This is a genomic window from Methylotenera sp. (genome assembly GCF_030653755.1).
Classification (GTDB): domain Bacteria; phylum Pseudomonadota; class Gammaproteobacteria; order Burkholderiales; family Methylophilaceae; genus Methylotenera.
This window is the reverse complement of sequence record NZ_JAURYU010000046.1, coordinates 1-57,671: the sequence shown is the minus strand read 5'-3', so window position 1 is coordinate 57,671 and position 57,671 is coordinate 1. Positions and strand designations below refer to the sequence as shown.

General features: G+C 41.4%; 60 protein-coding genes and 1 other RNA gene (1 of these 61 running past the window's edge). 20 read left to right on the top strand and 41 right to left on the bottom strand.

Annotated features, from left to right (window positions below):
* The 7 genes from Q7U33_RS09920 to smpB all read right to left on the bottom strand — a co-directional run.
* Positions 1-410, bottom strand: partial view of a plasmid recombination protein gene (locus tag Q7U33_RS09920; RefSeq protein WP_304860356.1) — the 5' portion only. 376 nt of this gene lie to the left of the window's left edge; only the first 410 of its 786 coding nucleotides appear in the window; the start codon lies at positions 408-410; its stop codon lies off the left edge, out of view.
* A gap of 149 nt (positions 411-559) precedes the next feature.
* Complete coding sequence (locus tag Q7U33_RS09915; RefSeq protein WP_304860354.1) at positions 560-892, bottom strand: helix-turn-helix domain-containing protein; 333 nt, start codon at positions 890-892, stop codon at positions 560-562.
* 2 nt (positions 893-894) lie between these two features.
* Positions 895-1,137: an AlpA family transcriptional regulator gene (locus Q7U33_RS09910; RefSeq protein WP_304860352.1), complete on the bottom strand. Its 243-nt coding sequence runs from the start codon at positions 1,135-1,137 to the stop codon at positions 895-897.
* A gap of 104 nt (positions 1,138-1,241) precedes the next feature.
* On the bottom strand, positions 1,242-1,832 hold the full coding sequence (locus Q7U33_RS09905) for a hypothetical protein (protein ID WP_304860350.1): 591 nt from the start codon (positions 1,830-1,832) through the stop codon (positions 1,242-1,244).
* A 95-nt stretch (positions 1,833-1,927) separates the two neighbouring features.
* Positions 1,928-3,154, bottom strand: a complete 1,227-nt coding sequence (locus Q7U33_RS09900) for an integrase arm-type DNA-binding domain-containing protein (protein WP_304860348.1) — start codon at positions 3,152-3,154, stop codon at positions 1,928-1,930.
* A 186-nt stretch (positions 3,155-3,340) separates the two neighbouring features.
* Positions 3,341-3,706, bottom strand: a transfer-messenger RNA (tmRNA) gene (gene ssrA, locus Q7U33_RS09895).
* A gap of 115 nt (positions 3,707-3,821) precedes the next feature.
* Positions 3,822-4,271: an SsrA-binding protein SmpB gene (smpB, locus tag Q7U33_RS09890; protein WP_304860345.1), complete on the bottom strand. Its 450-nt coding sequence runs from the start codon at positions 4,269-4,271 to the stop codon at positions 3,822-3,824.
* A 156-nt stretch (positions 4,272-4,427) separates the two neighbouring features.
* Between smpB and Q7U33_RS09885 the strand changes: the two genes are divergently transcribed.
* Both Q7U33_RS09885 and Q7U33_RS09880 read left to right on the top strand, forming a co-directional pair.
* Positions 4,428-4,862 (top strand): type II toxin-antitoxin system RatA family toxin, encoded by a 435-nt coding sequence (locus Q7U33_RS09885; protein ID WP_304860343.1) that lies wholly within the window; start codon positions 4,428-4,430, stop codon positions 4,860-4,862.
* A gap of 12 nt (positions 4,863-4,874) precedes the next feature.
* Positions 4,875-5,198, top strand: coding sequence for an RnfH family protein (locus Q7U33_RS09880; protein ID WP_304860341.1), 324 nt, complete (start codon positions 4,875-4,877; stop codon positions 5,196-5,198).
* A gap of 99 nt (positions 5,199-5,297) precedes the next feature.
* On the opposite strand, the gene Q7U33_RS09875 is transcribed toward Q7U33_RS09880, so the two are convergent.
* The gene (locus Q7U33_RS09875) at positions 5,298-5,807 is read right to left on the bottom strand and encodes a DUF4124 domain-containing protein (RefSeq protein ID WP_304860338.1); all 510 of its coding nucleotides are present in this window, start codon (positions 5,805-5,807) and stop codon (positions 5,298-5,300) included.
* Positions 5,808-5,978: 171 nt separating this feature from the next.
* On the opposite strand from Q7U33_RS09875, the gene guaB reads away from it, so the two are divergent.
* From guaB to recQ, 6 genes are all read left to right on the top strand, one after another.
* Positions 5,979-7,439 carry an IMP dehydrogenase gene (gene guaB / locus Q7U33_RS09870; RefSeq protein WP_304860336.1) on the top strand — a complete coding sequence of 487 codons (1,461 nt, stop codon included), beginning with the start codon at positions 5,979-5,981 and terminating at the stop codon, positions 7,437-7,439.
* Positions 7,440-7,530: 91 nt separating this feature from the next.
* Positions 7,531-9,138, top strand: a complete 1,608-nt coding sequence (gene guaA, locus Q7U33_RS09865; protein ID WP_304860334.1) for a glutamine-hydrolyzing GMP synthase — start codon at positions 7,531-7,533, stop codon at positions 9,136-9,138.
* Between the two features lie 16 nt (positions 9,139-9,154).
* Positions 9,155-9,661 carry a GreA/GreB family elongation factor gene (locus Q7U33_RS09860; RefSeq protein WP_304860332.1) on the top strand — a complete coding sequence of 169 codons (507 nt, stop codon included), beginning with the start codon at positions 9,155-9,157 and terminating at the stop codon, positions 9,659-9,661.
* A complete protein-coding gene (locus Q7U33_RS09855) occupies positions 9,658-10,260 on the top strand; it encodes a nitroreductase family protein (protein WP_304860330.1) in 603 nt (200 codons plus the stop codon). The genes Q7U33_RS09860 and Q7U33_RS09855 overlap by 4 nt, the downstream gene beginning before the upstream one ends.
* A gap of 102 nt (positions 10,261-10,362) precedes the next feature.
* On the top strand, positions 10,363-11,958 hold the full coding sequence (locus tag Q7U33_RS09850; RefSeq protein ID WP_304860327.1) for an ABC-F family ATPase: 1,596 nt from the start codon (positions 10,363-10,365) through the stop codon (positions 11,956-11,958).
* Positions 11,959-12,003: 45 nt separating this feature from the next.
* Positions 12,004-13,860 carry a DNA helicase RecQ gene (recQ, locus tag Q7U33_RS09845; protein WP_304860324.1) on the top strand — a complete coding sequence of 619 codons (1,857 nt, stop codon included), beginning with the start codon at positions 12,004-12,006 and terminating at the stop codon, positions 13,858-13,860.
* A gap of 125 nt (positions 13,861-13,985) precedes the next feature.
* On the opposite strand, the gene Q7U33_RS09840 is transcribed toward recQ, so the two are convergent.
* From Q7U33_RS09840 to flgA, 3 genes are all read right to left on the bottom strand, one after another.
* Positions 13,986-14,459 carry a flagella synthesis protein FlgN gene (locus tag Q7U33_RS09840; RefSeq protein ID WP_304860322.1) on the bottom strand — a complete coding sequence of 158 codons (474 nt, stop codon included), beginning with the start codon at positions 14,457-14,459 and terminating at the stop codon, positions 13,986-13,988.
* A 7-nt stretch (positions 14,460-14,466) separates the two neighbouring features.
* The gene (flgM, locus tag Q7U33_RS09835) at positions 14,467-14,805 is read right to left on the bottom strand and encodes a flagellar biosynthesis anti-sigma factor FlgM (RefSeq protein ID WP_304860319.1); all 339 of its coding nucleotides are present in this window, start codon (positions 14,803-14,805) and stop codon (positions 14,467-14,469) included.
* Positions 14,806-14,963: 158 nt separating this feature from the next.
* Positions 14,964-15,698 carry a flagellar basal body P-ring formation chaperone FlgA gene (flgA, locus tag Q7U33_RS09830; RefSeq protein ID WP_304860402.1) on the bottom strand — a complete coding sequence of 245 codons (735 nt, stop codon included), beginning with the start codon at positions 15,696-15,698 and terminating at the stop codon, positions 14,964-14,966.
* 309 nt (positions 15,699-16,007) lie between these two features.
* Between flgA and flgB the strand changes: the two genes are divergently transcribed.
* The 11 genes from flgB (at position 16,008) to flgL (ending at position 26,659) form a co-directional block, all read left to right on the top strand.
* Entirely contained in the window at positions 16,008-16,415 is a 408-nt protein-coding gene (flgB, locus tag Q7U33_RS09825) for a flagellar basal body rod protein FlgB (RefSeq protein WP_304860316.1), read from the top strand.
* Between the two features lie 86 nt (positions 16,416-16,501).
* Positions 16,502-16,909 (top strand): flagellar basal body rod protein FlgC, encoded by a 408-nt coding sequence (flgC, locus tag Q7U33_RS09820; RefSeq protein ID WP_304860314.1) that lies wholly within the window; start codon positions 16,502-16,504, stop codon positions 16,907-16,909.
* Positions 16,910-16,969: 60 nt separating this feature from the next.
* Complete coding sequence (locus tag Q7U33_RS09815) at positions 16,970-17,641, top strand: flagellar hook assembly protein FlgD (RefSeq protein ID WP_304860312.1); 672 nt, start codon at positions 16,970-16,972, stop codon at positions 17,639-17,641.
* 56 nt (positions 17,642-17,697) lie between these two features.
* Positions 17,698-18,948 (top strand): flagellar hook protein FlgE, encoded by a 1,251-nt coding sequence (gene flgE / locus Q7U33_RS09810; RefSeq protein WP_304860309.1) that lies wholly within the window; start codon positions 17,698-17,700, stop codon positions 18,946-18,948.
* Between the two features lie 27 nt (positions 18,949-18,975).
* The gene (gene flgF, locus Q7U33_RS09805) at positions 18,976-19,716 is read left to right on the top strand and encodes a flagellar basal-body rod protein FlgF (protein ID WP_304860307.1); all 741 of its coding nucleotides are present in this window, start codon (positions 18,976-18,978) and stop codon (positions 19,714-19,716) included.
* Positions 19,717-19,810: 94 nt separating this feature from the next.
* Positions 19,811-20,593, top strand: coding sequence for a flagellar basal-body rod protein FlgG (gene flgG, locus Q7U33_RS09800; protein WP_304860305.1), 783 nt, complete (start codon positions 19,811-19,813; stop codon positions 20,591-20,593).
* Between the two features lie 117 nt (positions 20,594-20,710).
* Positions 20,711-21,493: a flagellar basal body L-ring protein FlgH gene (locus tag Q7U33_RS09795; RefSeq protein WP_304860303.1), complete on the top strand. Its 783-nt coding sequence runs from the start codon at positions 20,711-20,713 to the stop codon at positions 21,491-21,493.
* A 25-nt stretch (positions 21,494-21,518) separates the two neighbouring features.
* Positions 21,519-22,673, top strand: coding sequence for a flagellar basal body P-ring protein FlgI (locus tag Q7U33_RS09790; protein ID WP_370652004.1), 1,155 nt, complete (start codon positions 21,519-21,521; stop codon positions 22,671-22,673).
* A gap of 12 nt (positions 22,674-22,685) precedes the next feature.
* The gene (gene flgJ, locus Q7U33_RS09785) at positions 22,686-23,669 is read left to right on the top strand and encodes a flagellar assembly peptidoglycan hydrolase FlgJ (protein ID WP_304860299.1); all 984 of its coding nucleotides are present in this window, start codon (positions 22,686-22,688) and stop codon (positions 23,667-23,669) included.
* 85 nt (positions 23,670-23,754) lie between these two features.
* Positions 23,755-25,725, top strand: a complete 1,971-nt coding sequence (flgK, locus tag Q7U33_RS09780; RefSeq protein WP_304860296.1) for a flagellar hook-associated protein FlgK — start codon at positions 23,755-23,757, stop codon at positions 25,723-25,725.
* A 22-nt stretch (positions 25,726-25,747) separates the two neighbouring features.
* Positions 25,748-26,659 (top strand): flagellar hook-associated protein FlgL, encoded by a 912-nt coding sequence (gene flgL / locus Q7U33_RS09775; RefSeq protein WP_304860294.1) that lies wholly within the window; start codon positions 25,748-25,750, stop codon positions 26,657-26,659.
* Between the two features lie 86 nt (positions 26,660-26,745).
* On the opposite strand, the gene fliR is transcribed toward flgL, so the two are convergent.
* The 13 genes from fliR to fliF all read right to left on the bottom strand — a co-directional run bounded on the left by fliR (position 26,746) and on the right by fliF (position 37,939).
* Positions 26,746-27,537, bottom strand: coding sequence for a flagellar biosynthetic protein FliR (gene fliR / locus Q7U33_RS09770; protein ID WP_304860291.1), 792 nt, complete (start codon positions 27,535-27,537; stop codon positions 26,746-26,748).
* Between the two features lie 28 nt (positions 27,538-27,565).
* Entirely contained in the window at positions 27,566-27,835 is a 270-nt protein-coding gene (gene fliQ, locus Q7U33_RS09765; RefSeq protein ID WP_304860289.1) for a flagellar biosynthesis protein FliQ, read from the bottom strand.
* Between the two features lie 40 nt (positions 27,836-27,875).
* Positions 27,876-28,631, bottom strand: a complete 756-nt coding sequence (gene fliP, locus Q7U33_RS09760; RefSeq protein WP_304860287.1) for a flagellar type III secretion system pore protein FliP — start codon at positions 28,629-28,631, stop codon at positions 27,876-27,878.
* Positions 28,624-29,088, bottom strand: coding sequence for a flagellar biosynthetic protein FliO (gene fliO / locus Q7U33_RS09755; protein WP_304860284.1), 465 nt, complete (start codon positions 29,086-29,088; stop codon positions 28,624-28,626). Before fliO ends, fliP begins: the two co-directional genes overlap by 8 nt.
* A gap of 42 nt (positions 29,089-29,130) precedes the next feature.
* Complete coding sequence (gene fliN / locus Q7U33_RS09750; RefSeq protein WP_019898897.1) at positions 29,131-29,604, bottom strand: flagellar motor switch protein FliN; 474 nt, start codon at positions 29,602-29,604, stop codon at positions 29,131-29,133.
* Entirely contained in the window at positions 29,594-30,598 is a 1,005-nt protein-coding gene (fliM, locus tag Q7U33_RS09745; RefSeq protein ID WP_304860281.1) for a flagellar motor switch protein FliM, read from the bottom strand. The genes fliN and fliM overlap by 11 nt, the downstream gene beginning before the upstream one ends.
* Before the next feature lie 19 nt (positions 30,599-30,617).
* Positions 30,618-31,109, bottom strand: a complete 492-nt coding sequence (fliL, locus tag Q7U33_RS09740) for a flagellar basal body-associated protein FliL (RefSeq protein WP_304860279.1) — start codon at positions 31,107-31,109, stop codon at positions 30,618-30,620.
* 168 nt (positions 31,110-31,277) lie between these two features.
* On the bottom strand, positions 31,278-32,579 hold the full coding sequence (locus tag Q7U33_RS09735) for a flagellar hook-length control protein FliK (RefSeq protein ID WP_304860275.1): 1,302 nt from the start codon (positions 32,577-32,579) through the stop codon (positions 31,278-31,280).
* A 96-nt stretch (positions 32,580-32,675) separates the two neighbouring features.
* Positions 32,676-33,122, bottom strand: a complete 447-nt coding sequence (gene fliJ, locus Q7U33_RS09730; RefSeq protein ID WP_304860273.1) for a flagellar export protein FliJ — start codon at positions 33,120-33,122, stop codon at positions 32,676-32,678.
* A 41-nt stretch (positions 33,123-33,163) separates the two neighbouring features.
* Positions 33,164-34,612 (bottom strand): flagellar protein export ATPase FliI, encoded by a 1,449-nt coding sequence (fliI, locus tag Q7U33_RS09725; RefSeq protein WP_304860271.1) that lies wholly within the window; start codon positions 34,610-34,612, stop codon positions 33,164-33,166.
* On the bottom strand, positions 34,609-35,283 hold the full coding sequence (locus tag Q7U33_RS09720) for a flagellar assembly protein FliH (protein ID WP_304860268.1): 675 nt from the start codon (positions 35,281-35,283) through the stop codon (positions 34,609-34,611). Before Q7U33_RS09720 ends, fliI begins: the two co-directional genes overlap by 4 nt.
* 11 nt (positions 35,284-35,294) lie before the next feature.
* Positions 35,295-36,293 (bottom strand): flagellar motor switch protein FliG, encoded by a 999-nt coding sequence (fliG, locus tag Q7U33_RS09715; RefSeq protein WP_304860265.1) that lies wholly within the window; start codon positions 36,291-36,293, stop codon positions 35,295-35,297.
* A gap of 5 nt (positions 36,294-36,298) precedes the next feature.
* A complete protein-coding gene (gene fliF / locus Q7U33_RS09710; protein ID WP_304860263.1) occupies positions 36,299-37,939 on the bottom strand; it encodes a flagellar basal-body MS-ring/collar protein FliF in 1,641 nt (546 codons plus the stop codon).
* A 202-nt stretch (positions 37,940-38,141) separates the two neighbouring features.
* On the opposite strand from fliF, the gene fliE reads away from it, so the two are divergent.
* Positions 38,142-38,498 (top strand): flagellar hook-basal body complex protein FliE, encoded by a 357-nt coding sequence (gene fliE, locus Q7U33_RS09705; protein ID WP_304860260.1) that lies wholly within the window; start codon positions 38,142-38,144, stop codon positions 38,496-38,498.
* Here the strand turns inward: fliE and Q7U33_RS09700 are convergent.
* The 17 genes from Q7U33_RS09700 to Q7U33_RS09620 form a co-directional block, all read right to left on the bottom strand.
* On the bottom strand, positions 38,495-38,854 hold the full coding sequence (locus tag Q7U33_RS09700; RefSeq protein ID WP_304860258.1) for an EscU/YscU/HrcU family type III secretion system export apparatus switch protein: 360 nt from the start codon (positions 38,852-38,854) through the stop codon (positions 38,495-38,497). The two genes, fliE and Q7U33_RS09700, sit on opposite strands and share 4 nt — an antisense overlap.
* Positions 38,847-39,812 (bottom strand): flagellar hook-length control protein FliK, encoded by a 966-nt coding sequence (locus Q7U33_RS09695; protein WP_304860256.1) that lies wholly within the window; start codon positions 39,810-39,812, stop codon positions 38,847-38,849. The genes Q7U33_RS09700 and Q7U33_RS09695 overlap by 8 nt, the downstream gene beginning before the upstream one ends.
* A 12-nt stretch (positions 39,813-39,824) precedes the next feature.
* Positions 39,825-40,148: a flagellar protein FliT gene (locus Q7U33_RS09690; RefSeq protein ID WP_304860254.1), complete on the bottom strand. Its 324-nt coding sequence runs from the start codon at positions 40,146-40,148 to the stop codon at positions 39,825-39,827.
* 15 nt (positions 40,149-40,163) lie between these two features.
* A complete protein-coding gene (gene fliS, locus Q7U33_RS09685) occupies positions 40,164-40,643 on the bottom strand; it encodes a flagellar export chaperone FliS (protein ID WP_304860252.1) in 480 nt (159 codons plus the stop codon).
* Positions 40,644-40,661: 18 nt separating this feature from the next.
* Positions 40,662-42,350 carry a flagellar filament capping protein FliD gene (fliD, locus tag Q7U33_RS09680; protein ID WP_304860250.1) on the bottom strand — a complete coding sequence of 563 codons (1,689 nt, stop codon included), beginning with the start codon at positions 42,348-42,350 and terminating at the stop codon, positions 40,662-40,664.
* Positions 42,351-42,498: 148 nt separating this feature from the next.
* Complete coding sequence (locus Q7U33_RS09675; protein WP_304860248.1) at positions 42,499-42,882, bottom strand: flagellar protein FlaG; 384 nt, start codon at positions 42,880-42,882, stop codon at positions 42,499-42,501.
* A gap of 71 nt (positions 42,883-42,953) precedes the next feature.
* A complete protein-coding gene (locus tag Q7U33_RS09670; protein ID WP_304860246.1) occupies positions 42,954-43,757 on the bottom strand; it encodes a flagellin in 804 nt (267 codons plus the stop codon).
* A gap of 539 nt (positions 43,758-44,296) precedes the next feature.
* Positions 44,297-45,301 (bottom strand): glycosyltransferase family 9 protein, encoded by a 1,005-nt coding sequence (locus Q7U33_RS09665; protein ID WP_304860244.1) that lies wholly within the window; start codon positions 45,299-45,301, stop codon positions 44,297-44,299.
* Positions 45,302-45,324: 23 nt separating this feature from the next.
* A complete protein-coding gene (locus Q7U33_RS09660; protein WP_304860242.1) occupies positions 45,325-47,004 on the bottom strand; it encodes a bifunctional 2-polyprenyl-6-hydroxyphenol methylase/3-demethylubiquinol 3-O-methyltransferase UbiG in 1,680 nt (559 codons plus the stop codon).
* A gap of 103 nt (positions 47,005-47,107) precedes the next feature.
* Positions 47,108-48,523: a tetratricopeptide repeat protein gene (locus Q7U33_RS09655; RefSeq protein WP_304860239.1), complete on the bottom strand. Its 1,416-nt coding sequence runs from the start codon at positions 48,521-48,523 to the stop codon at positions 47,108-47,110.
* A 27-nt stretch (positions 48,524-48,550) separates the two neighbouring features.
* The gene (locus tag Q7U33_RS09650; protein ID WP_304860236.1) at positions 48,551-49,249 is read right to left on the bottom strand and encodes a trans-aconitate 2-methyltransferase; all 699 of its coding nucleotides are present in this window, start codon (positions 49,247-49,249) and stop codon (positions 48,551-48,553) included.
* Positions 49,246-49,680, bottom strand: a complete 435-nt coding sequence (locus tag Q7U33_RS09645; RefSeq protein ID WP_304860233.1) for an adenylyltransferase/cytidyltransferase family protein — start codon at positions 49,678-49,680, stop codon at positions 49,246-49,248. Before Q7U33_RS09645 ends, Q7U33_RS09650 begins: the two co-directional genes overlap by 4 nt.
* 11 nt (positions 49,681-49,691) lie before the next feature.
* A complete protein-coding gene (locus Q7U33_RS09640) occupies positions 49,692-50,684 on the bottom strand; it encodes an aminotransferase class V-fold PLP-dependent enzyme (protein ID WP_304860231.1) in 993 nt (330 codons plus the stop codon).
* 1 nt (position 50,685) lies between these two features.
* Entirely contained in the window at positions 50,686-51,825 is a 1,140-nt protein-coding gene (gene aepY, locus Q7U33_RS09635) for a phosphonopyruvate decarboxylase (RefSeq protein ID WP_304860229.1), read from the bottom strand.
* Positions 51,826-53,124 (bottom strand): phosphoenolpyruvate mutase, encoded by a 1,299-nt coding sequence (gene aepX, locus Q7U33_RS09630; RefSeq protein WP_304860227.1) that lies wholly within the window; start codon positions 53,122-53,124, stop codon positions 51,826-51,828.
* 54 nt (positions 53,125-53,178) lie between these two features.
* Positions 53,179-56,850, bottom strand: a complete 3,672-nt coding sequence (locus tag Q7U33_RS09625) for a tetratricopeptide repeat protein (protein ID WP_304860225.1) — start codon at positions 56,848-56,850, stop codon at positions 53,179-53,181.
* 195 nt (positions 56,851-57,045) lie between these two features.
* Positions 57,046-57,671: response regulator transcription factor (locus Q7U33_RS09620; protein WP_304860223.1), on the bottom strand; the 626-nt coding region annotated here is incomplete at its 5' end.

Here is a 57,671-nt window from a genome sequence, read left to right as displayed (position 1 = left end):
AATATCACGGCATGGGCATGGGGTGCGCTTTCGTCCAAGTGTACGTCAAAAGATAACAACACACCCGCAAAGGTTTGTTTTGTCCAGTTTAGACAGTCCGTAAAAAACGGGCGCGTGTCTTGATTGTGTCGGTCAATGGGTAGGCTATAAATCACCTCTACCGCCATAACCGCGTTTTTGCGGGGCGTGTCTATGCCAGCCTCTACCATCAAAACTTTAGCGCGGGTGGCTATCGCTTCGGGTGTGTCAGCAACACTAGCAAGCGAGTAATTGCAATGTGTTTTAGCCGCATCAATGTTTGCACCCGCGCCACGTTCGGCTTGCAAAGTGCGTTTATTGTGTTGCATTGCGGCTAAAATTCCATTCTTACCCTTTACCTTACCCAATCGGATTAAGTGACTGCCAGCCATGTGCTAACTATCTGCTAACCGTGATAGATAGCAATATAAGCCCCACCGCTCGCTTAAGTTGAGTGCGACTATATCAGCATCTATGCCTAAGTGTGAAAATCGCACTATAAGCGATTGCAAGCGTTCTAACCAGTGATTGTGATTCATGGTTAAGCCTCGCTTTCAATAGGCTGTTTTTGAGTTAAAACATAACGCCCTATACGGTGCTTAATGCCGTACTCACTAACCCAGCTATCCCATATGGTTGTTATTAAATAACCTTCTTTTTTTAATTCAAATGCCCTAGCAGGTGGGTAGTAAATATCCAATAACTCACGGGCTTGGCTGGTCGTAATGCTGCCATGTTCGCGTAAGTAATCCAGCAGCTTTAAGCGTTGATTGCGTAAGCTGTTATCGGTAAACTTTGGCTTGATGTTTTTAGCTTTCGGGGTGGTCGCGTCAACGGCTACCCCTTTATTTTGGGTGTTCTCATTGTTCGCCATGATTACACCGCCTTTGCTGCAAGGTCAGCGCGCACTTGTCCAACATTCCACGCGGTGCAGCGTTCGCTTAATTTGCTTGGTTTAGGTATCGCGCCATTTTTAACATTGCGCCATATCGTGGCACTTGATACGCCATATAGGGCTTTAATAACTGGTAAGCGGATATATGCGCTATCTGGCATTGAATCAAAATTGATTAATGCGGGTGGGATGTTTTGCGTTAGTTCGTTTTTTAATTGTTGCATGATAGTTCCTCTCATTTAAACCCGCGTCATACTGGGTCGGTGAAAGGAATATATGCTTGATTTAATTGATAAAAAACGATTGAGCTTGTTAGATTGCAACTGAGCTAGCTCGATTGCCTCTTAGGTCTTGCAGTGTGTCCTAACTTTTTACGCAGTTTTTCAACTCTATTTTTGACTGAACTAAAATCAAGGTTATGCCCTGTTGCCATATCTTTATAAAACGCAGTTAATCGTCCTTCTTTAAACTCAAAACCGCTATTATGTTTATATAGGTAGGTTCGCTCTATTTCTTGCATAGAGTCTTGCTTAGCTTTGTCTTTATTTTTTCCGCCCCTCGAACGCCCTTCGTTAGTTTTTCCAATAATCGACTGAAGTTTTTGAATTTCTGCAACTAAAACTGGCTGCCCTTTTACCAAAACTTCAAGGTTATTAACAATAGGAATAATATTACTTAAAGCATCATGAGCTTTAGCAAAGTTGAAGTTTTGTAGGCCGCCAGCAAACAATAGCCATGACAAGTAATTGAGTATTTCGTCTTTATCGTTACTAGCAAGCGACTCTGTAAGAATATTTTTGTATATGGCTGTATGTTCCTCTTGAAGCTCAACAATTTTCACGCCATTGTTAACCTTAGCCTCGATACCGCTCAATAATTGATTAACGGTTTGCTTTACGCTTTCAGTATTTAAGCTCATAAACGCCCCTTTCGCGCCCTTAAATTAAGAAGCCACACCAACTAAGCTAGGGTTGCTTGGTGTTCGCCCCGTCGGGCTAGGTGTGGCTAAACTGGTTATGCTTGCTTAAACGGTATCACCTTTGCCCCCGCTTTAAGCTCGTCTAAATAATCTGCCCACGCTTGCATCATAGCGGTGCGCTGTTCGATAAACTTAGTGCGGTTATAAGCTCTACCTAGCGCATCAGGTACTTTGTGCGCTAGTTGGTGTTCGATAATGTAAGGGTCAATGTTCAAACGCTCATGCAGGATAGTACGCGCCATCGCCCTAAACCCATGAGCTGTTATATCTTGCTGTGTGTCATACCCCATACGCTTTAATGATGCATTGATAGCCGCTGCACTCATAGGCTTTTTAGGGTCATGTCCACCTTGAAAAACAAACTCACCATGTCCGCTTAGCGGGTGCATATCTGCAAACAATTTAGCCGCCTGTTTTGATAATGGTACTAAGTGCATAGTATTGGTTTTGCTTACGCGATAACGCCACTCGTTAGCTTCTAAATCAATATCTGCCCATTTAGCCGTTCTAAGCTCGCTAGGGCGTGTGAAAACTAACGGGGATAACCTAAGTGCTGTTTGCACTGTAAAAGAACCTGTAAAGCCATCTATTGCGCGTAATAGCTCGGCTATCTCTTTAGGTTCGGTAAACGCTGCCATGTGTTTAACCACGGTAGCAGGTAACGCGCCTCTTAAATCCACGCACGGGTCACGTAACGCCCTGCCTGTTTGCACCGCATATCTAAACACTTGGCTAGTGGCTTGCAAAGTGCGATGTGCGGTTTCAAGTTTATTTAGGTTTTCAATACGCTTCACCACCTCTAAAATTTGCGGTGCGGTAATTTCTGATATTGGCTTGCTACCTAGCCACGGGAATAAATAGCTTTCTAACCGCCTGAATGTGCGCTCTTTGTGTGATTCTGATTTATTGGTGAAGTAACTATTTGCCCATTCACGGGCCACCACTTCAAAGCTGTTAGCAAGCGCACCTGTTTTAGTAGCCTTAGTGGCTTTTTTATTTTCACTTGGGTTAATACCATTAGCTAACAATTCAAGCGCGTCTGTGGCTTTCTTTTCAGCATTGGCTAACGACACTTCGGGATAACGCCCGATTGATATAGTGTTTTCTTTACCGTCAAACCTAAATCTAAACTGCCAGTGTTTTGAACCGTCTGTTTTAACAAGTAAATGCAAACCACGCCCAGCAGCCAATTTATAAGGCTTCACTTTAGGCTTGGCATTTTTAACTTTAATATCGGTTAAGCGTTCGGCTAGTTTAGGCATATTTAACAATCAGTTAGTTATTTTTGCGGGTACGTTTTTTTAAAAATTCCGCGTACCCTCAAAATGTACCCTCAAAACTATGATATGTAAAGATACACTATGCAATTGCAATAGGCGTAAAAAAAGCCTAGAAGTTTGAATTTACTAGGCTTTTGATACTTTTTGATACTAGGTGAAACACTAAAATGGTGGAGCAGGCGGGAATCGAACCCGCGTCCGCAAGCCCTCCACAGACAGTTCTACATACTTAGCCTTGTTGTTTAATTTAACGTGCAACACACCAACAGACAAGCAGTTTGCACGCGAGCTACCTTAAGGTTAATGAAGTGCTAAGTAACCCAACACAACACGTATCCCGTGTATATGACACTACGTATGGGTTACCCCAATCCACCCCACGGGAGAGATGGTGCAGCGTCCAGCCGGGATTAAGCGGCTAGAGAGTAAGTTTCGTCGTTTGCGACTATACTTTTTCTAGTTTATTTACGAGGTGACTAGTCCTCGGTATGCCCTGCACTGCTTTGCAACCCACGTCGAAACCTGGTCAGCCCCATAAGTCTGTGACTAAATAAACAGTCACAATCTGACAGATGAAATTCTCAACAGTTCAATCGCTGTCATTTCAAAAGCAAACTAATTATACGCATTTAAAGCAAACTACACTGAATTATTTATTATGCGCTCGCATGATTCTGCCTTTTTCACGCTCCCAATCACGTTCTTTCTCTGTGTCACGTTTATCGTGCTGCTTCTTACCTTTGGCAAGTCCAATCTGCACTTTGACGCGCCCTTTTGAAAAATGCATATCCAGTGGCACCAGCGTATAACCTGCACGCTCAACCTTACCGATTAATTTTGATATTTCCTCATTATGCAACAGCAACTTACGTGTTCTAATCGCATCTGGACGAATATGGGTAGAGGCTGCGCCCAATGGTGTCACATGGCAACCTATTAGATAGATTTCACCGCGCTGAATAATGACATACGCTTCTTTAATATTAACCCGATTTTCTCGTATGGCTTTGACTTCCCAACCCTCAAGAACAATACCAGCCTCATATTTATCTTCGATAAAATAATCAAAAAAAGCTTTTTTATTTTGTGCAATGCTCATAAAACTAAAAATTTCTTGGCGAATAGCTTAAAATCATCATTTTACTCTACTTCTCTTATTTGTTTGGCTGAACGTGTTGAGTAACAAAAAGTAATCCATTAAAACTGGCTCTTAATTTGAGAAGATTTGTTTAATGTCACCATTTAAAAGGCAAGCATGGCTCATGTAAAAAAAACCGTTTTAGTCAATCACTCCGCTAGCTGCATGTTTCTTTTAGTCGATGATGTTGAACAATACCCTAAGTTTTTACCTTGGTGTGGGGGGGTAGATTTGATTCAGCAAGATGATGTGAGTACTATCGCTACGTTACATATTGACTACCATGGATTGCACCAAAACTTTACAACCAAAAACCAGAAAACATTTCCAGAATCAATGGAAATTCAATTAAAAAATGGCCCGTTTAAACACTTAAATGGTTCATGGCATTTTTTAGCGCTCAGCGACGATGCATGCAAAATTGAATTTTCACTTAATTACGAATTTGAAAATCATTTTTTAGAAAAAATTATAGCGCCTGTATTTAACCATATCGCCAATACTTTTGTTGATGGATTTGTTAAACGTGCAAATGCCATTTACGCGAAATAATGAAAGACTGAGATGAACACGCCTAATGAAATAACCGTAGAAGTAGCTTACGCACTACCAAATGAGCAATTAATCATTCCAATCAAAGTTCAAGATGGCATCACTGTAAAAGAGGCAATCAACGCATCAGGCATTAGGGCTAAATTTCCTGATATTGATTTAAATATCAATAAAGTAGGCATCTTCGGCAAACTAACTAAAATGGATACAAAGCTACGCCACTTAGATCGCGTAGAAATATACCGTACGCTGATAGCAGACCCTAAAGAGGTGAGAAAACAAAGAGCTGCTGATGGCAAAATCATGAAAAAAGGTGGTGGTGACTTGATTGCCTAAGTATTGATTAAACATATGCAAGCCCTATTACCGCATATGCAACTGCATAAAAAATGGACGCATACTGCGCCCAAAACACACACGACTTAAACTCAAATTTTAATCGCAATAAGCATCCACATCTCTTTGCGCATCTGCACTACCCGCTGCCAAATCCTCATCCCCAAGATATTCTCTCTCACCCTGATCATTAATTTTTGAAATTCTGCCACCGGTAGTATAAGTAACCAAATTTTTTCTGGCAGCCGCGCAATTCTCTTGCTTAATCTTCAACTCAGCCTGCTTCTGTTGATTTTCAGCCTTTTGCACCTCAGCTTCTTGAGCTCGTTTTTTTGCAGCCTCTTCTTGACTAGCACTACTTTCTTTGGCTTTTTCTGGTGTTTTGTTTCTATTGAGAGAGGTTGCAATATCACCCTCAACTGCCGTCAATGGTGCCTGCCCTGTTGGCTTGGCTACTTTTTTACCACGAATAGATTCTTGTTTAATGTTAGAAGGTGGCGGTATGTCACTGTAACGAGTAACGCCATCTTTATCTTTCCATTTGTAAATTTCAGCGTTTGCCATCAGAGGCAATATCGCTAAACACAGCAACAACAAGCGAGCTAACATAAAACATCCCTTTGTTTAATAGGTTTTAGTCATATTATTGCTAATCTAAGTTACTAGCAAGTATTGCACTCAACGTTTGGTGACGATTTAAGTTTACAAATAAATCATTGACACTCTCGCTAAGTCGATTATAAATCTGTATAATTTCGTTTTGGGTACAAGGATTTACGCATGCGTTTATTGCAACAAGCTCTCACTTTTGATGATGTTTTACTAGTGCCGGCCTACTCTAATGTGCTGCCACGCGAAGTTTCACTCACCACACAACTATCTCGAAACATTCGATTAAACATCCCTCTTCTTTCTGCTGCGATGGATACTGTCACCGAAGCGCCGCTTGCAATTGCATTGGCTCAAGAAGGTGGTCTAGGCTTCATCCATAAGAATATGACTGCCATGAAACAGGCGGCTCACGTAGCACGTGTTAAACGCTTTGAATCAGGTGTTGTCAATGACCCGATTACCATTCAAAGCCACATGACAGTTCGTGACGTTTTAGAACTTACTCACACCCACAAAATTTCAGGTATTCCTGTCGTTGATAACGGCAAGATAGTTGGGATTGTTACTAATCGCGACCTTCGCTTTGAAACTAATCTAGATCAGCCAATTAAAAACATCATGACCCCTAGAGATAGATTGGTCACGGTTAAAGAAGGCGCTGCTAAAGAGGATGTGATTCGTTTACTGCACCAATATCGCCTTGAGCGTGTTTTAGTAGTGGATGATTCAGACACATTAAAAGGTCTTATCACGGTTAAAGATATACAAAAATCAACAGATCACCCATTAGCTTGCAAAGATGCTCACGGCAGATTGCGTGTTGGCGCAGCTGTCGGTGTAGGCGACGGTACTGAAGAACGTGTAGCAGCACTTGCTGAGGCTGGCGTTGATGTGATTGTTGTTGATACCGCGCACGGTCATTCACAAGGTGTTTTAGATCGCGTTAAATGGGTTAAGAAACATTTTCCACAAATAGATGTAATCGGCGGCAACATTGCAACAGCTAGCGCAGCATTGGCTTTGGTTGATGCAGGTGCAGATGGCGTAAAGGTAGGCATTGGCCCAGGCTCAATTTGTACAACACGTATTGTTGCTGGTGTTGGCGTTCCACAAATCAGCGCAATCTCCAATGTTGAAGAAGCATTACGCGGCACTGGCGTACCATTCATCGCTGATGGCGGCATTAGATACTCTGGCGACATCTCAAAAGCAATTGCTGCTGGTGCTTACAGCGTAATGCTGGGTGGTATGTTTGCTGGTACTGAAGAAGCCCCTGGCGACATTGAATTGTTCCAAGGTCGTTCATACAAATCTTACCGTGGCATGGGCTCTATTGGTGCGATGCAAAAAGGCTCTAGTGATCGCTACTTCCAAGACAACAATGGTAACGCTGACAAATTAGTACCTGAGGGTATTGAAGGCCGTGTGCCATATAAAGGCAGCGTACTCGCGGTGATTCATCAATTGATGGGTGGCTTACGTGCTTCTATGGGTTACGCAGGTTGCGCTACGATTGAAGAAATGCGCTCACGTGCCGAATTTGTGCAAATTACAAGTGCAGGTATGCGTGAATCGCACGTGCATGATGTGCAAATTACAAAAGAAGCGCCTAACTACCGCGTTGACTAATTCAATTTAATATTAACTTTAACAACAGAGAACACAATATCAGAGAAATTTACTCTGATATTGTGTTCTCTGTGCATTTTGTGACTAAAAAATGACTCATTCCAAAATTTTAATACTCGACTTCGGCTCTCAAGTCACCCAGCTTATTGCTCGCCGTGTACGTGAAGCGCATGTCTATTGTGAAATTCATCCATGTGATGTCACAGACGACTTTGTACGTAGCTTTGGCGCAGATGGCATCATCCTTTCTGGTAGCCATGCAAGTGTATATGAAGAAGAAACAGATAAAGCGCCACAAGCTGTATTTGAACTTGGTGTGCCTGTGTTAGGCATTTGCTACGGCATGCAAACCATGGCACAACAACTTGGTGGAAAAGTTGAAGCTGGCCATAAACGTGAGTTCGGTTATGCTCAAGTGCGTGCTCGTGGCCACTCTGCTCTATTCCGTGACATTCAAGACAGTACAAATGCTGATGGACACGGTCTAATCGACGTATGGATGAGTCATGGCGATAAAGTCACAGAACTACCGCCTGGCTTTAAAGTCATTGCAAGTAACGACACTACGCCTATTGCTGCGATGGCCGATGAAGACCGCAAGTTTTATGCGGTGCAATTTCACCCAGAAGTGACGCACACCAAACAAGGCCAAGCCATGCTCAATCGCTTTGTGCTTGAGATATGTGGTGCAAAACCTGATTGGATAATGGGCGACTACATTGCAGAAGCTGTTGCTAAAATCAAAGCGCAAGTAGGCGATGAAGAAGTCATTTTAGGTCTATCTGGCGGCGTAGACTCTAGCGTTGCTGCTGCATTGATTCACCGTGCGATTGGTGATCAACTCACTTGCGTATTCGTTGACCACGGTCTACTTCGGTTAAATGAAGGCGATCTAGTCATGGATATGTTTGCAGGCCGCTTACATGTCAACGTAATACGCGTAGATGCTACAGATCAGTTTATGGGACATTTGGCTGGTGTGAGTGACCCTGAAGCTAAACGCAAAATTATTGGTCGTGAGTTTGTAGAAGTATTTAAAGCTGAAGCCGCCAAATTAAAAGCTGGCACAGGCGGTCACAAAGGTGCAACGTTCTTGGCACAAGGCACAATTTACCCTGATGTGATTGAATCAGGTGGCGCTAAATCTAAAAAAGCCGTCACCATTAAAAGTCATCACAACGTAGGCGGACTACCAGAGCAATTGGGGCTAAAACTACTAGAGCCGTTACGCGACCTGTTTAAAGATGAAGTACGTGAACTTGGCGTGGCACTTGGTTTGCCTGCTGATATGGTATATCGCCACCCTTTCCCAGGCCCTGGCTTAGGTGTGCGTATCTTAGGTGAAATCAAAAAAGACTTTGCTGATCTATTACGCCGTGCAGATGCTATTTTTATTGAAGAGCTACGTGATACCAAGGATGAAGCAACGGGAAAAACTTGGTACGAACTAACAAGCCAAGCATTTACTGTGTTTTTACCTGTCAAATCAGTAGGTGTAATGGGTGATGGCCGTACTTACGATTACGTAGTAGCTTTACGTGCAGTAGTGACTAGCGACTTTATGACAGCACACTGGGCAGAGCTACCATATTCATTACTAGGTCGTGTATCTAACCGCATTATCAATGAAGTACGTGGTATCAACCGAGTTGTATATGATGTTTCTGGCAAGCCGCCAGCAACCATCGAATGGGAATAACAGGAGGTCAGTGATTATGAGCCGTGCATTCGTCAATGAAGAGAGATTTGAACAAGTTAATGGAAAAGAGCTTGTTGAACGCCCTGTTAGCGAACATCCTAACTATGTGACGCCTACTGGCGCGCTTGAGCTACAAACTTTAGAAGAGTCGCTAATTGCAGAACTTAATCACTTAAAACTCACAGCAGAAGACACTTTTTCAAAAGATAAAGTGGCCGAAATCGAACGTGACTTACGTTATGTGCGTGCACGTTTAGATTCTGCAATCTTAGTAGACCCTAGCAAACAAAGCCATGAAACAGTATTGTTCGGCGCAACGATTCAAGTGCAAGATGACAGTGGCGCTCAACATACATTTCATATCGTAGGTGAAGATGAAGCAGACGCAAGTATTAACAAGGTTAGCTGGGTCTCTCCTCTAGCAAAATCACTCATTGGCCAAAAAATTGGAGATACAGTTACTTGGCAACGCCCCGTGGGCAATATCAATTTAGAAATTTTGGACATTCACTACCAATCATGAAAGTAAGCCAAGCCATTATCGAACGACGCTCAATTAAAGCGTATGACCCTCAACACAAAATGACAGAGGAAGAAATATCTCAACTCATGTCATTAGCCATACTGTCACCTACCGCATTTAATATCCAAAACTGGCGATTTGTGGTTGTCACAGACCCTAACTTGCGCCACCAAATCCGTAGCGTTAGTTGGAACCAAGCACAGGTTGAAGAAGCGTCACTACTGATTGTACTGACTGCCGATTTAAAAGCATGGGAAAAACAGCCTGAGCGTTATTGGGCAAATGCTGCCAAACCTGTGCAGGACATCTTAGTGCCAGCGATTGGCCAATATTACGAGGGTAATGCACAAATACAACGTGATGAAGCCATGCGCTCTTGCGGCATGGCTGCTACGACTATCATGCTAGCCGCCAAAGAAATGGGGTACGACACCTGCCCGATGGATGGATTTGATTTTGATGCGGTAGCGCAATTATTGAAACTCCCTGAGGACCACATCCCTGCAATGTTTGTCGTCGTTGGTAAAGCGCTAAAAGCAGCAATGCCACGAGGTGGACAGCTACCAATGGATGAAGTCGTTATTTATAATCAATTTTAAGCATTTGTTTTAACGCGAAAAACAAGCTGTAATATGATTGGCTGATTACGCAATATATTACACACCACTTTTGTAATTAATTTATTTTTAAGGTCTTAAATTTTGTTAATTTCTAACAATATCACGATGCAATTTGGCGCAAAGCCATTATTTGAAAACATCTCAGTTAAATTTGGCGATGGTAATCGCTATGGCTTAATTGGTGCTAACGGTTGCGGTAAATCAACCTATATGAAAATCCTAGCAAAGGTTTTAGAACCTACGTCAGGGAATATCTCGCTTGATAACAACGAACGCATGGCGTTCTTACGTCAAGATCAGTTTGCTTACGAAGATCAGCGTGTGCTTGATGTTGTGATGATGGGTCACGACCAAATGTGGAAGGCAAATGTAGAAAAAAATGCAATCTACGCTAATTTGGAAGCCACTGAAGATGACTACATGCGTGCTGCCGAATTAGAGGCTGTATTTGCTGAGTTTGATGGTTACACTGCAGAGGCGCGTGCTGGCGAACTATTGCTTGGTGTTGGCATCCCAATTGAACAACACAACGGCCCAATGAGTGCAGTTGCCCCAGGCTGGAAATTACGCGTACTACTCGTTCAAGCATTGTTTGCAAACCCAGACATTTTGCTACTCGATGAACCAACCAACAACTTGGATATTAATACCATCCGTTGGCTAGAAGATGTACTCAACAACCGTAGCTGTACCATGATTATTATTTCTCATGATCGCCACTTTTTAAACCAAGTGTGTACACATACTTGCGACATGGACTACGGTAAAATTGCGGTATATCCAGGTAACTATGACGACTACATGGAAGCAAGCACTGCGGCACGCGCACAACAAGCCAAAGATAACGCAAAAGCTAAACAGCAAATTGCTGATTTACAGGATTTCGTTCGCCGATTCTCTGCAAATGCTTCTAAAGCAAAGCAAGCGACCAGCCGTGCTAAACAAATTGATAAAATCAAAATCGAAGAATTTAAACCGTCTTCTCGCCAATATCCATTTATTCGCTTTGAATACGATGAGCGTGAAAAACTACATCGTAATGCCGTTGAGTTGAAAAAATTAAGCCACGGCTTTGACCGTCCATTATTCAATGATGTCGACATGATGTTCGAAGCAGGCGAAAAAGTGGCCATTATTGGTGAAAACGGCATTGGTAAAACTACATTCTTACGTTGCTTAGCTGGTGATTTAGAACCAAAACATGGTGAAGTGAAATGGGCAGAGAAGGCAAAAATAGGCTACTTTGCGCAAGATCATGAGTATGAGTTTGAAGATGGTGATGAACTGTTCGAATGGATGAGCAAGTTTACCCAGCAAGGCGATGATGACCAAACGGTTCGCAGCATGTTAGGTCGTTTACTATTCTCTGGTGACGATACTAAAAAATCTGTCAAAGTACTTTCTGGCGGTGAAAAAGGCCGTATGTTATATGGCAAGCTGATGTTAGCAAAAACAAACGTATTGCTCATGGATGAACCAACCAATCACATGGACATGGAATCTATTGAAGCACTTAATACCGCGTTAGACAAATACAAAGGTACTCTATTCTTTGTAAGCCATGACCGTGAGTTTGTAAGTTCAATTGCAACACGCATCATTGAAATTAAAGCAAATGGCATAGTAGACTTTACAGGTAATTATGAAGACTACCTATTAAGCCAAGGCGTTGAATAACAACTTAGCTCAAGCAAGCATCGCTAAATCGTCGGTTCAGTTTAAATGTTAAACACATCTGTTCGTCATTTAACCGCTCAGGCTTGTTTACAGGATGTGTTTGGTTACAGCACTTTTCGTGGTGAGCAACAAGAAATTGTTGAACATATGGTCGAGGGTGGCGATGCGCTTGTTTTAATGCCCACAGGCGGTGGTAAGTCATTATGCTATCAACTACCAGCATTATTACGCAAAGGCGTTGGTGTTGTGGTATCACCACTCATTGCACTGATGCAAGACCAAGTGGATGCTCTTCAGCAACTTGGGGTGAAGGCAGCCTTTCTAAACTCAAGCCTAAATGCAGAGCAATCTGGCACCATTACAACAGCGTTACTTCGTGGCGATATACAAGTGCTGTACGTTGCGCCAGAACGTTTATTCATGCCGAACTTCCTTACCTTGCTTGAACAAATTGAGGACAGTATAGGCATTGCACTGTTTGCCATTGATGAAGCGCATTGCGTTTCTCAATGGGGTCATGACTTTAGGCCAGAATATCGCAAACTCACTGTATTGCATGAGCACTTTCCTCGCGTACCTAGAATCGCACTCACTGCAACGGCTGATGCGCCCACTAGAGCTGAAATCATAGAACGACTAACCCTTGAAAATGCTCGTCAATTTGTCTCTAGTTTCGATCGCCCTAATATTAAATACCGTGTTTTACCAAAAGCCAATGCACGCCAGCAACTAGAAGCTTTTATTGAGTCAGAACATCCCAATGATGCTGGCATTGTTTACTGCCTATCACGCCGTAAAGTAGAAGAAACTGCCGAGTGGCTAAAATCAAAAGGTTGGGATGCCTTACCCTACCATGCAGGGCTTGATGCAAGTATACGTAACAGCAACCAAAGACGATTTTTACGCGAAGAAGGTGTAATTATGGTCGCCACAGTTGCATTTGGCATGGGCATTGATAAACCTAACGTACGCTTTGTCGCACATCTCGATTTACCAAAAAGTATGGAAGGCTACTACCAAGAAACAGGTCGTGCGGGCAGAGATGGCCTGCCAGCCAACGCTTGGATGACATATGGTCTAGGCGACGTAGTTAACATGAAACAAATGTTAGAGAACAGTGACGCCTCACCAGAGCGTCAGCATGTAGAACGACAAAAACTGGATGCGCTACTTGGCTTCTGCGAATCTACAGCGTGTCGTCACCAAACCATATTACGTTACTTTGGAGAGCAGCACCCAGGTGACTGCGGGCAATGCGATAACTGCCTTACCCCTACAGACACTTGGGATGGAACCCAAGCATCACAAATGGCATTATCATGCGTATATCGCACAGGACAAAGATTTGGTGTAGTACACCTGATTGACGTGCTACTTGGAAAATCAACCCCTAAAGTTGAACAATTCAACCATCAAGCACTCAGTACTTTTGGCATAGGGAAAACCCTGTCTCAAGCACAATGGAGTAGTGTATTTAGGCAATTGGTCGCAAGTGGACACTTAGAGACTGACATGGACGCATTTGGTGGACTTCGCCTTAGTGAGTCTGCGCGCCCTATTTTACGAGGTGAAGCAAACGTATGGCTACGCCAAGACCATGAAGTCGCCAAACGTGTGAGTAAAGCTGAACGTGTCGCTCGTGTTAAAGAAGCCTATGCAGGTGTGGCAGATGATCCATTGTGGCATGCACTAAAAGCCAAGCGGACTCAGCTTGCAAAGGAACAAGGCGTACCACCCTACCTGATTTTTCATGACAGTACACTGCTTGAAATTCTGAACCATCGCCCCGACAGCCTAACTGACATGGGTAAAATTAGCGGTGTAGGTCAAGCGAAACTGACACGATATGGCGATGCATTTTTACAGGTATTAGAAGATATGGTAAACAGCGTGAACTACTAAGCTTACCAATAAATATCTTACGCTGACTAAAACTGGTAAGCACTTGAATTTGGTTTGGTATTACTCTTAGATGCAAAGTTTAACTAATCAACGATAACTAAGATAGAGACACTACTTTAGGCTATTTAAACAATCAAGCCAGAACGTGAAGGTCCCTTTGGTTTAGCTTGACCATCTGGACCGTAAACTGAACCTTCATCATTATTACCTTGTAAATGATTTAGCAGTTCTTGGTTACGATTAAAATGTTTACTAATTAAAGTACCATTTAATCTATTAAGCTCTTTAGCTTGTTCAAGAGACTTTTGGAAGTTAACCCAAGCTGTCGTGATATCTTTTTTCGCTTGTTTTTCAACCCATTCACTCATACCAGACTCGCTAGCTTGAAAACCATGCGCTTGTAATAACTGGTAACGTGATTTAGCAGCAAGGTTCAAACGCTGCAATAGTAAGGACTTTTCTTCCAGAATCGCCTCTATTTCCTCAACATTAGCTTTCACCAAGTGCGACTGCTCACGCTCAAGCAAAGCAATCAGTTCTGCCACTAACAAAGCGTCTTGCGTAAAGGTTACAGATTGATTGGAAGATGTATTAGCCATGTTAATTTTAAGCAAAGCGACTCGTTAGTAAATCTTTCACGGTTTCAATTAAGCCATCAGCTACTTTTTCTGAACTTACAGAAAACTGACCACCAGCAATCGCTGATTTGATTGCATCTACTTTCTCAGCATCGTAAACGTTACTAGCTTTAACCTTGGCTTCTAAAGTTTGCAATTTTGCTGAAAGTGGTGACAAAGTCACATTACCAGAAGATTTCTCACTTGACTGAGACTTACCTGTTTTTTGCTTAGCATCAGCCTCAACTTTTGCTGCATTTGCCTTTTCAACACTAGCCTTATCAAGCACTAAGCCAGCGGTATTTTTAATTGTTTCATTGATTTTCATGGCATTTCATCCTTTTTTGCTTAACCTGCTCATACGTATACACGCATCCTTAATGCAGATATCGGCATAGTTTAAGCGAACTTTAGCTTTTTTTATAAAAATTAACAATGTTTATCAATAATTTAAATAACTAAGTCGCAAAAGCTGAATGTAACCAGTTAAAAAACAACTTCCACTTGTCCGCTCTGACGTGCTATGCCACTCACTACTTGGCCATTAGCAACCTTCACTTGTACAACTTGCCCTTCATTTGCTTTAGTCATTGCTTTACCCTCAGCTGAGACACGAAAGCCTTTACCAGCTGAAGTAATCATCACAGTTTGCCCTTGTTGCACAACAGGTGACACTTTAAGCATCTCCTGCCTAAGCACAGCACCAGCGTTCATTGAGATATTCACAATACGGCCCAACGCCTGCGTCACATCAGTAAAGATTCCAGGGGGCAACTGCGTAAGATCACCAGTTTGAAACAATAAATCTTCATGTGTGACAACCCTACCCTGCGCTAATGGCGCAGCAGCAACCAAATACTGTGCAACAACATTGACGGTAGCCTGAGCATAAATTGTCCAAGCGCTTGGCGCATTACAGCGGACCCCAACACTAGTTTTACCCCATGCACGACTGCCTGAAGGTAAAAAAACCTGAATATCATGACAAATTGCTAGCTTTAAATTCGGGTCAATGGCCCCAGCTTGAACTGCTACTTTACCAGGATAACCAAGCGTTTGTGTTTGTAGAAACTCAACCACCTTAACCTTTATTAAAGATAAATCTTGTTTAGGATATTGCTTACTGATCGCAACCTGACTTGTTGCCGCCTTTAATAAAAGGCTATTACTTAACATCAAAACAGCTAGTAACATTACAAAGCCAAGCCGACCACTCGCCATACATGCTTTCAAACTTACATTTGAGAACAATTTCAATGGTAATTGGTAGATAAAACAGGACATGTCGAATTCCAATGCTATGTACAAAGATTCAATGTGCATTCTACGGATACGACTGTCTAGTAAAACTAAGAAAAGGGCAAGAAATACCCTTCTTCTTACCCAATCAAACATTGCCATATGTATTTAAACTTGCTTACAAGTGTGTTATCGGCAATAAAAGTATTTACTTGATGATTTAAGCTTAAATTACTCAATAGTAATTTGTAAAAATCTCATTCAGTATTAGGTGCTTAGCAAAGGAAAAATATGATTAACAAATTAGATGCAGCTTTAAGTTTTCATCAAAACGCACTAAGAGTGCGCGGCCAACGCCAAGAACTTATTGCGGCTAATATTGCCAATGCAGATACACCGCACTACAAAGCGCGCGATTTGGATTTTAACGCCGCAATGAAAAATGCAATGGCAGGCGCAACGAATAAAGAAGCTTTTAATACTAGCAAAACTTCACCAAATCACTTAGATGGCAAACCCTCTAGCATAGGTGGAGATGCACTTTTTAGACCTGTGATTCAAGGTAGCGTAGACGGCAATACTGTTGACATGGACGTAGAGCGTAATCAGTTTGCAGACAATGCGATTCGTTACGAAGCTAGCATCATCATGATTAACGGACAGTTAAAAAAAATGCTCGCAGCAATTCAAGGGCAATAAATGAGGTTCGGTTTAGAAAGCTGCTATTTAAGGCTTACGTAGTGTAGTAGATGTGGATAGCTAGACAAATATTTAAGGAGAAGTCGATGTCATTATTTAACGTGTTTAATATTTCTGGTTCCGCAATGAGCGCTCAAGCTCAACGCTTAAATGCTGTGGCCAGTAATCTTGCAAACGCAGATAGTGCGACCAGCGCGAACGGCACTCCTTACAAATCAAAACAAGTTGTTTTTAGCGCAATACCTTCTAAATCGGCGGGTGCAAGCGGTGTAAAAGTGACCAAGGTCGTTGAAGATAACTCACCGCCAAGAATGTTGTATGACCCTAAACATCCTCTTGCAAACGACAAAGGGTATGTCAGCATGCCAAATGTGAATGTCACAGAGGAAATGGTAAATATGATTTCTGCTTCTCGTGCTTACCAAAATAATGTGGAAACCATGAATGCAGCAAAAACAATGTTAATGAAAACGCTTTCTATAGGTCAGTCATAGTAGTTTAAAGACATTATCAGAACTGAAAAAATTAAGCGCACTGAAATTAGGAGCCCATAAATGACAACCGTAAACGCAGCCAACACTCCGTCACAAGCATTACTAGATGCTATGAACACCAAGAAAAGTTCAACAGCATCAGTAGATGAAGCACAAAACCGATTTATGACCTTACTTGTAACGCAAATGCGAAATCAAGACCCACTCAACCCTATGGATAACGCGCAAGTCACTAGCCAAATGGCACAACTATCAACAGTGACTGGTATTGATAAGTTAAATAATACATTAGAGACTTTAATTAACAATGTACAAATGGGCCAATCTTACCAAGCCTCAAATCTTATAGGCCGTAGTGTGTTAACTCCTGGCGATACCATTCAAACATCTGGCGAAGCAGGTTATTTCGGTATAGAACTGCCGATTGGAGCAGACAAGGTAAAAGTTAATATCAAGGATGGCTCTGGTGCAACCATCAGGACAATCGAGCTAGGTAAACAAGATGCAGGGACAATTCCGCTTACTTGGGATGGTTTTAAAGATGATGGCACAACCGCTCCTGCAGGTAACTATAAATTCGAAGTAGAGGCAACAATTGGCAGCAATACTGCAGCAGCAACAACTTTAAGTTTTGCAAAGGTATTGAGCATTTCCAATTACTCAACTGGAGTTAAACTTAATTTAAGCAATTTAATGACAGTAGATACTACGGCAGTAAAAGAGATATTTTAATAACGCTAGTAATTAAGCATTATTAACATTAATTATGTAGCTCTAAGGAGAATAGTATGAGTTTTCAACAAGGTTTAAGCGGTCTTAACGCAGCATCTAAACAATTAGAAGTTATCGGCAACAACGTATCAAATGCCAATACCGTAGGATTTAAACAATCTCGTGCAGAGTTTGCTGACGTATTCGCAAACTCGATCACTGGCGGTGGAGGTAGCCAAATCGGTATTGGTACAAACTTGGCAACTGTTGCGCAACAATTCACACAGGGTAATATTACCTCGACCAACAACTCCTTAGATATTGCTATTAATGGCAATGGTTTTTTCCGCATGTCTTCAAATGGCGCTATCACATATACACGCAACGGCCAGTTCCAGTTAGATAGATTTGGATATATCGTAGATTCTGCCAACAAACGCTTAACCGGCTACTCCGCAGATGCTAGCGGCAATATATTAAGTGGTGCAGCAGTTGATCTGCAAATCAACACGGCTGACATTCAGCCTGTAGCAACAACAGAGATTGAGGGTACGATTAACCTTGACTCTAGAAACAACCCAATGCCTGCGATACCAATATTTGACCCTACAGACCCTACTACTTACAACAGCTCGACTGCGGTAACGGTTTACGATAGCTTAGGTAATTCGCACACATTACAAAATTTTTTCCGTAAAACTGCCGCAAACGAATGGGATGTTTACACGACCGTTGATGGCGTATCAACACCAGCTTTACCTGCAACCACTGCCGTGATGACCTTTACTGGTACTGGCGTATCACCAACTATCGTACCTGCATTACCTTCTGTAACATTCACACCGCTTAACACAGATACCACTCCAGCCCCCAACGGCGCGGCTGATGTGACCGCAACAATCGACTATTCTAAGAGCACACAGTTCGGCTCCGCTTTTAGTATCAACAGCTTATCTCAAGATGGATTTACATCTGGCCGTTTATCTGGCTTTAACACATCAAGCGATGGCACTATCGTTGGTCGTTACAGCAATGGTCAATCGAAAAATTTAGGTCGAGTGGTACTCTCTAGCTTTACCAACCCAAATGGCTTGCAATCATTAGGCGGCAATGCATGGGCAGTAAGTGCAAGTTCTGGCCCTGCATTGACAGGAGCCCCTGGTAGCGGCTTGTTAGGCGTACTTCAATCATCTGCTGTAGAAGACTCTAACGTAGACTTAACTGCCGAACTGGTCAATATGATTACGGCTCAACGTGTTTATCAGGCGAATGCACAAACCATTAAAACGCAAGATCAAGTCTTACAAACACTTGTTAACCTTCGTTAATAGTTAGTAGCTAAAAGGAGCATCACGATGGATCGCATGATATACACCGCAATGACGGGTGCGAAACACATCCTTGAGAAGCAAGCAACGACCAGCCACAATCTGGCTAATGCAACTTCTACTGGTTTTAAATCACAGATAGATGCTTTCAGAGCAGTGCCAGTTATCGGGAAAGGCTTACCCACACGAGCTTTTGTCGTTGATGCTACTACCGGTAGTGATTTTAACTCTGGTGCGATTCAAGCAACTAGCCGAGATTTAGATATCGCAGTAAAAGGCGATGGGTGGATAGCGATACAGCGAGCTGATGGTTCAGAAGCATACACGCGCAATGGTTCACTAAAAACGAGTCCAAACGGTTTACTACAAACCGCGAACGGACTCACCGTATTAGGTGATGGAGGACCCATTACAATTCCACCTGATGTAGCCATGTCTATCGGCAAAGATGGTACGGTATCAACGGTCAATAACTTAACGCTACCGGGTCCTTCTAACATCATTGGTCGAATTAAGCTAGTGAATCCACCATCATCAAACTTAGTACGTGCTGATGATGGTTTATTTACCACTAAAGATGGAAATCCTGCAGCTGCCGATGCTAACGTTAGTGTAATTCAAGGTGCACTTGAAAGTAGCAACGTAAACGTCGTTGACTCAATGGTCACAATGATTAGTCTAGCCCGCCAGTTTGAAATGCAAATGAAACTAATTCAAACAGCTGAGAATAACGCTAATAAAGCCAGTCAACTCTTGCAATTGACTTAACCATAAACCAGCTATGATTAAGTTATGGCAATGAACTATTAAGCAATTAAAGCATATAGAAATTAAAAGCATGCTCTGATTGAAAGGAAATAAAATGATACGCTCACTATGGATATCAAAAACTGGTCTAGATGCGCAACAAACGCAAATGGACGTGATTTCAAACAACTTGGCAAACGTTAGTACAAGTGGATTCAAAAGATCACGAGCAGTGTTTGAGGATTTGCTTTATCAAACAATTAGACAACCTGGCGCGCAGTCATCCCAGCAAACACAGCTACCCTCAGGTTTACAATTGGGAACTGGTGTTAGGCCTGTTGCTACTGAGCGTATTTTTACACAGGGTAATTTACAACAGACTGGCAATGATAAGGATGTTGCAATCCAAGGTGCGGGGTTTTTCCAAATACTACTTCCAGACGGCACAACCGCGTTTACAAGAGATGGTGCATTTCAAGTTGATTTTCAAGGTCAACTAGTGACCTCAAGTGGCTTTTCTGTGCAGCCGCCAATTACGGTACCAAACAACGCTCAAAGCCTTACAATCGGTCGTGATGGAACTGTGTCAGTGACATTAGCTGGCTCCACTGCAGTAACGCAAATTGGACAATTACAACTTTCTACTTTCATTAATCCAGCTGGTTTGCAAGCAAACGGAGAGAACTTGTACGTTGAAACTGCGGCGTCGGGCACTGCTAATGCTAATACGCCAGGCACAAATGGTGCAGGCTTACTTACCCAAGGCTTTGTAGAAACCTCAAATGTTAACGTTGTGGAAGAATTAGTTAATATGATTCAAACACAACGCGCCTACGAGATTAATAGTAAAGCGATTACAACATCTGACCAAATGTTGCAAAAATTAACACAGATGTAAATTAACATTGGTTATAAAACTAAGGCATTATCAAAAAACTTTAGAAAAGAATATCAGGATCAAAGTCCACAAAGATACTTTTTTAAGGTTTTATTGTCAGAACACCCAGAGGCAATCATGTTGAATACCACACAAGGTAAATTGCTCAGCGCTACAAACAAGCCGATAGCAAATATCAAAAAGTACCTAGTGACTATAAATAAAACAGTTAGCCACAGTATTGTTGGAATATTTGCAGCTTTCTTACTCTATGGTTGCGCAATAACCCCTACTTCTATTGTCAACCAGCCCACATCGGCGAGCGCGCAACAACCGAGCAATGCACAAAGTAACAATGGTGGTATTTATAGTGCATCATCATATCGCCCTATGTTTGAAGACCGTCGCCCTCGTTTTATTGGAGACATTGTCACCATTAATATTACAGAAAACACTACCGCTACTAAAGCGAATGGAAGCTCCGCAAGCAAAGAAGGCGAAGTTGGTTTTCAAACTGACGCAAAACTTGGAAATAACATACCAATAATCGGTGGCCTAGTATCAAGGCTCCCATTTGCCAATTTAGGCTCGGCTTCAGCCAGTTCTGATATCTCTTACACGGATGATGCAGCAGCAAATGCAAGAAATGTATTTAATGGATCACTAACCGCAACAGTTGTTGACGTATTACCAAATGGCAACCTTGTAGTGAGTGGTGAAAAACAAGTTGGTTTAGATAAAGGTACTGAGTTCATCCGCTTTTCGGGCGTCATTAACCCAGACACCATCTCTCTAGGTAATACAGTCCCCTCCACTAGGGTAGCTGATGCTAGAATAGAATACAGAACCAACAGCAAGATTGATGGTGCTGCAATAGCATCGATATTCGCTCGCTTCTTTTTAAGCATGAGCCCATGGTGACCATCATATGACAAAATTATTCAACATGAATACGCTAATAACACAGGTCAAAGGTATCCAGCACACACTTAAGCGCTTGGTATTACCTTGTGCACTTATCGCTTCTTTTACAATTTGCGTTACGGTTAGCACTGTTGCTAAAGCAGAACGTTTGAAAGACCTCGCTTCGATTCAAGGCGTACGTACCAATCAACTAATCGGTTATGGTCTTGTCGTTGGTTTAGACGGAACAGGTGACCAAACAGTACAAACGCCATTTACCGTACAAAGCATTATCAGCATGATGCAGCAAATGGGAATTAATTTACCAACGGGTACCACTTTACAACTTAAAAACGTAGCGGCAGTGATTGTCACTAGCAGTCTGCCAGCCTTTGCTCAGCCAGGTCAAAACTTAGATATCACAGTTTCATCAATGGGAAATGCAAAAAGCCTTAGAGGTGGAACATTGCTTATGACCCCATTAAAAGGCGCTGACGGACAAGTGTATGCGATGGCTCAAGGTAGCTTAGTAGTAGGTGGTGTTGGTGCATCAGCTAATGGCGCACAAACACAAATAAACCACTTAAGTGTAGGTAGAATTACGGCTGGAGCGACTGTTGAGCGCGCAGTACCTTCAAGCATTAGTGAAAATAGTATGTTCAACCTAGAGTTAAAAGACTCTGATTTTTCTACAGCATCATTAGTCGTTGATGCTGTAAACAACAAGTTTGGTCAAAGCACAGCATTTGCACAAAATGGTCGTGTGATTCAAATCACCCCACCAAGCAACTATAATCGTGTTGCATTTTTAGCCGCATTAGAAAGCTTGAATGTAAGCCCAGCTGCTAGTTATGCAAAAGTTATTGTCAATGCACGCACTGGCTCTGTTGTGATGAACCAAACGGTAACACTTGAAAGTTGCGCGGTTTCACATGGCAATTTAACAGTGACCATCAATACAGATCCTGTCATTAGCCAACCAGGCGCATTAGCAAGTGGGCAAACCGTCGCAACAGCACGCTCAGAAATTGACATTACCAAAGAGCCTGGTCAAGTGGTTAAGTTAGATGGTGGTGCCAACCTTTCAGACGTGGTGAAAGCACTCAATGCAATTGGTGCTACTCCTCAAGACTTACTTGCAATTTTACAGGCCATGAAAGCCGCAGGTTCACTTCGCGCTGAGCTAGAAGTTATTTAATAACAATCAATCATGACAAACAACATTAATACTAATAACAACAGCATTTCCAGTAAGGCAGATTTATCAGGTAATCTTGCTTTTGACGCAAATAGTCTTAATAACCTTAAGCAAGCAGCCAAAGAAAACTCTCCTGAAGCAATCAAAGGCGTTGCTAAGCAGTTCGAAGCTATTTTCATGAACATGATGCTTAAAAGCATGCGTGAGGCAACCCCACAAGACAGTTTATTAGATAACGACCAAAGTCGTACTTTCACTAGTATGTTAGATCAGCAATTGACGAACAACCTTGCATCCAAGGGCCTAGGCTTGTCTGATGTGTTAGCAAGACAGCTGACAAAAAATGGCTATGGTGTAACCAACACACTTGAACAAGTAGTAAGTGATCCATCTGATTTAACAGATAAACAATCGTTAAATGAAAACCTGATTGGTAATCCGTTTCTGAATCAAGCACGCGTAGCATTACAACAAAATGCAAATAATATAAATCAAACCATTAAAAATATTTCTGCATTTAAACCGCTTAATGAAGGCAACAGTGCCGAAAGTTTTCAAAAAAAGATGGTGCATCATGCTGAAGCAGCAAGCCGCGTTAGTGGCATCCCTGCTCACTTAATGCTTGGTCAAGCAGCTCTAGAAAGTGGATGGGGTAAACGTGAGCTCAAAAGTACAGATGGAACGCCAAGTAACAATCTATTCGGCATTAAAGCCACAGGTAACTGGAGTGGCAAGGTAGTGGAAGCTTTAACAACAGAATACGTAAACGGTATTAAACAAAAACGTATTGAAAAATTTCGCGCTTATGACAGCTATGCGGATTCATTTAAAGACTTTGCTAATTTGATGCGTAATAACTCACGTTATGAAAATGTAATGGCTAATTTAGATAATGTGCAAGGCTACGCAAAAGCCATGCAAAAAGCTGGTTATGCCACAGACCCTAATTATGCAGAAAAACTCACTAGTGTTATTAAAAAAGTATCATCATCTTAAATAAGCAATTGTCAAATGATGCCTAAAGTTTTAATAATTTATGCCGACATACAATATATGAAATTAGTTAAAGTGAGTAATTACCATGTCTAACATCTTAAACATCGGAAAAAGTGCTCTAGCTGCTGCACAAATTGGCATCAGCACGACTGGTCATAATATTGCAAATGCATCTACACCTGGTTACTCAAGACAAGTAGTTATTCAAGCTGCAGCACAATCACAAAACTTTGGCTATGGCTTTGTTGGACAAGGAACTGAAGTTGCTTCGGTAACCAGAATTTTCAATTCCATTTTGGCTGCACAAGCCGTGCGTAGTCAGGCAAACAGCGCTAGTGTGGATACCTATCGTGCACAAATGAGCTCGATTAATGATATGCTTTCTAACGCTAGTGCTGGGCTTAATCCAGCAATGAGTGAGTTTTTTGGCGCAATTCAGGATTTGAGTGCCAACCCAAGCGACCTAGCTACACGTCAATCAATGTTGTCTTTCGCGCAGTCTCTCGCTAGCCGTTTCCAGACAACTAACAATCGTTTAAATGAAATTCGTGACAGTGTAAATTCACAACTTACATCAAGCGTCAGCCTAGTCAACACATATGCTAGACAAATTGCTGGACTTAATGATGTAATTGAAAAAGCTGTCAGTGCCAATGGGAACATACCTAATGACCTAATGGACCAAAGAGATCAACTAGTACTGGAGTTAAGTAAGCAGATTAAAACGACGATCGTTTCTCAAGGTCAAGGTGGCTACAATGTTTATATCGGTAATGGTCTGCCTTTAGTTGTAGGTAAAGAAACTTTTAACATTTTGACTACCCCTTCACCTACAGACCCAAGCCGCCTTGAGGTCGCTTACCAATCAAATAGTAAAGTAACGGTACTAGGTACAAACAGCTTACCAGGTGGTGTAATAGGCGGCTTACTACAGTTCCGCTCAGAGTCTTTAGATGCCATACAAAACCAAATTGGGCAGATAGCTGCTGTTTTAGGCGAAACTTTTAATAATCAGCTTGCACAGGGCTTTGATTTAGATGGCAACATCGGTACAGCATTGTTTAATGTCCCAGAACCTTTAGTTAATGCAAATGCATACAACTCTGGACCAACAACAACACCAGCTAATGCAAATCCAGCAGAAGTAGCAGCCTCAATTGTGAATGCTAAAGCACTGACAACAAGTGACTATAAATTGCAATATGATGGTACAAATTACAACATTACACGCTTAAGTGACAACACGACACAATCATTCAGTAGCCTACCGGCAAGTGTAGATGGCTTAACAATTAGTCAGACATCTGGAACAATGCTCGCTGGCGACAACTTTTTAATTAAGCCAACACAGAATGCAGCAACAAAATTTCAAGTAGCCATCACTGATCCTAGAAAATTAGCGGTTGGTGGGAGTGTGCTTAATGGAAGCGCCAATGTTGCAAATACTGGCGCAGCTACAATCAGCAGTCCTGTTGCAAGCAGCAATTATGCATCAAGCCCGATAGCAAGCCCCTTTAACCTTACCTATAATGCAGGCGCTCCAAATACATTAACTGGATTCATCGCAACCGAACCTGTGACAGTCACATCAAATGGTACTTCTGTGACATATGCAGCTGGTGCTCCTGTTACATTCGTTAATGGCGCTACTATAACAACAGCTGGCATAAGTTTTGTCATATCAGGAACACCTAGTGATGGTGACGAGTTTACTATTGCACCTGGAAGCGCTACAGGCCCAAGTGATAATACAAATGGGTTATTGCTAGGTAACTTACAGAACGCTAATACCATCACCGGAAATAAAAGCTTCTCTGATGCTTTTGGTCAGATGGTCAACGGCGTTGGCAATAAAACACGTGAACTTAATATACTCAGCATTTCTGAAGCCCAAGTATTAGAACAAATTACAGCAGCTGTGCAAGCCGAGTCTGGTGTGAATCTGGATGAAGAAGCAACAAACTTAATACGTTACCAGCAAGCTTATCAGGCAGCAGGAAAGATGATGCAAATTGCAAGTCAACTATTTGATGTGCTATTACAATTAGGCACCTAATCAATAGCTTAAGGAATTTATCATGCGTATCAGCACTAACACCATATATCAGTCAGGCATTTCTAAGATATCAAACTTGCAATCAGAGCAATTTAAATTGATGCAACAAATATCCACAGGACAACGCATTGCCTCACCTTCAGATGACCCCGTGGCCTCTGCAAGAGCGCTAGAAATTTCACATGCTAAAAGCATCAATGCAAAATTTGCTGATACGCGACAAACCGCTCAACTTAAGCTTAACACGCTAGAATCAAATCTGACTAGTGTAACCAATATGATGATCTCCGTGAAGTCTGCCTTGGTATCTGCTGGCAATGCAACATACTCTGACCTAGAAAGAGGTTTTATTGCTTCAGAACTTAAAACAACGTTAGATGGTTTAATAGGCCTAGCAAATACAAGAGACGCTGCTGGCAACTATTTATATGCAGGCTTTAGTACTAACACAGCTCCGTTTGTTGCTAATCCTTCAGGGGCATCATATGTGGGAGACTCTAACAAACAGATGTTACAAGTAGACAGTCAACGCCAAATGGCTGTTAATACTACAGGAGATGAAGTATTCCAGGCTGGTGGAAATGATATATTCGCAACAATACAAAACTTGATAACACTACTCGACACCCCGCTAACCGCTGGAAACCAAGCTGCATTTAGCGCAGGTGTTGCTAACGGTCTAACTAGCATACAACAGGGTCTAGACAACGTTTTAACAGTACGTGCATCTATTGGCTCAAGGTTAAATGAAATTGATCAGTTAGACCTTTCAGGTGGTGACCTAGCATTACAATACAGTAAATCGTTATCTGAAATTCAGGACTTGGACTATGCAGCAGCATTATCCGACTTATCAAAAAATCAAACAATTATGGAAGCTGCGCAGAAATCATTTGTTGCAACCACTAGTTTGTCTTTATTTAACTTCATTTAGGTTAGTCTAAATTTGGTTTTGTTCAATCTTTGTTAAATAACTTTATATTGTTGAAATCTACAATTAAGCTCAAAACTACTAACTGATTACTTACTATCAATGTTTTTCGGTATTGCAACCTGCATCATATTATCGGTACCCTGTTCGATAAACTTTACAATTGGCTGCAACATACTGGTTAGTGAAAGAGCTAATACTAAAAACCCCATACTCAACGTAATTGGAAAGCCAATACCAAACAGATTAAGTTGTGGTGCCGTTCTCGTTAATATCCCTAAAGCCATATTAGTAATCAGTAAGGCACATACAGCTGGAAGTGCTAACATTAGACCAGCACTGAATATAGTACTTCCCCATAGTGCAATTTGCATTGGGTCTACTCCGGGTCCATGTAAGGCTATTGGCATAGTAACAAAGCTATTAGCCATCGCTGTCACAATAATTAAATGACCATTCAAGCTTAAAAAAATCAACATCGCTATTACAACTAGTAACTGATTAAGTGCTGTAGATTGCCCTCTTGTTTGGGGGTCAAAAAACTGCGCAAAACCTAGACCCATTGTCATACCGATCATCTGGCCAGCAAGGTCTACTGCAGAGAATACCATCCTCATACTAAAACCAATTGCAAATCCAATAATGATCTGCTGGATTAGAACGAGTAAGCCATCAAATGAGAAAACTTCAAATTGAGGTATTGGTGGGATGGTAGGCACAATAATAATCGTTAGCATCACACCTAAACCTAATCTCACTCGATTAGGTATTGTCGTGTGGCTAAAAATAGGCACTATCGCTATTATTGCCAAAATACGTGTCAGTGGCCATAACAAGCTTATTACCCATGTTTGGAGAAACTCACTACTGAACGTAATCATTGATTAAGCTTCTTATTACGCAAATGCCTTAATTAGCCATCGCTGGGATGGTAGTAAATACCAGACGCATATAATCAACCATTGTGGTTAACATCCACGGGCCAGCAAACATCAACGCGACAAACACGCCAACCAACTTAGGAATAAAAGACAGTGTTTGCTCGTTAATTTGAGTTGCAGCTTGGAAAATACTCACTAACAAGCCTATAGTTAACACTGTAAGTAGGATTGGCGCAGCAATCATTAAAGTGATACCCATGGCATCCCTACCTAATGTCATTACACTTTCTGGCGTCATTCGAAACTCCCTACTCTATCTTTAATGTAAATTGGCGATACTAATAGAAACTTTCCACAAGTGAACCAAGTATTAATTGCCAACCATCAACCAACACAAATAACATTAACTTAAATGGCAGTGCTACGATTGCAGGAGATACCATCATCATCCCCATCGACATCAATACGCTTGCAACCACCATATCAATAATAAGAAATGGAATGAAAATTGCAAAACCAATTTGAAATGCGGTTTTTAGCTCACTTGTTACAAATGCTGGGACTAACACTTTTAGCGGAACTTGATCAGGACTCTGAATGTTATCTACCTCAGCCATTTTGGCAAATAAAGCCAGATCACTTTCACGGGTTTGCTTGAGCATGAACTCTTTGAGTGGCGCCACACCTTTATCCATCGCTTCTTGCATCGTGATTTGATTTTCAGATAATGGTTTATAAGCATCTAGATAAATTTTGTCAATTACAGGGGACATCACAAAAAAAGTCAGAAACAAAGCTAATCCAATCATCACTTGATTGGGCGGAACTGACTGAGTACCTAGTGCCTGTCGCAGTAGTGATAGCACAATAATAATCCGGGTAAATCCAGTCATCATCAACACCACTGCTGGCAAGAATGTTAATGAAGTGAGTAATATGAGGGTTTGTAGGCTTAAGGTGTAATCTTGACCACCTCCAGCACTAGGCGTTGCATTTACCAATGGCAGACCATTCTCGGCAAATACTGAAAATGGTAACAAAGCCAACCCTAAGAAAAACAAAACTTTAAAACAGACAACCCAACTTTTAACCATTTGTTTTCTCAGTAAATTTACTTGCCGAACTCTTTAAAATCTTTCCAAATGATGTCGCCAGTGACTCCGCATGCTGAGCAGGTGTTACTGACTCATCAGTCACAACGATAGCATCTTTATCAGTAGCGCCCATTTCTAAATTAGCAATAGCACTAACTTGTCCAGGTGCCACACCTACCACTAACCAACGCCCTGCTACCTCTAGTACAACAACACGTTCACGTGTACCTACATTTGCACTTCCCACAACATGAATCGTAGACTGTTTATTCGCAACCCCTGGCAACATACGTTTGGCTAGCCATGCAACGCCAGCCATCACACCTAGCACTAGCATTAAACCTAATGCCATTTTCAGCAAACCACCTGTTGGTGAAGTTTGCACTACCGCATCAGCTGGCCATGCTGAACTTGATATCCAATAAAAAATGGAAATGAATAGCAATTTAAATTTCATTAGAATCCGCAGTCTCGGTGTTGGCTGTTTGATAACAATTAATTAACGATTAATTTTTCGTATACGTTCAGCAGGTGTAATGATATCTGTTAAGCGGATACCAAATTTGTCATTAACAACCACAACCTCACCTTGTGCGATTAAGCAACCGTTCACCAGCACATCCATAGGCTCACCAGCCATACCATCAAGTTCAACAACCGAGCCTTGCGCGAGTTGAAGCAAATTTTTAATCGCAATTTTAGTACGTCCCAGCTCAACGGTAAGCTGTACTGGAATATCTAAAATGAAATCAATATCATTTTGTGTTTCGTGCAATTTATTTTTTGCAGTAAATTCGGTAAATACTTGAGCCTTTTCCGCTTTATCTCCTTGCAAGGCTGAGGCTTGCTCGTTCATGGCGTCACCCCAGTCGTCTGCTGCCGTTTCAGACGATGCTTGCTCCGCCATTGCAGCGCCCCAATCATCTTCAGCGATGGTTTCTACACCACTCTCATCAACTGGATCAGTCGCCATAAGGTTCTCCTTTAATATATTCCGTAGAGTTTGATCTCAAAAGTTTTTCAACGCGCAATGCATATTGCCCATTAAACAATCCGTATTTACAAAGCATCACGGGGACACCATCTACTTTAGCTTCAATGGCATCTTCCATGCTTATTGGTATTACATCGCCAACTTTCATATTAAGCACTTCACCCAACCGCATGCTGGTGGTGGCCAAGTCAGTAACAATTTCAATTTCTGCAGCCTGCACTTGTTGAGTCATGAGTTTTACCCAACGCTTATCCGCACCAAGCACCTCGCCCTGTAATGGTGAAGTTAATAAATCTCGAATAGGCTCAACCATCGAATATGGCATGCAAAAATGAATCTCGCCGTTGGCTGGCCCAAGCTCAACATTAAAAGTTGTAACGACGACCACTTCATTAGGTGTAGCGATATTTGCAAACTGCGTATTCATTTCTGAACGCAAATATTCAAACTCTATTGGATACACAGGCTCCCATGATTTTGCATAGGTCTCAAAAACAATATGTAAAATACGTTGAATAATACGTTGTTCAGTCTGAGTAAAATCTCGACCCTCTACTCGCGTATGAAACCGTCCATCACCACCAAACATATTATCCACAACCAAAAAAACCAAGGTTGGATCAAACACCATCAGTGCAGTACCGCGCAACGGTTTCATTTGAACAAGATTTAAATTGGTAGGTACCACTAGATTACGAATGAAGTCACTGTATTTAGTAATACGTACAGGCCCAACTGAGACCTCTACAGTTCTTCTTAAAAAATTAAACAACTCAATACGAACTAGACGTGCAAAACGCTCATTAATAATTTCCAACGTAGGCATACGCCCACGTACAATACGCTCCTGCGTGGCCAAATTATAGTCACGCACACCCTCGGTTTCAGAGGCAGACTTATCGTCATCCTGATCGCCACCGACCCCTTTTAGGAGGGCATCAACTTCATCTTGTGATAAAAACTTATCAGCCATAATGTAAACTTAGCATGAGTTATTGAACTACAAACGAAGTAAAAAATACATCCAAAACTTCTTGTGGCTTGGTGTTAGGGGGGAATGGTTTTGATACCTCATCAATAATTTCTTTACTCAAATCTTGCTTACCCTCTAGCGTTGATATCTCAGCAGCACTTTTGCTCGTTAGCAATAGTAATAAACGATTTTTAACTGAAGGCATATGTAGTTTAATAGCTTCTGCGACTTCAGGACTCGCAACTTGTAATGATATATCAACCTGCAGAAACCTTTCATCTGGGTCTGGTTGCAAATTGACTGTAAATGTATCAAGAGCTAAAAATACAGGCGCTTTTATCGGCTCTTCTTTTTTAACCTCTACTTTTTTTACGTCTGATTTTTGTTGCATGAAAAACCACGCGCCACCGCCACCTCCAATTACCAAAACCAATGCAGCAATGATGATGATAAGTTTTTTCTTTGAGGCAGGAGCCGCTTCTTCTGATTCTTGTTTCGGATCTTGAGCCATCTATTTTCCCTTTAATTTAACTATGATTGCATATTATGCAGTCATAGCCATATTATGGCTACATTATGCAAAAAAATTAAACTACCAGATACTGGAATAAGAGAGGGAAAAACACTTTAGATTGATACTTAACCAAGTAATGACATTGATTAACTGAAGAAAGTACAACTAAGCAAAGGTATCAACTAACCCATCAGAAACGCGTACAGTTACTCTAGCCTGATCACCGCCCTCTACTGCTGGTTCATTTATTTGATTTTTAACGTTTTGATTTACTCTATTTTGGGCAGCTTGCTGGAACTCCTGTTGCGATTGCTGACTGGTACTCACATTAGCCTGTCCTAATTGAATGCCTGATTCGCTCATTTTATCTCTCAAATGCGACATTCCGCTTTCAAGCGCTTTTCTAACTTCATCATTATCTGAAATAAATGTGGTATCCGCTTGATCATTATGTACATTAATCACTACTTTTAATGGGCCTAAATCTGGCGGATTTAATGTAAGTGAAGCTGACTGCTGACCAGCACCTAGCATCCATACGACTTTTTGGCTAATGGCTTGATCCCAGCCTGACTTACCAGGATATACATTAATTAGATTTGCACTAGCCAATTGTTGAGATGCAAGACTACTGTTAGTTTGTACAGCACTGACAGTTGCCGCTTGTGTCTGAATGATGTTGGACGATGCATCTTTAACAGGTAACTCTTTTGTAGCTACGTTTGCCATAGCCTTATTAAAAGCCAATTCTTCCGCAACCAACTTTGATTCAGTTTTAGATGCTAAAACGTCTACTAGTTTCTCATTTTGCGGTTTTGCCATCACATCATCAACGATCTGAGAAGTATCGTCTTGCTTTGTAGCTCCCGGAGCAAGCTTACTTGAACCATTTAATGTAGGCATCAAGTTTTTTTGTGATGCTAGCAAATCTGCTGTTGTTTCTAGTTTAGATCCAGCCTCAGAAGATGCTTCTAAGGCATTTGTGTTATTTTGCAATGCTTGCCCAGAAAAAATGCCTAGTGTTGAAATTAAATTAGAGGTAGCAGGTTCTTTATCTGTTGCATTCGCTGTTATAACATCTTGAGACAAATCTTTAACTTCATCCAATACAACCTTGCCAGATAAATCACGGGCCGCTTCCAGTTGCTTACTCAAGTCTATCAAAAAGGAATTTTCACTTTGGTTACTGCTTAAATCTTGATTAGCTGAGAATTGTGCCTTATCATCTTCAGACTTATTTTTTACAGATGACTTTTGTTGTGCTTGATTCTTTAGAGATTCAGCACCTTTCTCTTGCTTTGTTTGTGCCTGATTTTGTTTGAATCGAACTTGCCTATTCAGCTCAGCCTGAAAAGATTTTTTAGCATTTTCTGTTGAAGATTTATTAACTTGCGCCCCATTCTGATTCGCGACATCAGCCAAGCTAAGCGCTTTTGTTTGCGATACTGATGTTGGAAGTGTTTGCATGCTAATTCACCTATTTAATAATAACTTCATTCTAAATGAGAGGCCGCCTGTTCAATTCATTAAAATAAGGACCTAATCATCGTCAATTCTAAAAGTTTAACGCTTTGTTCGCGCCATTCGGGTTGCGAACTCATCCATCATTTTCTGATCTCTTTTTTGCTCTACTTTAACCGCACGCTTATCTGAACGAGATATGAGCACATCGTAAGAAAGCTTCTTACGTTGACTTTCTTGCCACAATGTTCGATGTACTTTCACTTGCTGCTCAGCAAACACCACCACTTCTTTCTGTCCAGTAATGGCATGATCAAGCTTTTTAAAAAAGTTTTGGAAGTTTTGATAAGCCTCAGCACTCATGCCTTTAGATAGATTTGCATTTAAATTATCCTGATAGCCCTTACGATACTCTAATAACATATCGTATTTATCTTGTGCCTCATCTACCACTTTCATTGCTTTTGCTAATGCCTCAGTAGCCAACTCAACTTCTTTGGTGGCTATTTCCTCTAACATTTTTAACACATTGCCAGATTTTGTCGTCATTAAGATACTCCCACTAATACCTGTTTAGATAGCTCCAAAATTTAACTTAATGGAACACCATGAAGTACCGCTTCTAAAAAATGTAGACTCTCTTCCCAATCTGAACGTTCAGATACATCTTGCTGTAAAAATCGCTCTATTAACTCATGCTTGGATATCGCCATATCTAACACCGCATCACTACCAGCCTCATAGGCGCCAACATTAATCAAATCAACACTACGCGCATAGCGCGAGTTCAGTTGCTTTAACTTACGCGCCAACTTCTGATGATCAGGGCTAGTAATATTATGCATAGCACGACTTATTGATTGCTCAACATCAATCGCAGGATAATGTCCACTTTCCGCTAAACTACGGCTTAATACAATATGGCCATCTAAAATAGCACGCGCTGCATCAGCAATAGGGTCTTGTTGATCATCACCCTCGGTGAGTACAGTATAAAATGCAGTAATGGAGCCCTCGCCACGACGTCCGTTACCAGCCCGCTCAACCAACGCAGGTAACTTGGCAAAAACTGAAGGCGGATAGCCTTTGGTAGCTGGAGGCTCACCAATCGCTAATGCAATTTCACGTTGTGCCATCGCATAACGAGTTAATGAATCCATAATCAATAATACATTTTTGCCTTCGTTACGAAAACTTTCAGCAATAGTGGTAGCATAACTTGCACCTTGCAAGCGCATTAATGCAGGAGCATCAGCTGGCGCAGCTACAACAACTGAGCGAGCAAGACCTTCAGGACCTAAAATCTGCTCAATAAACTCTTGAACCTCTCGACCTCGCTCACCGATTAGCCCCACGACGATAACATCCGCAGTGGTGTAGCGCGCCATCATCCCGAGCAGAACACTCTTACCTACGCCAGAACCTGCAAATAAACCCATGCGCTGACCACGACCTACAGTGAGCATGCTGTTAATGGCACGAACGCCAACATCCAGCACATGCTCTATTGGGGCACGCATTAAAGGGTTCATCGGCCTAGCATTTAATGCAGAACTTTGAGTTGGATTAATTGCACCTAAATCATCTAATGGATTTCCTGCACCATCAACTACCCTACCGAGCAATTCAACACCAACCGGTAAATGACGTGCCCGGTCTGTTGCACGACGGCGAGGGGGTTGTCCATGATGTGGCTTGGGTAAACTCTCAGCCACCTCTAATGCAAACACTTTTGCACCTGGTGTAATACCATCGACGCTACTTTGTGGCATCAGGAGCATTCGCTCGCCATCGAAGCCAACCACTTCTGCCTCAACACGCCTACCTTCCGCAAGTGGGACGTAACATGCGCTGCCAATTGGCAACTTAATTCCTACGGCCTCCATGACCAACCCAGTAAGTTTTACAATACGACCAGCAACTTCTAAGGGTTCAACGATACGTAAAATCTCTTTACAATCCCGAATGTGATCGCTCCAGCGTTGCTGATGCACGTTTAAATGCTTATTTTCAGCAAAATCGAGCACTTCATCACTCATGGAAGTAACCAATCATTATTCTTAGCTAATGCTTCAGTAATTCTTTTCCAGCGCGTTTGATTGGTAGCATCTACTTGATTTGCACCAGTCTCAACCAAACACCCACCACGTTCAATATTGCTATCCTCATGTATCTGCCAATGATCATTGGTAATTTCATCAGCCATGTGTTCACGTAACAGATGCATATCCTCATGGTGCACCAGAATCCTAGCTGGCCTTTGAATATGTGGTAAATAATGAATTGCATCCAACACCACAGGCAGTAATACTTTTTTATCAACATCAAGCTTAATTTTCAGCATAGACTTAGCGATATCTAACGCTAAAGAAAGTACATCTTCAGCAATCTGCTCATCCGCACTCTCCAAGGCGCTAGCAAACGCATTCATCAATTGCATGAACTGCGCCTTTTCAACTTGTGCTAACTCTCTCGCCTGAGCCATTCCTGCGGCAAACCCCTCCTGCATTCCTTTTTTGTAAGCATCTTTGCGAGTAGATTCAAAGACCTGCGCTATTTCTGCTGGGTTTACAGATGACATGTCCTTTTTTTTAGGCTGATTATTAGCTGAAATTCCTCTATTGCGCTCATAATTAACATCAGAGAACGAAGCCATCTCCCAGCGCTCATAAGCACTTTGCTGTTCTTTAGGAGTATTTGCATTAGCCATGCAATTCTACCTTATACATATTGATCATCGCCGCCTTTACCAGCCAGCTGAATTTGCCCTTCATCTGCTAGCCTGCGAACAATTTGTAATATTTGCTTCTGTTGCGCCTCAACCTCTGAAAGCTTAACAGGTCCTTTTGACTCTAAATCTTCACGCATCATCTCAGCTGCACGAGACGACATATTTTTAAATATTTTTTCACGCATTTCTTCTGTAGTGCCTTTAAGCGCAATAATTAACGTTTCTGATTGAACCTCTCTCAACATCACCTGAATACCTTTATCATCAATATCCATAATATTATCGAATACAAACATCTCATCCATAATGCGCTGAGCCATGTCATCGTCATAATTTTTAAGTCCTTCTAACACAACAGCCTCTGTCTCACCGTTCATGAAGTTCATAATATTGGCAGCAACTTTTACACCACCCATGGTTTGTTTTTTGATGTTTTCATTACCAGTCAGTAACTTCGTCATTACTTCATTAAGCTCACGCAACGCGACAGGTTTAACACCATCAAGCGTTGCAATTCGCAACATCACATCCTGACGTAAACGATCAGTAAAGTGCCCAAAAATCTCTGCAACTTGATCAGGTTCTAAATGCACTAAGATAGTAGCGATAATCTGTGGATGTTCATTTTTAATAAACTCAGCCACCGTATGCGCATCCATCCACTTTAAGCTTTCAATACCACTAGCATCTCTAGTTTGTAAAATACGGTTAAGTAAACTAGATGCCTTATCATCTCCCAGCGCTTTAGTAAGGACTGATCGAATATATTCGTCTGAATCAAGGCCCAAATTACTACTCATCTCAGCTTCTGCTAAAAAATCACTCACTACCGTCTCTACTTGCTCACGCCCCACAGATTTTAATGTTGCCATAGCCGCCCCAAGCTTTTGTACCTCTTTGGGGCTGAGAAATTTCATGACCTCCGCAGCTTCATCTTCACCTAGCGCCAGCATTAAAACTGCACTTCTCATCACACCCGCATCACTCATTTATATTACTCGTTTCCGTTTGTCCAGTTAGCCACCACACTCGCCACCATTCTAGGATTATCTTTCGCGAGTTGTTTTGCCGTCTCTATTTTTTGCTCATATGCTGGCTTGCTAGTTGAAACACTACCATCCTCACTGATATTAACAACAGTATCAGGCGCTTCGTTTTGATTAGCCGCCCTTGTTGGTGGCGTCGTTAACTTATTCAATAATGGCTTTAAAGCCTTGCGATAAATAATCCATAAAGCGATTATACCAACCAGGAAACGTAACACATCTTTAGCATTTTCAATCACACGTGGATTCTCCCAAAGAGGAATAGCCGGCAACACTTGCTCAGGTTCACCTGCAAATGGTGTATTAACAATCGTGAGCGAATCCCCGCGTTCTCGATTGAAACCCATTGCTTGCATAGCAAGATCATTAATTTGAGTTTTTTCTGCTTCAGTTAATGCTCTATAACTAACATTACCCGTCTTTTTATCAATCACGGGCATATTATTAACCACCACAGCAACATTTAAGCGCTTGATTCCACCCATCGGCTGCTGCCTGTAACTCACCGTTTTATCAACCTCATAGTTAGTTGTGAGATTTTTTTCACTATTGATTGGTGTTGGATTGGCTGCAGATTGTCCATTAGCATCGTCACCACCCTCTGTAGTAATCGGAGCAGTAGCAGCCGGTGGTGGCTGATTAGAAAGCGCACCTGGTATACCTGCTGTATCGCCATTTACTGATTGCGTTTCATTACTTTGCATACTGCGAACGGCCGCAGCATCTGGTTGCTGATTCGGCTTGTAAGTTTCAGCAGCCTGCTCCTGTACTGAAAAATCTATCTCAGCGCTTGCCTCAGCACGTACATTTTTAAGCCCCACCATTGGACTGATAATTGACTCAACACGCTTAACGATGCTCTGTTGAATCTCTTCAACATATTTCAACTGCTCTGGATCTAGGTTTTTTGCGCCTAGCTTTTTAGTGGTATCTGAAAGTAAATTGCCATTTTGATCAACCACAGTGACATTCGCTATGGGTAAATTAGGGACACTACTTGCCACCAAATGCACGACCGCACTCACCTGCTGAGCATCTAATGTTCTGCCAGGGCGAAGATTTAATAATACAGATGCGGTAGGCTTTTGTTGATCACGCACAAAAACCGACGGCTTTGGAATTGCCAAATGAATTCTCGCCACATCGACTGCAGCGATAGATTGAATACTACGCTCTAACTCACCCTCTAAACCACGCTGAAAATTGACTTGTTCAACAAACTGAGACACACCAAATTTCTGATTTTCCAACAACTCAAAGCCGATATTGCCACCTCTAGGCAAACCATCTGCGGCAAGCTTCAACCTAACTTGATGCACTTGTGCCGCAGGTACCATAATTGCCGTGCCACTGTCAGAAAACTTATAAGGAACATTCAGTTTTTCTAGTGCAGCCACAATTGAACCGCCGTCCTTATCTGAGTAATTCGAAAACAGAACTCGATAGTCAGGCTGCTGACTCCATAACCAAAATACAACCATTACAGCTATCACTGCAGCAATACCTGCTACTAGGAGTAGCTTACTTCCCATCTGTGCGAATACGCCAGAACTACCCTCACTCACCAAGGTGGCGTCAGCTGCTGCCATCACGTTTCTCCATTAAACTCTAAACACATCACTACAAATCAAATCGGTATAACCACTAGTTAATTGACATTATGCCAATTTCATCTCACATCTAACTTAAGAATAGAGTGATTTTACTCTTCTTATTTACCACCTTGATATTTGAATTCAATGTTAAATTAGCAATGAGAAATTTAGGTTAGATATTAATGGGAGGTCAATCATGAAAGCAGGTGGTATTGATTCAAGCAGAATAGAATCTATGCTTGCACAAATGAGGGCAGCAGCACAGCGTCCACAAACAGAGGGTATTGCAAATTTAACATCCCCTATCATTGCAAACAAGAGTACTGGGAAAATTGACTTTGCAGATGCGTTAAAAGCGTCTTTGGATCAAGTTAACCAAGTACAAAAAAATGCTGAGACATTAGGTAAGAACTTTGCGCTAGGCGATGATAGCGTTAGCTTGTCAGATGTCATGATCGCGGGGCAAAAAGCAAACATCTCATTTCAAGCAACTATTCAAGTGCGCAACAAATTGGTTTCTGCCTATCAAGATATTATGAGCATGCAAATTTAAGATTTAAAAAACTCTTCATCCACAGCATCGGCTTTAGCCTCTTCTAAACGATAAAGCCAAGATAGAATTTCAGCAATTGCTTGATAAAGTGCAGGTGGAATGTGCTCATCTAGGTCCACTTGCATTAATAGCGCAACTAAATCCTTGGATTCATGCACGAAAATATCGTGCTGTTTTGCTCTAGCAATAATTTGCTCAGCAATTAAACCACGGCCTTTAGCAACGACTCGCGGCGCATAGTCACCAGTAGCATATGTCAGTGCAATAGCTTGTTGATTAGGATTGTGAGAAGCATGCGGATTTGGCGCAAGTCCAAGAACTGGATTTAACAACTTACTTTCGGCGGCTTTACTCATACTCTGAAATAACCAAACCTTCTAGTTGCAGACCATTGTCACTAATAGCCTGCGTCAAAACTCGACTTTTACTCTTAAGTACATCTAAGGTATCACTCTGCTCCGCACGCAAATTAATTGATACGTTTCCATTAACAATAGTTAGCTTAGCAGCAACCACACCCAAATGTGGAAAAGTTAATTTTATCTCACTGACTACTGATCTAATATCGTCGTTACCCTCATTAGCATTCTCACCATCTTTACCGTCACGCTCCTCTAAATAAACATCCCATTCCATTTTCTGCCCTGGCCACACTTCACCATGCCAATTAAGTCGATTCTGCTCAAGTATTGCTAATTGCTGCGTTGTCAATGTTGCAATTTGTGCTTGAGTTTGGGTTTGATTCTGAGGCTCCTGCATCACTGCAGCCAAGGTGCGTCCACCTTGTAACATCTCACTTAAATGAGATTCATAGAATAAGCCGCTATTTGCAACAGCTTGCCTCAATCCTTGGGCAACCATTTGAGGGTCTTTCGGGCTTTGAGTAACCACAGCAGCCGCCTCAAACTTATTGGAGACACCGCTCTTTTCTGCTTCTTGTAAATATTGCCCAATTAATCGTGCTGCAGGACTTAGTAACGCAGACCCATCTGTAGGCTTAGCTGCTTGTGGTGTAAAGAAAAAAGTAGGAACAGGAGCATCTTGAACGTATCTCAACGTAATAGATTGACCCACATGCGCAGCGTTACCTAAATCCATTTTCAACACTGCATTATCGACTTTAACCAAGAAAGCTTTGTCGTCCACTCTTGAAAGAACCTGAGCAGAATATTCACGGCCTAGCGCAAACTGAGTCGCTCTTGCACTTGACTCTTGTGATGTAGTGCCAATACTGTCAGATGATAAAACTGGTAATACTCTACCAACTGGTGCTGGACCAGGACTAATACTTAAATTGTCTGGCAGTTTAAGCATATAGCATTGAAGTTACTGACTGTAAGCTTGCGTCAGTCTTCTTTCCGTTTGATTATTATTCATCAACGCATTCAATCTTGCCATCCATGGTGAGATTAAATTTCGAATTTCGCGATCATCAGCAAGGATACTTTTGATACTTGCCACCTTACGATTTAACGCCTCAGTTGGTAACGGCTGTGCATCCTCAATTGTTTTAAGTGTGGCAACATGTTGCGCACAAAAAGCCTCAAGCTCTGTTAACTTTTCCCAATCTTCCGTTTTTGCTGCGTGCAACATTTGCTGCATAATCTTCGCAACCGCTTCATAGAGCTGAATAGTATTTTGATATTCCATTACTTTAGTCCCTCACTAAACTTTAGGCTGATACGCATAGTTTTGCGCAACACTAACACCTTGCTGATTGCTTTTTACTTGATTAAGCACTTGAGCTGTTGCTTTATTAGCATCAATAGCCTCCCATGCACTTTTCAAATCTAGCAACAATTTAATCACTTCCTGCACCTGCTCTGGTTGATTACGCACATTAGCAGAAGCCAATCTACCACTCATATAAACATATAGCGCATCTAAACTTTCAGCAATTTCACCACCCGCTTTTTTATCTAAACTCAGCCTTAAACCACTCTCAATAATCATGATGGCTCTTGACAGCATTGCGCCCTTTTGCTCAATTTCTTTACGCTGCATAGACCCAATGGCACTATGACAAGCAGTAATCGCCCCATCATAAAGCATTACAATCAACCTTACAGGGCTCGCTGCCAACACACCAGTCTCAATACTGACTTTTGCGTATCCATTAACACCTTTTTGGTTTAGTCCAAACATGACAACACCTTTTTACTATTATTTATTTGTATTAAGAGAAGCTATTTGTTGACTTAGAAAGCTACTTGTAGAGGACATGCTAGTTAACAACACATCAAGTCTAGAGTACTGTGCTCTATAGCGGCTTTCAATCAGAGCCAAGCGTGAGGTGAGTCTTTCAGCCTGCGTATCCAAACGCTTGATTGAGTTATTAATACCATCGGTTCTGGATGCCAAAATGCCATCTTCACTGAGCAAATTATCTAATAAAGTACTTAACTTAGCTGCATATCCAAGACTAAAATTTACAGTACCTCGGGCCCCTAATGCACCACCCGCAATATTAATAGTTAATCCTTCACTTGCATCGCCTAGCAAACCTCTTAAAGTCGATGTACCGCCTGTTGCAGCAGCACCATTAATTGTACCTTGTGCATTTGATAACAAAGTACCAAACTGAGTCAACTCAATGGCATATGTGCCTTCTTGTGTTTTAGATGTGCTACTCACAAAACTGACCTGAGGATCTGTCGCTCTAGCGGTAGCTGCAAACAAACTTGCCATGTCATTAAAGTTACTATTAACAGCGTTAGTAAATTTAGTGTTATCCAAGTTTAGTTTACCGTCACGTTGAAAGCTCACACCAATCTGTGAAAGCGTGTTTAATGAACTGCCATTGGCAACGGCTGTATTCATGACAGATCTAATTTGATTGATAATAGAGCGTGCTGTAGAGTCACCCAATAAAGCACCATTAGCCTGACCAGTTTCATCAAACTTTGTCAGGTTACGCAAAGCTGTGTCTAATTTATTAAATGCATCCACAAAAGCAGTTACTGAAGTCTTAATCGCATCTTGATTCGTTGCTACTGATAAGCTCAATGCGCTTCCAGAAGTGATGCCAAGCAGATTAAGCGTAACTCCATCAATCGCATCGCTAATCGAATTACTAGACTTTACAATATCAATGCCGTCAATTTGTAAAATTGCATTTTTAGCATCTTGCAATAATGTCAGATTTTTACCACTGCCAGCTGCGGCCTGTGGATCATATGCCAGCCTAGACAAGCCTGTTTCGTCTAGATTATTACCATCATCATCAGATACTGAAATCTTAAGACTATTTACCTCACCTGTGTCTTTTGAAGTAATGACTAATCTATTAGTCGTACCATCATTAACAATAGTAGCGCTAACACTGCCATTAGCAGCGTTAATCGCGTCGCGAACGCCCGCTAATGTGTTATTAGAGCTATCAATGGTGATATTAAGATCAGTTTTAGCTGAATTTGCGACAAATGAACTTGGTGCAAATGGATCTGCCACTTCAGGTGTAAAGGTTCCGAACGAAATTGTTAAGCTTCCAGTGCCAACAACATCAGAAACATTTGAAAATCCGCCTACGCTCAATTTCTGTGATTTAGCTAACTGGCTAACGCTAATATCATAACTTCCAACTGTCGCACTACCAGTTGAGGTTGCAGTTAATAGACTAGTGTTACTTGAAGTAACGCTCTGAGCATTAAATTTTGATAAGCTTGAAAGTGCACTAACTGAGGTCTGAAAGGTAGACAATGCACTTTTCAATGCGCCGTACGCTGAAATTTGTGATTGATATGCTGTTTTTTGTGTCGCCACCTTAGTTAAAGGCGCTCTTTCAACACTCATCAAGTTACTCACAATGGTATTAACATCAAGGACAGAGCCTATTCCTGAAGTTGTAGCCATAATGATTCTCCTCGTTAATATTACTAGTTAAATGCTTGTCACTTTTTTACATATAGAACACACAAATACATTTAATCCAACAAGCATAATTTATAAACAAAAATTCATTTACTTAATAAAGCACCAAAACAAGCCTCTTATTAAAGAGTTAAGCTTGCTCTCTTATTACTAGACCTTGCAATCTTCCTAAAGTTTTAGAAAATGCCAAGACCTCTTCATTTGGTATTTGCCTTAATACCTTATCGGTCGCAGTATCAACAACTTGAACAATCACCCGATCTGATTCTTCATCCATTGTAAATTGAACTGTTTGCAATGCTGGCGCAACGAGCTCATTAAGCTTACCTACAGCTTTTGCCAAAGCCACCCTATCAACTTCAGCAGATTGCCTAATTTCAGGCTTGACACTTTCTAATCTATCAATCGCTTTAGCGCCTGCTGGCTTTAAAATGGCATTTTGGCCCCCGGCAATATTTTGCACGGCGGCCGTATTTTTTACTGCACCATAGCCATCTAATGATGAATTAAACATTATTCTATCCTCCTAAAAATCCCACAGGATGATCAGTCCTGTGGGTGATAAGGGCATTACATTTCTAAAACTTAACCTCTTAACAATGACAACACATTGTTAGGTAATGAATTTGCCTGAGCTAACATCGCAGTACCTGCTTGTTGCAAGATTTGGCCACGAGTCAAGTTAGCTGTTTCTGCCGCAAAGTCAGCATCCATGATGCGTGATTTAGCTGCTGACTGATTCTCTACTGACACTTGCAAGTTACTTACTACAGATTCAAAACGATTTTGAACCGCACCCAATGTAGCACGGTTAGTATTCACTGTAGCTAAAACAGTCTCCAATGACGTAATTGCAGCGGTTGCACCAGATGCTGAAGCAATCGAACCTGTAGCACCTGTAATTGCTGTAATACCACTTACACTAATTGTATCCGCAGCGTCTGCACCAACTTGATAAACTCTTGCAGCACTTCCAAAAGCTGCAGTTCCATTAAACTTAGTTGCAGTGTTTAAGCGGGTAACTTCAGCCTGTAATTGAGAAAACTCTGCTTGCAAATTAGTACGATCGGCAGCCGTATTGGTAGCATTGGCAGACTGCACAGCTAGTTCACGCATACGTTGAATAGCATCTGTTTGTTTAGCTAGGCCACCTTCAGCAGTTTGTGCAAATGAAATTGCATCGTTTGCATTACGGATAGCAACCTGTTGCCCACGAATTTGTGAGTCCATACGTGTTGCAATTGCCAAGCCAGCAGCGTCATCTTTAGAGCTATTGATACGCAGACCTGATGATAAACGTTGTAAAGCAGTGTTTAATTGTCCTTGTGATGCACTTAAGCTACGTTGTGTATTCAATGACGCAATGTTTGTGTTAATTACTGAAGCCATGATAGTTCTCCTAATATTTAATAAATTTCAAACTACATCTTATTACTAGTAGCGTTGCATTTTTCTAATTGCGTCGCTGTATAAATCTGTTATCGGTAAGGATTTTAAAAAGTTTAGGAAATTTTTAATTTATTTTTACACCTTAAATCTTTACCACTCACTCTAGGTTACTTTTCTTATCGACATTTGCAATCCCGACAATTTAGATAACGGTCTCACTTTAAAAATCTTTAGTGAATTCTTATAGAGACCTTTGCACGAACCACTAAAAATTAGCGCTGTTTGACAGTACGCCTTAAACTAATAGTCATCTTAACCTTGCAAAGTGAGCGCCCATCATGGCTTGGAGGAACATCAAACAAAGTAGCTTGAATGACGGCATGCTGATACAACACAAAGCACTATAATCTATTGATACATGTTTAATTAAACTTTCAACCTTGCAGAGAGCTGGCTATGAACCCCTCGTAAACAAAAAAACTGTCTCAAAAATCGTCTCGCTATCATTTCGCGTCCTAATGGAAAATCTGGGTTGAAAATCACACTTTAAAGCTACCTAATACTTTTTTAACGACATCCTGTACGGCAATATCCATACAAGCAAAATTTTTATTTTCTACACACTGATTTTGATAACAATATTGGCAGGATTGGACCTTATCAACCACAAAATCTGCACCCAGAACACTAGGTGGCAATGCTCCTGGCATCATTAAAGATGGACACCCTACCAATTTAGCCAACCATTGTGTTGACGTAGCAACCGTCACTAGTAAGTCCGTTACTTTTAACCTGCCAAGTGTTGTTAACATAGAAACACTTCCATCAAACTGACTCCAAACAAAAAAGCCTGCCTGTTCTAATTGAACAGTTAATGCTTCGGCATCTTTATACTGCTTACTAGCCTTACTTCCTGATAAAGATAACGCTATTATCTTTTTAGCCCCCGCCTGAGACTTGAAGTCATGATCAGCTTCTATCATTAAGGATATATCTACAGCATGCTCAAAACCACAACAATGGCTTAAGTAAAACTCAGGGTAAGATACATTGGGGTACTGATTCCACCATGGCAATGTCCAATCACGCATCTTTGGATAAGTGCTGGCTAAATATTGATGTGGAGTTTGAAAATAAGTTTGTGCTAATGTTTGCGCTTGGACTTGTCGCAATAAGTCTGAGACAGATAGATTAATCAGATTGCCCTGAACATTCAATCCTGACTCTTTAAGAAAACTCGCTAAAAAACAAGGCATAAACCAAGTATCAAGATTTATGATTAAGTCATAGCCTTGTTGAGCGACGACATCAGCAATACTCATAAAACTATCGGTAGCTTGGTGTATATCGCTAGGCCACTGATCTTTTGTAACGGCCAATACTGCATTCACTTCAGGTACCAAGGTCATCAGCTCAACCCCTGCACCCAAAGTCATCACATCAATCCTAGCCTGCGGATAGCTAGATTGAATAATTTTAACAGCTGGAATCAATATAGACGCAACATCACCAAGCCCCATTAGACGAATGATTAATACCTTCACAAAAAACTCCTATCAAGCGCGGCTTATGTAAATAGCTGCCTAATAGGTAATTTTGCAACATCGAGTTCTGCAGTAAGGCCATTCATCACGTTTGAATCTAAATCTTGTGTTTGATTTTGGAAGGCATTGAATATGGCTAAGAACAGATCTAAATCATCAGCAGCGACATGTAAACCGTGGCGCTCCATCACCTCCATCGTTAAATCATACAACTTATGTGCTACATCACCTGCTGGACGTGCACAGCTTGTCACTCGATGTAATGTTAAAAACAAACCTCTAAACACAATAAACTCAATTGGTAAGGCCGTAGAAAAATTCCACTCTAGATCAAAAAAATCACCCTTACCTTCTTTGCCTACAATAAAGTTTGTTGGCGTTGCATCTATATATTTAGCTGGCAACAAGGTATTGAAATGATGCAACTCTGCAATTGCCGAGTTTTTCGGCGCAGGGGTTACCGCTTTTAAGCCTTCAATCCACACGCCTGCCCAATTTAAAAGGTCTGCAAACTGCCAATTTGGACGATTGATAATCTTCAACAATTCATCAAACCATAAGCGACCTGTACGATAAGGACCAATATCCCATGTTGCATTTGATAGTTGTGCTGTATTGGCAACGTTTCTTGTTTGTGTGGTGAGTTTATTTTTATCTAAAATAAACTGAGTTTCTTTAGAAAACTGCGCTGGGCGTTGGCTACCATAATGCGCTGCAAGCACGCTTTCTATTTGCTTAGCTGGTGCTACACGTGCTGCAAATAAAAATGAGTTAGCTAAATCTTGCGCCAGTTTATTACGTCCAATCACGCTCCATGCACACTCTAATGAAAATGTTGGATGCACTGGACGTTGACGGTCGTGTACAGCAGACCCCGCTAAAATAGGGGAAACATCCCAACCAGCTAATCGGCTTTCATCCTCAAAACCTTTTGGATAAATAATAGACACTGGTGTTTTATAATCAGGCAATGGCACATACAGCTCTACTGAATTAAAACCAGTCTCTTTAATATAGCTTGTAAGTTCTTCGCGACCAAACGTAATAGGACTTTTATCTGTATAAGAATCATTGATGCCGACCATAGGGCGACCAAGGTGATCTTCAGCTGAGCCACATAAGTACTTAAGCCCCAGTTGGTTTTCAATCGCAATAATGAGCAATCCATTGTCTTTTAAGAACGATTTAGCCACTTTCAACAAGTATTGAATTGGGTTTGGCTCATTAACATAGACTTGTGCATACTCAAGCACCCCAATAAGTGTCACCACATCAAACTTTTCTTCAGGCTCAAAATTCTGAATTAGATCAGCAATCACCGTCACATTTTTCAATTCTGCACACCGGTTACCAATAATCCTAGCGCGATCTGGGCTACCCTCTACAGCCACCACAGTGCCGCCTAACTCTCCGATAAATCTTGTGACAGCGCCACATCCAGCACCAAGCTCAAGCGTGCGTCCTGCTGCAATTTCTTTAGAAAATGGGCGCAAAATATTGGCACGCATAGGGGTTAAATGATAAAAAGTTGGCCAATCTGAAGCCTGATTCATCACCTCAGGTGAAAACATGCCTCTGTCTTTAGCCCCACGAATAATATTATAAATTCTGTTTTGGGCATCCCCAGAATCTTTGTAGCCAAACTCACCATCGTTAGGGCGATGGTAAAAATTGTCTGTGCTATTGTACTGATAGGCGTTCATTAAGATGCTCCACGTGATTTAATTTATATTTTTTATAAAGTCAAACGACCTGATATGATGAAAAAACTGCTCAAAATTCATCATCTCATCATTTTCCGTTTTTTTAATTAGTCATTAGCGCCATCATACAAGCTCTAATCGAGGATACAGCCTGTTGGGAAATTGGAACATAGCGACTTAACTGAGATAATGCTGACAAGGCTTTGTCTGGCTGATTAGTCGCGCAATAGATTTCTGTTAAATTACAAAGTGAGACAGCAGGTTTGGGTGAAATTGAAATCGCTTTTTGTAATAGAAAAATGGCATCTTCCACTTTGCCGTCTTTAAAAGATAAATCACCTAAATCGTTATAAACTTCCCAGCACACTGTTTCTGCTTTAAGTAAATCTAATAAAATACTCAAACCTTCAGCTATTTGATTTTCTGCAATTAGTTGCTCTGCTCGCTGGTAATGCATGCGATCAATGTCAACCTGAGCCCTCAACGGCGGGTGTGGCAAGGCCAGCTCGGTCCAGTTACGTTTGGCATAACCCGTTTCAATAATATCCATAATACGAATTGAGCTTTCACCCAAATAGCTAAATTGGTGATCTCGATCTTGGCGTGTTTTAGTTCGTGTAGCTTCTGGCTCTGCCAAAATAGCCTCTACTACTTGGCGCATCTCGGCCTTAGTAGTTTTAGTCACATAATCATAGGGCACACTGGCTGGACGTGGTGGAATAGTGTCAGGAATCAGCCAGTCAGTCACAGCTACGCCTGGCACATCCAACAACAAAGCCTCAGTCAAAACGCTTGATTCATCTGAAACCAACACATCAGCCAAGCTTAAGCAATACATGATGCTGACTTCCACATCTATAATATGTACATTTTCTGCACAACCCTGATGAAGCTCATTCATTTGACGAATGTTTTCAAGCACCTGTGGATAGCTATTTGACCAAGGCGCTTGCTTAAGTAACACATTCACAGGTAAGTCTTTAAATGCTTGTACAAAATCATCTTGCTTACCGTGATTTTCCCAAGAGGGCGCATACAAAACAGACTTTTCATACTTCAAGCCCAATGTTTCACGGAGTTTCTGTGCTTCTTGAGCAAATCGACTTCTATCTTTAAATACAAGGTCCGCCTTAGGCCAGCCCAAATCAAACATACCCAACCTTGGGCGCGCCATCGGAAAATCCGCCTGATTTTGCCACCGCTCTACCCAAGATTGCCCAGGAATACACCCTATATCAAACTTGCTCCAAGGTTCGTAGTGCCAAAAATTAGGCCAAATATCATGGCGCTGTGCTAAATCGTGTAACAAAATCACTGAGAAATCAGCATTTGGCGTACAGGCATGCTCGCAGTACACCCCAATTTGAGCAAGCTCCTTTGAGTTAGTGCTAAAAAGCACGTCAATTCCACGCATTTTCGCTTCATTCGCTATAGGCTCTAGAGCTTGACGTTCGCAGTTATCTGTATAAAAGAAGGTGATGGTTGGAGCGTTTTGGTTTTCTAACATGCTGTTGATCATGATTACTCTCTTGGTTATTCTTGTCGCTTAAGTTTTTTTAATCAAAACACCAAAGCGGAACTTATTTTGTGCATAGTTAGGCACGCAGCCGTCAAAGTCTTCACATGTACAACCATGCAATGCCGCCTGCTGTTTAAACCAATCACGTTCGTAATAGGTATGCTCTAAACCTGCATACTTTTTCTCATAAGCCTCAACACTTAAAGCGTCCCGTCGGAGAGTTTCAGATTCGAATTTGGTTTTTAAATCGGGAATTTCCATGATGGCCACAGCTACTTTGGACTTTTTAATCATGCTCGCAATCACAGTTGCTGCATACTCATAGCTAAAGTAGTGAAATACGCTATTAGAAATGACATAATCATACTGTGAATCTGTTTCTACATTTTTAGCTTCATCCGCAATAAAGTAACCGTCTGGCATTGCACGAGATGCGGCTTCAATCAGTGCGGTGGAATAATCTAAACCACCCACTTTTAAAGTATGTAATTGGCGTAACGCAAACAAAAACGCCCCTGCACCGCAGCCAAGTTCATAGATGGAATCTCCATCTTTCAATGCCAACTTCTGGGCAATCACCCCTGCATAATTTTGCCAATCAGCGGCTTCAATGCGACCTGCACCTGTGTCGAATCCATCTAATTTAATCAATGTAGCTAGGTCTAATGATTCCTCGGTCGCGTGTGTGCGGCGTCCCCAGATTTCTTTCCAGTTTTGGGTATTCATTTGTTAATTTTCTCCGATTTTTCTACTTCTAATTCAGCAAGTGCATTCACCACACGTTGACGTAAATCACTACTGCTGACACCTTCGGTACGCTGTAAAACCAGTAGCCTAGATGCACTAATCGGGTTACTGTTGTCATGCCCATGCACGAGTAAATCAATGTTGTGCAAATCTAAAAATGACTCCTCAATCAGCCAGTTGCACGGCACTACTTCATCTACATATTTGATTGCTTCTAAAATTTCGCTACGCTCTGCGTAATTTAGTTCTGGTGTATAGCCTTTTTTAGTTCGAATTTCGTCATCTGTAGTTAAAGCCACAATGACCGTACCTAATGCTTTGGCAGCCTTTAATAAACGGATATGACCATGGTGAATTAAGGTGGCAGACATATCGACCATAATGCGTTTTGGTGAGTTTACTTTTGTCATCTTAGTAACCTCTATACCAATTGCAAAGCGTTTAATATTTCACCATGCGCTTGACGCTCAAGATGTACTTCACCCAAATGGCACACAACACTACCACCTGCATTACCGCGTGGTTTGTAAAGCACAGCACGTGGGTCTAATGAAGCAATCTCGCCATCTACCCATGTGCATAATATGGGCTGATGAGTTGTTGGCTTTATCGCAATTGTGCTCATTTTCTTCATAAATATTTTTTTGTTTTCAACTACAGCAGACTTAAAGTCATCATGTCTTTTAAGCACTTCATATAGCGAAGCAATGGCGTGATAAGGACCTGTCATTCTTTTTTCAGCATGGCTCGCTAAATTTAAATAAAACGAATCCACCTCAATCGTAGGATGATGATTAAACGCAATAAAGGATGCACCAGTTAAGCCAAATAAGCCTTTACAGGAGCTATACGCAATGACATCAGCTACATTGTGCCCATCTTCTAGCCCTATTGATGCTGTAGCATCCAACATGAGCTTGGCATTAACACGTTTAGCTAAAATTTGTAATGTCTCAATCGGCAGTTTTAAGCCACAACTCGTCTCGATATAACACGCTACTACCCAATCAAACTGGCCTGAAATAGTATCTAGCGCCTGCCAATCTATATAAGTCAATGATTTGACTTCGCTCAACCTTCTTTGTGCGGACTCGGCTAACCATTGCAAGCGATCTGAGTAATAGCCTGTAGCAACCACCAATACACGACCATGTAAAAAATTAAGCGCAGCAATTTCAAGCGCCAAACTTGCAGCGCCCTGCATGCGTACAATATGCTGATGCCCTGTCATTGCTTTGAGCGTATTAAGGACTTCAGCTTCCACATGATCATAATCTCGATCACCGCGACCAAAACAAGGGCGCAAGCCAGTTAAGTTTTCTGGCAACAAGCTAGCTGGGCCCGCAGTAAATATCAATTTAGCTTGATTACGTTGTGCAACTAAGCTCTCTATGGATTTAGATTGATCACTCATTTTACAAACTCTTCAGAAACTTCATAAACTCTTGTTTATTGGTGGCTGGTGTTCGATCAGGGCGACCTAAATCAGCCCTCGCACCACATTTACATTTAACTTCTAAAAAAGCGCTCGTATTTGCACTAATTGCAAACTTTAATTGAGCCAGCAAAGCCTCTTCAGTACTTACTTGTGCAACAAAACCATAACCACAGTCTTTAGCAATTTTTGACAAATCCAACGCTTTCGCCAACGTTGGCTGACCACCTACAGAATCATGTGCACCGTTATTAATGACGATGTGAATTAAGTTTTTTTGTCTAGCACTCACCGCCAAGCTACCCATATGCATGAGCACAGCACCATCGCCATCAATACATAACACTTTGCTTGTTGTACGCTCCATTGCAATGCCAACTGCAATTTGCGAGGCATGCCCCATACCACCCACCGTTAAAAAATCATGGTCAAAACCAGTGTTATTGATTTTGCGATATTCAAATAACTCGCGCGATGCCATACCTGTAGTACTCACAATAGGTGTGTTTTCTGGCAGGTTCTGCACTAAAAGCTGGATTACTTGCTCACGTGACAAAAGGTCTGGCACATCTGGTTTAGCCTCAAGTTTAAAGGACGAAAACGTCTGCTTACGCACCAACAAAGCAACAGGACCTTGTTTGGTCAATGCAAGACTCACCAGCTCTTTTAACACCTTTTCAATATCAGGGGTTTGCGCATCGATAAGCACATAAGGAATATCCAAAACTTCTAGTTGAGCAATCGTCATCTGACCTTGTTTTACATGCTGTGGCTCGTCATGGATTTGTGTACCATCCGCTTGCATTTCACCCCGCCAGCCCACCATTAACAACATTGGAATACCATACACTTGAGGGTCAGCCAAAGAGGCAATCGGGTTGACCACATTGCCTAGTCCTGAGTTTTGCATATAGACCAACGCAGGGCTATTTGAGGCTAAATAATGCCCAATCGCCAAACCAATGGCAGCACCTTCATTAGCCGCAATCACATGGCGCTCAGCTGGAAAACATTGAGTAATACAAGCACAAACTTCTTTGAGTAAAGAATCTGGCACCCCTGCTACAAAATTAATACCGCAGACTTGCAGTGCTGAGTGAAATACACTAGGTGCAATCATTTATTTAGTCCCTGGAATGAGTTCCAGTATTTCATTAATGTTCATCAAATGCTGATCTACCTCACTAGAGCGGCTATTACGCAAAATTTCACGCGCAACATGCTGCATAGCAGGGTAAGCGGCACGTAACAAATGATTCGCGTATATCACTAAGTTAAAGCCATGCTCAGCTAACTCATCTTCTGTGACCGTGTTGTAGCTTGTGGGCACACAAACTAAAGGCAGTGTTGGAAACTCTGATTTAAAAATCTTGGCAAATTCAAATACTTCATCAGAAGTTTTTTTACGGCTGTGTATCATAATACCATCCACCCCAGCACCCGCATAAGCTTGCGCTCGAGTAATGGCATCCTTCATACCCTTATCTAAAATCAGGCTTTCAATACGGGCAATCACCATAAAATCATCACTGACGCGCGCTGCTCGACCTGCACGAATTTTATCGCAAAATGATTCAATGTCGTCTTGGCTTTGCGCAACATCATTACCAAAGAGTGAGTTCTTCTTTAAACCAACTTTATCTTCAATAATTGTGGCAGAAATACCCAAGCGCTCCATGCTACGTACGTTAAGCTCAAAGTGCTCTAGCTTGCCACCTGTGTCGGCATCCATGATTAATGGTTTTGTCGTGACATCAAAAATATCATTAATATTAGATAAACGGCTGTTAATCTCCAAAGCCTCAATATCGGGCTTACCTCGTGCAGTTGAATCTGTAAGTGAGCTAGACCAAAAGCCATCAAACTGATAGTTTTTACCGTCGCGCTCGACTATCGTATGCTCTGCAATTAAAGCTGATATTGGATTGTGCGCTTCAATAAAACGTGAAATTGGCTTAGCCGCTAATAAACGCTTAAGTGTACGGCGGCGTATGTCTGGTGTTGTCCCGAGTGCTTGAATTTGTGTAACCATCTCATTAGATGAAATACCACGGGTATAGGGAATCTCAACCAAGCGTCCACCATACTCAGCCAATGCTGCTAACGCTCTATCACGATATGGTACAAGGGGGCCTTCTAGCCAATCGTCACCATGCACCATGACTTCTGGACGATATTTTTTTAAATTAGGTGCGTAATCCCACTCATTTTGGGGTACCACTTGCGCTACCCCTTTGATATTTTCAACGATTTGTTTGCGATGTTCATATGTTAAATATGGCAAACGTTTATGATCAGCCACTGCAGAGTCAGACAACAGACCAACAATCACATCACCATATTTTCTCGCTTGCTCGATAATATTAATATGCCCGTGATGCAACACATCCACTGTCATTCCGATATAAACTGAAGCCATACTAAATAAACCCACTTTCTTTCAGAAATCCAGCTTGATATAAATTCAAACCAATTATTTCGAATCTATCGCTTGAATAAACCCTGCCGCTAACGACTGTGCTGTTTCAGGTTTAAGCCCAAATTTCTGACCCAACTCAAGTGCATTCACAGCGGTATCAATTGCACCGACTTGCATCAAAGACTGAATAAAACTTACCCAATACTGCTCACATTCTGGGGCAGCTTGTACCGCAAGTTCTAATCTTATTAGCGCCGCACTGTCACCTTTGGTGTTAACTTCTATAAGTCCTAAACGATGATTTGCTTCTGGGTGATTGGCCTGTATTTTTAATATTTCCTCATACAACATTGCAGCTTGTTCTAAACGACCAGCTTGATGATGATCAATCGCCAATTGCAATACATGATTAATAGCCTGCTGTAGCTCAGTGTCCTTTGAGGGAACTCGCTCCCACTTATCTAAGTACAACTGATACTTACTGACCCAGCCAGCACTGCCAAATGCACCACCACTTTGATGCGTTAAATTCACCAACCATGTGCCTAACTTCAAACCAGCCAGTCTTGCACTACGGCAAAAATCTAAATCATAAAAATGAAAGTCAAATTGTGGATCAAATTTTACGTTTGCATTAAGTAGCGTAGATTTTTTAGCCGCTAAAAATACGCCATCCATTAACTCACATGCTGCAGGCACTGCGCCATAGTCGTTAATATATCCGAAAGCTTCTTTACCATGAGCAACGCGACCACTTAAATTAACAGCTTCATCCCAAGTAAATTGATTATCGATGAAAGCCCATGCTGGCTGATTAGCCACACGACGCTTATTGCCAGCAACGCCAATCACATCAAAACTCTTTAAACCAGATATAACTGCATCCGCAAAGTTTGCTTCATCTATCCATACATCATCATGAATAAACACTAATATTGCCGAGCCATCTGCTTTTTCAATACTCTCATTAAAGACTTCTGATAATCCACGTGTATTCTCAAATGCAACATTTGCACTCAATCTACCATCCAACGCCATGTGTTTTTTTAATGAAACACCTAAGGCTGAGTGACTCCAGAACTCTTGCTCGGAGCTTCTTGTAGCACTCACAATAAGCAATGGTCGATTTGAATCACTAATAGTTACCACATCCAGTGATTCTATTTCAGTCGCTTGAATTGTCTTTTGATTCTTATGACTACTTTCAGCCTGATTCACTTGTTTTATATCTAAGAATTTTGGCGGCGTTAAGCCTGACATTTGCCATAACGCTTTTTCCATATGATGAGCAAATAATTGCCCATCAAATAATGGGGAAGCTAATACCTGCTCTCGCAAGCCTGCTCTTAATTTTGCCAGCTGACTAATGTCACTTGCAAAAGCTACGCCCTTAGCCACAAAATCATCTGCTGAATTTACCACCCAATCAGCCAACCCTGAAGCACTTAGTAAGCTAGCTCCCTGCCTTGCAATCAAACGATCTCCTGCAAGCGTTAAAGTAGGTACCCCCATCCAGAGCGCCTCACAAGTCGTCGTGCCGCCGTTAAATGGAAATGTGTCTAATATCATATCAACATCCGCATGAGCCGCAAAGTAATCTTCTCTTGTTGTAAGCCCATAAGTTAGAACACTATCTTTATTTATTCCGCAAGCTACAATGCGATCCATTACAGCTTGCAATACAACAGGATCACCTAATGCCTTATTCTGCAATCTTAGCTTAGCATTCGGCACTTGCTTAAGGACTTGAGCCCAAAGTAGCAATACATCATTTCCAATCTTGGCCATATTTTGAAAACAGCCAAAGGTAATATATCCATTCTTTAGTACTGGTAAATCGGCAACAGGAAGACTCACATCAGGCACACTAAAACAGAGCCTAGTGTTAGGTAAATAGTAAATTTTCTCTGTAAAATGATGTTGCATATTTCTAGGCAAACCCACTTCATCAGCAACAAAATAATCCATAGCATCTAGACCTGTCGTTGCAAAATAGCCTAGCCAACTCACCTGAACAGGTGCTGGCTTTCGTGCAAAAACTGGTAAACGACCACCCTCTGAGTGTCCTGATAAATCAATCAAGACATGTATTGCATCACCCCATATCAACTCTGCAGCAGACTTATCATTAAAGCCTGCAATATTTCTCCAAACGGAAAAATATTTTTTCAATCTTTGAGTAACGTCATCTTCACGACCATCTGCCGAATACGCAACCAACTCTACACGCTTAGTATCAATGTGCTTAACTACATTCTCTAAAAAAAATGCGACCGCATGTTGTCGCATATCTGCGGAAACAATTCCAACTTTTAAGCGCTCTGGCTTAGCTTCTCCAAGCCAAGACGTGTATACTTTATCTGTATTTTTTGTCACAAGCGTATTGTATTGAACGGCTTGTGCGAAACACTCATCTACAGTATGGCTTGCCGTGTAATTCATAGAAAAAAGCAAGTTTCCTTTTGCGGCTAAACAATCAGGTTGAATATCCAAGGCCTTAAGACACACCACTTCAGCCTCTTTCGGACGTCCTTGTGCCAAGTAGGTAATACATAGGTTTATATAAAGGTTAATAAAGTTAGGTGCTATTTCTAGTGCCTTCTTTAAACAAGTCTCAGCCTTTTCAAGCTGACCTTTTGTCACTAGTGTGACACTGAAATTACTCAGAATAGAAGCATCTTCAGGATTTATATGAAGCGCCTGTTCAAAAACCTGAATAGCTTCATCATAACGTCCCTGACTATCTAAAGCTAAACCAAGGTTATTGTAGGGATCTGCATATTGAGGTCTAATTTCTATAGATTTTCTACAATTAGCCTCCGATTCAACATATTGCCCAGCATCCCTGAGAACTACTGCTAAATTATTGTAAGCTACTGAATTAAGTGGATCGATATTTAAAGCCAAGCTATAGTAATGCCCAGCTTTCTGGAAGTCACCTTTTGATTTATATAACAAACCTAGATTATTATAAGCAGGTACACATTCAGGATTAAGTTGAATCGCCTTTTGATACGACAACTCTGCTTCATCAAGCCGATTTGTATCTTTGAGTAAAATACCTAAGTTACTGTAGACGTCAGAGTTACTAGGTGCGATTTCAATAAGCTTCCTATAGCACTCCTCAGCATTATCAAGCAAACCTAAAGCTTTATAAGTAACACCCAAGCCCGCCATTGCATGTATATTATCAGCATCACTTACAGCCACCGCCTGGTAGTTATCAAGGGCTTTAACATAATCCTTTTTCTCATAATACAACTGCGCTAAATTCAAACACATTGGAACATTATTCGGCTCTAACTTAAGCGCCTCTTGATAACTCGTTTCTGCTAGCTGAAACAACCCCTTGCCTTTATAAACACTACCTAAATTATAATATGCCTGCGCAAAACTGGGATTAAGCTGAATCGCCTTTTTATAGCAAACAACAGCCGAATCTAACTGTTGTTGGTCATAAAAACAGTTACCTAAGTTATATTGAACTTCATAGTCATCAGGTAAAAGCTTTGCTGCATTTTTTAGTGCTTGGAGTGCGTGATCAACAGCGCCTTGATTTTGGTAGACTGCGCCAAGCACTTTCCAAGCAAATCCATGCTTAGGATAATGCTCAGCCATCGTTGAGGCTAAAGCCAAGGCTTCTGGAAACTTTCTTTGATTAAATAACGCTAATAACGCGTTCATTTCTTCCAAAGTAGGGTTTGTATTATTTTTAGTTTTAACCATTATCCCAGACGATCAGCCATAGTTTTAACAAGAAAATAGCAATATAACACGCGGTAACTGCTAGTTTTTAGATGAATACATTATTCATGAACTGCAAGAAACTTGATATTTAAAAAAAATACACAAAAGTAGCTCACTTCTAGCAACAGAAACACAACGTCTCATACAATGACATCATCACCATCGACTGCTCTATTAACTCACTAAATTATGTTTAAAAGCATAATGCGTTAGCTCAGCATTATGCTTAAGCTGCATTTTTTCAAGTAATCGTGTGCGATACATGCTGACCGTTTTCACAGAAAGCGAGAGCTTATTTGCTACATCTGTCACAGACAACCCAGAAGCAATCATGATAAATGTTTGGTATTCTCGATCAGAAAGCAACTCATGCGGTGCTTTTTGATCATCTCTACCAATCTGATTCGCTAATATCTCGGCCACCTCAGGTGTAATGTATTTTTTACCCTTAGCTACAGTGTGGATCGCATTCACCAACTCTGAAGAGGCACTCTGTTTACACAAATATCCTGCCGCACCAGACTTTAGGGCTCGAATAGCATACTCATCTTCCCTGTGCATGGAAAGCATCAACACCGCAATATGACTATTCTCGCGCTTAATGTACTTAAGCGCCTCTATGCCACTTCTATCTGGCAGTGAAATATCCAACAATAAAACATCAGCATCAGGCTGTGAGCCCAACTTGATTGCCTCATTAGCGTTTTGGGCTTCTGCAATCACTAATATATCATCCGTTTCAGACAGAATTTGCTTGAGGCCAGCTCTTAAAATTGCATGATCATCCGCGATAATGACTT

Excerpts from the sequence above, each read along its gene's own strand:
- Q7U33_RS09795 (WP_304860303.1), top strand. The coding sequence starts at position 20,711 with ATGTTGAATACCACACAAGGTAAATTGCTCAGCGCTACAAACAAGCCG.
- fliJ (WP_304860273.1), bottom strand. The coding sequence starts at position 33,122 with ATGACGACAAAATCTGGCAATGTGTTAAAAATGTTAGAGGAAATAGCC.
- fliO (WP_304860284.1), bottom strand. The coding sequence starts at position 29,088 with ATGAAATTTAAATTGCTATTCATTTCCATTTTTTATTGGATATCAAGT.
- Q7U33_RS09670 (WP_304860246.1), bottom strand. The coding sequence starts at position 43,757 with ATGGCTTCAGTAATTAACACAAACATTGCGTCATTGAATACACAACGT.
- fliS (WP_304860252.1), bottom strand. The coding sequence starts at position 40,643 with ATGTTTGGACTAAACCAAAAAGGTGTTAATGGATACGCAAAAGTCAGT.
- Q7U33_RS09915 (WP_304860354.1), bottom strand. The coding sequence starts at position 892 with ATGGCGAACAATGAGAACACCCAAAATAAAGGGGTAGCCGTTGACGCG.
- Q7U33_RS09675 (WP_304860248.1), bottom strand. The coding sequence starts at position 42,882 with ATGTTTAATTCATCATTAGATGGCTATGGTGCAGTAAAAAATACGGCC.
- fliD (WP_304860250.1), bottom strand. The coding sequence starts at position 42,350 with ATGGCTACAACTTCAGGAATAGGCTCTGTCCTTGATGTTAATACCATT.
- Q7U33_RS09910 (WP_304860352.1), bottom strand. The coding sequence starts at position 1,137 with ATGCAACAATTAAAAAACGAACTAACGCAAAACATCCCACCCGCATTA.
- fliR (WP_304860291.1), bottom strand. The coding sequence starts at position 27,537 with ATGATTACGTTCAGTAGTGAGTTTCTCCAAACATGGGTAATAAGCTTG.
- fliM (WP_304860281.1), bottom strand. The coding sequence starts at position 30,598 with ATGGCTGATAAGTTTTTATCACAAGATGAAGTTGATGCCCTCCTAAAA.
- Q7U33_RS09720 (WP_304860268.1), bottom strand. The coding sequence starts at position 35,283 with ATGGCTAATGCAAATACTCCTAAAGAACAGCAAAGTGCTTATGAGCGC.
- recQ (WP_304860324.1), top strand. The coding sequence starts at position 12,004 with ATGTTAAACACATCTGTTCGTCATTTAACCGCTCAGGCTTGTTTACAG.
- Q7U33_RS09905 (WP_304860350.1), bottom strand. The coding sequence starts at position 1,832 with ATGAGCTTAAATACTGAAAGCGTAAAGCAAACCGTTAATCAATTATTG.
- flgE (WP_304860309.1), top strand. The coding sequence starts at position 17,698 with ATGAGTTTTCAACAAGGTTTAAGCGGTCTTAACGCAGCATCTAAACAA.
- flgF (WP_304860307.1), top strand. The coding sequence starts at position 18,976 with ATGGATCGCATGATATACACCGCAATGACGGGTGCGAAACACATCCTT.
- smpB (WP_304860345.1), bottom strand. The coding sequence starts at position 4,271 with ATGAGCATTGCACAAAATAAAAAAGCTTTTTTTGATTATTTTATCGAA.
- Q7U33_RS09875 (WP_304860338.1), bottom strand. The coding sequence starts at position 5,807 with ATGTTAGCTCGCTTGTTGTTGCTGTGTTTAGCGATATTGCCTCTGATG.
- Q7U33_RS09840 (WP_304860322.1), bottom strand. The coding sequence starts at position 14,459 with ATGGCTAATACATCTTCCAATCAATCTGTAACCTTTACGCAAGACGCT.
- flgM (WP_304860319.1), bottom strand. The coding sequence starts at position 14,805 with ATGAAAATCAATGAAACAATTAAAAATACCGCTGGCTTAGTGCTTGAT.
- Q7U33_RS09625 (WP_304860225.1), bottom strand. The coding sequence starts at position 56,850 with ATGGTTAAAACTAAAAATAATACAAACCCTACTTTGGAAGAAATGAAC.
- Q7U33_RS09860 (WP_304860332.1), top strand. The coding sequence starts at position 9,155 with ATGAGCCGTGCATTCGTCAATGAAGAGAGATTTGAACAAGTTAATGGA.
- Q7U33_RS09695 (WP_304860256.1), bottom strand. The coding sequence starts at position 39,812 with ATGCTTAAACTGCCAGACAATTTAAGTATTAGTCCTGGTCCAGCACCA.
- Q7U33_RS09650 (WP_304860236.1), bottom strand. The coding sequence starts at position 49,249 with ATGAATACCCAAAACTGGAAAGAAATCTGGGGACGCCGCACACACGCG.
- flgB (WP_304860316.1), top strand. The coding sequence starts at position 16,008 with ATGATTAACAAATTAGATGCAGCTTTAAGTTTTCATCAAAACGCACTA.
- fliL (WP_304860279.1), bottom strand. The coding sequence starts at position 31,109 with ATGGCTCAAGATCCGAAACAAGAATCAGAAGAAGCGGCTCCTGCCTCA.
- fliF (WP_304860263.1), bottom strand. The coding sequence starts at position 37,939 with ATGGCAGCAGCTGACGCCACCTTGGTGAGTGAGGGTAGTTCTGGCGTA.
- Q7U33_RS09660 (WP_304860242.1), bottom strand. The coding sequence starts at position 47,004 with ATGAACGCCTATCAGTACAATAGCACAGACAATTTTTACCATCGCCCT.
- fliI (WP_304860271.1), bottom strand. The coding sequence starts at position 34,612 with ATGAGTGATGAAGTGCTCGATTTTGCTGAAAATAAGCATTTAAACGTG.
- fliE (WP_304860260.1), top strand. The coding sequence starts at position 38,142 with ATGAAAGCAGGTGGTATTGATTCAAGCAGAATAGAATCTATGCTTGCA.
- Q7U33_RS09900 (WP_304860348.1), bottom strand. The coding sequence starts at position 3,154 with ATGCCTAAACTAGCCGAACGCTTAACCGATATTAAAGTTAAAAATGCC.
- flgK (WP_304860296.1), top strand. The coding sequence starts at position 23,755 with ATGTCTAACATCTTAAACATCGGAAAAAGTGCTCTAGCTGCTGCACAA.
- fliP (WP_304860287.1), bottom strand. The coding sequence starts at position 28,631 with ATGGTTAAAAGTTGGGTTGTCTGTTTTAAAGTTTTGTTTTTCTTAGGG.
- Q7U33_RS09815 (WP_304860312.1), top strand. The coding sequence starts at position 16,970 with ATGACAACCGTAAACGCAGCCAACACTCCGTCACAAGCATTACTAGAT.
- Q7U33_RS09645 (WP_304860233.1), bottom strand. The coding sequence starts at position 49,680 with ATGACAAAAGTAAACTCACCAAAACGCATTATGGTCGATATGTCTGCC.
- guaB (WP_304860336.1), top strand. The coding sequence starts at position 5,979 with ATGCGTTTATTGCAACAAGCTCTCACTTTTGATGATGTTTTACTAGTG.
- flgJ (WP_304860299.1), top strand. The coding sequence starts at position 22,686 with ATGACAAACAACATTAATACTAATAACAACAGCATTTCCAGTAAGGCA.
- Q7U33_RS09885 (WP_304860343.1), top strand. The coding sequence starts at position 4,428 with ATGGCTCATGTAAAAAAAACCGTTTTAGTCAATCACTCCGCTAGCTGC.
- Q7U33_RS09655 (WP_304860239.1), bottom strand. The coding sequence starts at position 48,523 with ATGATCAACAGCATGTTAGAAAACCAAAACGCTCCAACCATCACCTTC.
- Q7U33_RS09640 (WP_304860231.1), bottom strand. The coding sequence starts at position 50,684 with ATGAGTGATCAATCTAAATCCATAGAGAGCTTAGTTGCACAACGTAAT.
- aepX (WP_304860227.1), bottom strand. The coding sequence starts at position 53,124 with ATGGCTTCAGTTTATATCGGAATGACAGTGGATGTGTTGCATCACGGG.
- flgA (WP_304860402.1), bottom strand. The coding sequence starts at position 15,698 with ATGGCGAGTGGTCGGCTTGGCTTTGTAATGTTACTAGCTGTTTTGATG.
- fliQ (WP_304860289.1), bottom strand. The coding sequence starts at position 27,835 with ATGACGCCAGAAAGTGTAATGACATTAGGTAGGGATGCCATGGGTATC.
- aepY (WP_304860229.1), bottom strand. The coding sequence starts at position 51,825 with ATGATTGCACCTAGTGTATTTCACTCAGCACTGCAAGTCTGCGGTATT.
- Q7U33_RS09855 (WP_304860330.1), top strand. The coding sequence starts at position 9,658 with ATGAAAGTAAGCCAAGCCATTATCGAACGACGCTCAATTAAAGCGTAT.
- Q7U33_RS09880 (WP_304860341.1), top strand. The coding sequence starts at position 4,875 with ATGAACACGCCTAATGAAATAACCGTAGAAGTAGCTTACGCACTACCA.
- flgC (WP_304860314.1), top strand. The coding sequence starts at position 16,502 with ATGTCATTATTTAACGTGTTTAATATTTCTGGTTCCGCAATGAGCGCT.
- flgL (WP_304860294.1), top strand. The coding sequence starts at position 25,748 with ATGCGTATCAGCACTAACACCATATATCAGTCAGGCATTTCTAAGATA.
- Q7U33_RS09690 (WP_304860254.1), bottom strand. The coding sequence starts at position 40,148 with ATGGAATATCAAAATACTATTCAGCTCTATGAAGCGGTTGCGAAGATT.
- guaA (WP_304860334.1), top strand. The coding sequence starts at position 7,531 with ATGACTCATTCCAAAATTTTAATACTCGACTTCGGCTCTCAAGTCACC.
- Q7U33_RS09700 (WP_304860258.1), bottom strand. The coding sequence starts at position 38,854 with ATGAGTAAAGCCGCCGAAAGTAAGTTGTTAAATCCAGTTCTTGGACTT.
- Q7U33_RS09790 (WP_370652004.1), top strand. The coding sequence starts at position 21,519 with ATGAATACGCTAATAACACAGGTCAAAGGTATCCAGCACACACTTAAG.
- fliG (WP_304860265.1), bottom strand. The coding sequence starts at position 36,293 with ATGAGTGATGCGGGTGTGATGAGAAGTGCAGTTTTAATGCTGGCGCTA.
- flgG (WP_304860305.1), top strand. The coding sequence starts at position 19,811 with ATGATACGCTCACTATGGATATCAAAAACTGGTCTAGATGCGCAACAA.
- fliN (WP_019898897.1), bottom strand. The coding sequence starts at position 29,604 with ATGGCGACTGATCCAGTTGATGAGAGTGGTGTAGAAACCATCGCTGAA.
- Q7U33_RS09735 (WP_304860275.1), bottom strand. The coding sequence starts at position 32,579 with ATGCAAACACTTCCAACATCAGTATCGCAAACAAAAGCGCTTAGCTTG.